We start from the raw sequence: 50,423 nt of genomic DNA, 5'->3' as shown, positions 1-50,423 counted from the left end.
GCGGTCGCGGGTGTCGTGAGGCATCCGCGACCGCGCTTCGCGCGTCATTCGCGGGTCGGAGGGCGCCGGCCGTGGCCCACAACACCGGGCGTCAAGGAGCGCTCACGGCGGCAGCCGCACGCCGGGGGCCGCGAGCTTGCGGAACTCGAAGCAGGTGTGCTCGCCCATCGACTCCGGGACTCCGGGGAAGAGCCGGGTGATCTCGACGCTCCAGATGCTCTCCTGCTTGTTCTGCCGGATGGTGCAGGTGATCTGGGCGAGGCCCTCCTTGGAGATCCTGCCCTCGCCCGTGATGATCACATTCAGCCGGTAGCCCAGGCTGTCGTCCGGATCGTTGCGCTGGTCGGTGTTGTCGGAGTACCGGGTGGTCTTGGTGTCGTAGTGGCTGAAGTTGTTGAGCGCGCTGGTCAGCCCCCGTTTCGGCGGCTGCTTGCCCGCCCGGAAGAGAGTGTCGATGATGTTCTTGGCCGAGTCGGAGACCACCGGGATCCTGGCCGGTTCCAGCCGTCCGTCACGGAGCAGATAGACGGTCACCCAGGTCGGGCTGTAGCTGATCACCGGTGGGCGGCCGTAGTCCTGGACCTCGGTGGGAGAGATGCCGCATCCGCACAGGACCGCGAGGGCGGCGAGCAGGCAGGTGAGGCGTCTCATGCCGGGGGCAGCCAGACCGTGAAGAGGGTTCCCGGCCGCTGCGCGCGGACCGAGATCGTGCCGCCGTGCAACTGGGCGTTGGCCCGCGCGATGGACAGGCCGAGCCCGCTGCCGTCGCCCCGGGCGCCCGCCTTGTAGAAGCGGTTGAACACAAACGGCAGATCCTTGGCGGGGATGCCCTTGCCGTGGTCGCGCACCTTCACCTCCAGGCCGTTCGGAGTACTGCGGGCGGTCACCATCACGGGAGGCTCCCCGTGGCGTAGGGCGTTGCCCACCAGGTTGGCCACGATGACGTCGAATCGCCGGGGATCGACGGAGAAGACCAGTCCCTGGGGCACGTTCACCCGTACCTGGTCCGACCAGCCGCGCATCTCCAGGCAGTCCCAGATCACGTCGATGATGTTCACAGTGTCCACGTTCAGCGTCGCGGTACCCGAGTCGAACCGGCTCGCCTCGATGAGCTGCTCCACCAGGGTCCGCAGCCGCGCGATCTCCCGCAACACCAGCTGCACGGCGGCCGCGGGCTCGGGTGGCAGCCGCTCGGCCTCCTCGGAGAGCATGTCGGTGACCGCGGTCATCGCGGTCAGCGGGGTCCTGAGCTCGTGGGAGACGTCGGCGACGAAGCGGCGGGACATCGCCTCCAGCGAGCGGAGCTCGGAGACGCTCCGCTCCAGGGCGGCGGCGGTGTCGTTGAACGTGGCGGTGAGTTCGGCGAGCTCGTCCTGGCCGTGCACGGGCAGGCGGGTGTCCAGGTGGCCGGCGCCGAGCGCGCGGGCCGCGGAGCCGAGCCGCCTGACCGGCAGCAGGAGCTGCCGGGCCGACAGCAGTCCCAGGGCCAGCGCGATGATCAGCATGGCGACGCTGGCGACGGCCAGCGGCTGCCGCAGGCCGCTGAGAAGGCGCTCCTCCTCGATGAGGGGGGCGAACACGAAGACGGTCATCCCGGTGGGCTGGGCGGTGTGGATGGGCTCGATCCGCCAGACCGGGGTGCCGATGAGCAGCCACATGCCGCCGTTGATGGTCTGTCGCTTGGCGACCATCCGCTGGGTGGCCCTGGCGGCGAGGTCGCCGGGGACGTCCCTGATGCCGAATTCGCCGTCGGGGTAGAGGAAGTCCTCGTAGCGGACCACCACCCTGCCGCCCTGCGGGCGCAGGCTCTTCTGCAGCGCGCTGATCTCGTCGTCGGTCGGCGGGCTGTCCCCGGGCCAGAGCGCGCCGATGGGCACCCTGATGCCCTCCAGGATGTCGCGCACGTCGCTCACGGCCACCTGCTCGGCGCGTCCGATCATACGGCTCTTGACGAACTCGTAGCCGATCCCGGCGACCAGCGAGGAGGCGGTGACGGCGATCAGGGTGAAGGTGATCACCAGACGGCCGCGCAGGCCGGTGTGGGTACGTTTCACGGTGGGCTGAACCGGTAGCCGAATCCCCGTACCGTGTGGATGAACTCGGGCTCGGCGGGAACCGCCTCTATCTTGGCGCGGACCCGCTGGACACAGGCGTCGACCAGCCGGGAGTCCGCGACGTGCGTGTGGTCCCAGACGGCCCGCAGCAGGTATCTGCGGTTGAGCACCTGGCCGGGATGGCGGACGAGTTCGAGCAGGAGCCGCAGTTCGGTGGGGGTGAGGTGGACCTCGCGGCCGCTCAGCGACACCTTCAGCGCGCCCCTGTCGATGACCAGGTCGCCGAAGGTGATGCGGTCGGAGGCGACCGACTCCATCCGGCGCAGGACGGCGCGGATACGGGCGTCCAGCACTCGCGGCTCGACCGGCTTGACCACGTAGTCGTCGGCCCCGGCCTCCAGCCCCACGACCACGTCGAGGTCGTCGCCCCTGGCGGTGAGCAGGATCACCGGAAGCTGGTCCAGCCTGCGGATGCGGCGGCACACCTCGACGCCGTCGATGCCGGGCAGCATGACGTCCAGGATGGCGATCTCGGGGCGGCGGGACCTGATGTGCTCAAGCGCCTCCTCACCGCTGGCGTATGCGGTGACGGAGTGGCCCTGCCGGGTGAGCGCCAGCTCCAGTCCGGTCCTGACCGAGGGGTCGTCTTCGACGAGGAGGATGCCTGCCACCGGGTAATCATTCTCCCAAGGCTTGGATGGATCTGCCAGGTCACGAACCCTGACATAAGGCAAACAGTACCCGAATAAGGTAGTCAAACCATGATTCGGGCGCTCCCGTGATCACATAGAGAGGCGAAGCGGCGCCGTAGGGTAAAATGTGAGCAAAATCACTTCCATCTTTTCCTTGCCGGGAAAGCGCCCGTGGCCTGGTGATTAGCTTAGGAGAAGCTCGGCGGATCCCGTATGGCGCCGACCAAGTCTGCCGATCCGGTTGCGGACCACCCCCCTCCGCACGGCAAGCTCATAGGTCGTGAGTCCAGGATCACAGCAACTGAAGGACCGCTCGGCGGCGCCCCGTGCCCGCCGTGCGAACCGCAGAACGGCCAGGACGAAGGCGCCGGGCCGTCTGACCCCCAAACGCGTCCTGATCCTGGGCACCGCGGTCGTGGTCGTGGTGGGTGGCGGAGCCTTCACCGCCTACACCGCGGTCCAGAACGCCTCGGCGCCGCCCACGCAGCCGCTCACCCTGGAAGAGATGGCGCAGGTGCTCGGCTCCGACCCGTTCGGCTCCGACCTGGGGTCCGACATGCTGAAGGCCCAGGCGGCTCAGGCGCTCAAGGCCGACAAGATCGCCGCAGAGCGGGACAACCGCAAGGTGCTCAACCCGGTCAAGATCGTTGACGAGGCGCCGGGCGGTGGCGGGTTCAATCCGCAGCGACTCCCCCCGGGCACCGCCAACCCGACCGGCAACAGGGCGCTGGGCAAGCAGATGCTGGAGTCCAGGGGCTGGGCCGACCAGTGGGGCTGCCTGGAGAAGCTCTGGATGAAGGAGAGCGGCTGGAACGAGCGCGCCATGAACACCTCCAGTGGCGCCTACGGCATCCCCCAGTCCCTCCCCGGCCACAAGATGGCCAGCTCGGGAAGCGACTGGCAGACCAACCCGGCCACCCAGATCGAGTGGGGGCTCACCTACATCAAGGGCCGCTACGGCACGCCCTGTGGGGCCTGGGCCCATTCCCAGGCCAAAGGCTGGTACTGAGAGACCAGGACTCGGCAAGTCTGACCGTCTCCCGGCCCCGGGCATCGCACCCTTGGCCGCATGGATGTGAAGGTCAGCGTGGTAGTGCCGGTGCACAACCCCGGTGATGGCGCCGACGCCTGTATCCGGTCGGTGCTGGAACAGTCGATGGCCTCCGAGGACTACGAGGTGATCTTCGCCGACGACGGCTCCGACGACGGGATCCAGCAGCGCCTCGACGCGGTGGCCGCGGTGCGGTCGAACGTCAAGGTGCTCCACCTGGAGCGGACCGGTTCGCCGATGCGCGGCCGCAACGTCGCACTCATGGTGGCCAGAGGCGAGTACGTCTACATGCTCGGCCAGACCGACCGTCTGGAACGGATGGCTCTGGAGCTGATGTACCGGCGTGCCGTGGAGACCGAGGCCGACATCCTCATCGGGCGGCTGGTCGACGACCAGAAGCCGCCCTCCCCGGTCTTCGACGTCAACCGTGAGCGTGCCGACGTGGTCAAGGACCGGCTGCTCACGCTGCTCACCCCGCACAAGCTCTTCCGCAGGGCCTTTCTCGACGACGAGGCGCTGAACTTCTCCGACCCCGGCGGGCGCCTGGCCGAGCAGGCCTTCGTCGTCCGCGCCTACCTGCGGGCCAAGATCATCGTGGTCATGGCCGGCCAGGTCTGCTGTCACGTCGCCGAGCGGACCGAGCCGCAGGAGGACCCGTACGTCTGGGCCGCCGAGTTGCGCGAGCTGCTCGACATCATCGACGACGAGGTCCCCGAGGGCCGCAGGCGCGATCGGATGTACGCCCAGTGGTTCCGCACTGCGGTGTTGCGACGGCTCGGCGGAGGTGCGTTCGCCACCTCCTCCCTGGGCCGGGCGGCCACCTTCACGACCCTGCGCGAGCTGGTGGTCCAGCGTTTCCCCCCGCGCCTCGACCTGCTGCTGCCGGTGCAGTTGCGGGCCCGCGCCGCGCTGCTGCGGGCGGGCCGGCTCGACCAGCTCGTCATGCTGGCCGGAGCCACCCAGGGCATCCACCTCCAGGCCGACCTGATGGACGTCGTCTGGGACGACGGCGTGCTCACCATGGGGCTGACCGTGGAGATCATGCAGTCCGACGGCACCCCGATGCGCTTCATCCCCTACGGGCAGGACGGCCTGCTCTGGGAGCCTCCGGTGCCCCTGGACGGGCTCCGCCTCCCACCCGAGATGGCCGACGTCAGCCAGGCCGCTGCCAGGGCACGGTTCGAGGTCTACATCAGGCACGAGGAGACCGGGGTCGTCTACTTCCTGCCGGTGGAGTGCTCGATGATCCGCTGCCGTCACCGTAACGGGGTCAGGCTCCAGGTCACCGGCACGGCACGGCTGGACGTCGACTCGGCGGCCGTGGACGGCCCGCTGCCGCCGGGGCTCTGGGAGATCCACGTGCGCATGTACGGGGGGGCTCAGCAGGCCCGTACCCGGGTGACCGGGTCCCCGCTGAACTGCACCGGGGTGGTCGCCGACTACTCCAAGCGGCTGGTCGTCCCCTGGTGGTCGGACCGGGGGGAGCTGGGGATCTGCGTGGAGCCCCGCTCGTTCTCCGAGTCGATCGTCCTGGTCTCGCCGGGTACGACGGTGATCAGGCAGCGCAAGCACGTCTTCGTGGTCGTGCCCGTGCCGTACGTGCCGCCGAGCGGGGGGCCGCCCGTGGAGCTGGTGTTCCGCCAGACCACCGGCAGGGAACGCGAGGTCGCCGCGCCCGCCCTGGTCGAGCCGGGCGTCCCCGGGCAGCTCGCCGGGCGGCTGATCGCCAAGATCCCGACCCGGCTGGCGTACCGGGAGGGGTTCCTCGCCCCGGGCGTCTGGGCGCCCTTCCTACGGGTGGACGGTAAGGAGACCGGGCTCCGCTTCAAGATGGAGATGAACCGCGGCGGGCGGGTGGAGATCCTCAAGTCCGCCGCGGCCCGGCCTCCCGAGCCCTGGTACCCGCTGCTGAAACGCCTCGCGCTGCGGATACCGGGGGTCAGGAACGCGGTCCGGGTCACCAAGACCATGCAGCGCCGCTACATGCTCAGCTGACATTCGCCGGGCAGAGACCGGTCACCCGTACCGACGGCCACATCAGGCGCCCAGCCGGCACTCGTTGGGCAGGTCACCGCCGGAGGGCCTCGGCAGGGTCGCGCTCGGCGGCGGGTTCTGCCCGCGCTCCACCCAGCCCTCCATGGCCTCGAACGCGCTGCGGAAGCACGGCAGCAGCGGGCGAAGCCTGTCGGGGTAGGCGGCGTAGAGGCTGTCCACATGGGTTCCGTCGGTGACCCGGTAGTACCGGAACGGCCGGTGCCCGCCGACCATCTCCGCGTAGACGTCACCGGAGCGGGAGATCGGCAGCAGCGTGTCCAGCGTGCCGTGGATCGTGATCAGCGGCTTGCCGATCCGGCCGGTGAGCCCGATCTTCCGCACCGCCGCGTACGGCTTGCGCGCGTCGTAGTCGTAGTCGGCGTCGCAGGCGGGGGTGCCCGAGGCGCAGAACGGGGTGCCCGCCTCGGTGTCGCCGTCGAAGGTGGGGTCGAGTTCCTCGCGGTAGACGCGCTGGGTCAGGTCCCAGTAGTACTGGTAGTGGAAGGGCCACAGGAACTCCGACCCGCGTGCGAACCCGGCGTCGTACATCGCCTGGGTGTCGCCCGCCGGGTAGGCCCGCAGTGCCGGGGGCAGGTAGTTGAGCAGGTTGTCGCCCTTGACCCGCCAGAGCGTGCCCTCCCAGTCGATCCCGCCGTCATAGAGCCAGGCCCGGTTCTCCAACTGCCAGCGGACCAGGTATCCGCCGTTGGAGATGCCCGCCGCGTAGGTCCGCTTCGGGAGCCTGCCGTAGCGCTGCGCGACGACGGCCTTGGCCGCGACCGCGACCTGCGTGACCCGGTCGTTCCACTCCGCGACCGCGTCGCCGGGCCTGCGGCCGTCCTGGTAGAAGGTGACGCCGACGTTGCCCTTGTCCGTCACGGCGTAGGCGTAGCCCCTGGCCAGCGCCCAGTCGGAGATGGTGAAGTCGTTCGCGTACTGCTCCCTGTTGCCGGGGGTGCCCGCGACCACCAGCCCGCCGTTCCAGTCGTCGGGCAGCCGGAGCACGAACTGCGAGTCGTGGTTCCAGCCGTGCGTCGTGTTGGAGGTCGAGGTGTCGGGGAAGTAGCCGTCGACCTGGATGCCGGGCACGCCCGTGGGGTTGACCGCCCCCGCTGGGTGCAGGCCCGCCCAGTCGGCCGGGTCGGTGTGCCCGGAGACGATCGTGCCGGCCGTCGTGAGGTCGTCCAGGCACGCCTTCACCTGGTGCTCGGCCCCCGGCACCACCACCCGGTCCAGCCGGGCGCAGTGCGCGGAAGAGGTCCCCGCACTTGCCGCGGGGCCACCCACCAGAAGAGCGGCGAAGAAGACGGCGGCGAGCCCTCCGGCCCAACCACGACGCGATGGTGTTGCCATGGACACTGTCAGCTCCGCTTCAGATGGTCGTTGAGGGCGGTGCGGAACTCGATGGGGCGCTCGATGTGCGGGCTGTGACCGCTGTCCAGGACTACCTCGGTGTACGGGCCGTACCGTTCCAGGACGGCGCGGGTCTGGGTGATCATCGGCTGCGCGGGGGTGCCGGGGGAGCCGGGGACGACGCCCAGGGCGCCCAGGTGGGCCAGGTCGAACAGCGAGGTGTCGGAGACGATCACGTCGGCCTCGCCCCTGACCCACAGGATCGGCGGCTTCGGGTCGATCGTGTGCAGGTCGTCGATCCGGAAGTGCGTCGGTGAGAAGGAGTTGAGCACGCCCCGCGTGCCGGGACGCACCCCTGGCCACTCCTCCGACGCCACCGCGTCGCCCGGGTAGTGGTCATCGCCGACCCTCGTGGAGAGCATCGACGCGACCAGGGCGTCCTCGTCCTTGATCACTGTGCCGGGCTTCACGTACGTGGTCCGCATCACGTTCCTCGGTGACGTCGGGGAGTCGTCGGAGGTGTCCCCCGCCGCGAGCAGCTTCACGAAGTCCGGGTTCGCCGACCCGCCGCCGGCGCCCGTGCCGTCGGGGTGGTTCAGCGCCCCGTCGGGGCCGTGTGTGCCGCCGAAGCCGTACGGGGAGACCGGATTGACCAGCGTCACGCTCCGCACGACGGCCGGCCGGTCCCGCAGCGCCTGCAGCACCACCCCGCCGCCCATGCTCCAGCCGACCAGGTGCACGCCGTCCAGCCCGAGGGCGTCGATGAGGGCGAGTACGTCGTCGGAGTAGTCCCGCAGGCCGCGGGTGGCGTCGACCGGGGCCGGCTCGGTGTCGCCGAAGCCCCGCAGGTCGACGGCGAGCGGCCGGTGGCCCGCCTCCGCCAGGGCGAGCAGCGTGTCCCGCCAGAAGGCGGAGCTCGACACGTTCCCGTGCACGAACAGCACCGTCTCGCCACCTGTCGCCTCATCGGCGGCGGACAGCACGTTCTGGGTGATGCGGGCGGTGGGTACCCGCCGGTTCTCGATGCGCATCAGATGTCTCTCCATATGCTCAGCGGGTGGTCGGTGCCTCGTCGCGGGTACCGAGGGTGACGAGGTCACGTCCCCGGGTCTCACGTGAGACGTACACGGTGATCAGGGTGACTATGGCGGCTCCGACCACGTACAGCATGACCGGCAGCGACGACTCGTAGGCGCTCAGCAGGGCCACCGCGATCAGCGGGGCCAGGCCGCCCGCGATGATCGAGGCGAGCTGCGAGCCGATCGACACGCCCGAGTAGCGCATCCTGGTGGCGAACAACTCGGAGAAGAACGCCGCCTGCGGGCCGTACATCGCACCGTGCAGGATCAGCCCGACGGTCACCGCCAGGGTGACCGCGGCGAAGTTCTTCGTGTCGATCAGCGGGAAGAACGCGAAGGCCCACAGGCCCACCCCGGCCGCGCCGATCAGGTAGACGGGGCGGCGGCCGAGCCGGTCGGAGAGCGCCCCCCACAGCGGGATCGAGACGAAGTGGACGGCCGACCCGATCAGCACCGCGTTGAGCACGACGGGCTTCGTCAGCCCCGCCGACGTCGTCGCGTAGACCAGCACGAACGCGGTGAGGATGTAGTAGGAGACGTTCTCCGCGAAGCGGGCGCCGATCGCGGTGATCACGTCCCGCCAGTGGTGCCTGAACACCTCGACGATCGGCATGGACGGGGCGGGCTCGGCGTTGGCGACGGCCTGCTGGAAGACCGGCGACTCGCTGATGGACAGCCGGATCCACATGCCGACCAGTACCAGCGCGCCGGAGAGCAGGAAGGGCACCCGCCATCCCCAGCTCAGGAAGGCCTCGTCCGTCTGGATCGCGGCCAGCGCCGCCAGCACGGCGGTGGCCAGCAGGTTGCCGCCGGGGGCGCCCGCCTGCGGCCAGGAGGCCCAGAATCCGCGGCGCGCCGCGTCGCCGTGCTCGGAGACGATGAGCACCGCGCCTCCCCACTCACCGCCGAGGGCGAAGCCCTGGACGAGCCGGAGCAGGGTCAGCAGCAGCGGTGCCACCATGCCGATCGCGGCGTGGGTCGGCAGGCAGCCGATCAGGAAGGTCGCCCCGCCCATCAGCAGCAGGCTGAGCACCAGCAGCTTCTTGCGGCCGACCCGGTCGCCGTAGTGCCCGAAGACCAGTGCGCCCAGCGGGCGGGCCACGAAGCCCACCGCGTAGGTCAGGAACGCCAGCAGGGTGCCGGTCAGCGGCTCCGACTCGGGGAAGAAGAGCTTCGGGAAGACCAGGGCGGCGGCGGAACCGTAAAGGAAGAAGTCATACCACTCGATCGTGGTGCCGATGAGGCTGGCGCCGACGATCTTTCCGATGGGGGTTCGGGTTTTCTCTGCCATCTCACTCACCAGGGGAAGTCGCTGTTGGGGGGATTTCGGCTACCGTACGTAGTGACCGGCGTCACTCCTATGGGGATGACAGCCATAGCCGACAAGCGTCCTATGTGGGTGTTCGGGGCCGTGCGATACGCCCGCGGCGGCCGGGCTCGGCGGCAGGGGCTCGGCGCCGCCGGGGATCGGAGCGGAGGACCGCGTGGGCCGCCGAGTCAGCCGCTGAGGCGGTGCAGGCGGAGAGCGAGCTGGATCTCCAGGGCCCGGTCGGGCGCCTGCCAGTCGTCGCCGAGGAGCTGGCCGATCCGATCCAGGCGCTGGGTGACCGTGTTGACATGGATGTGCAGGGTCTCGCTCGTACGCGACAGCGAGCCGCCCACGCCGAAGTACGCGGTGAGCGTCCGCACCAGCGCGGTGCCCTTGCGGGCGTCGTAGTCGATCACCGGGCCGAGCGTCGAGGTGAGGAACGCCCCGATGTCGCGTCCCTCGCCGACCAGCAGTCCGACGAAGCCGAGCTCTCTGGCGTCGGCACCGTCTCCGGCCCGCCCCAGGGCCACCAGGGCGTCGGCGCAGCGCTGGGCCTCCCGATGCCCCGCGGCCACCTCCGCGGCGCCGCGTACGGGTCCTCCGGCGCCCGCCGTGGCCGGGTGGCCCAGCGAGGCGCTCAGCTCGGTCGCCACCCGCTTCGCCAGCGGGCCGGGCCGGTGCCCCGGCAGCAGCAGGACCACCTCGTCACCGCGCTGGGCGGCCAGGCCGTGGTGCAGGGCCGCCTGGGAGGACGCCCAGAAGGCGGCCCGCTCCCGCCCGCCGCCGTGGCGGACCACGACCACCACGTGGTCGGCGTCCAGGTTCACGCCCACCCGCCGGGCGCGGTCGGCCAGGCCGTCGAGTTCGGGCCGTGAGATCAGGTCGTCGAGCAGCTCGCCCCTGACCCGGCCCTCCGCCTCGGCCACCGTGCGCCGGAACAGCAGCAGCAACGCGGTGACCAGCGCGGCCCGCTCCAGGATGCGATGATCGGCGTCCGACATCTGGCCGCCGTTGCGCAACACCAGCGTGCACAGCGGTTCCGCACCCACGTCCACCGAGGCGACCAGCAGGTTCCCCCGCCACACGGTGCGCCCGAGTGCCCTCGACGACCGCGCGGCGTCCGCGATCACGTCCGCCGCCTTCCGCGGCGGCTGCCCGGAGCCCTCCTTCCGCCCGGCACCGGACCTCCGGGCCGGCTTCCGCGCCGACCTCTGGGTGGATCTCGGTGCCGATCTCTGCTCGGATTCCGCCCGGTCGAGCGTCTCCTCGTCCAGCGTGCCCTCCAGCACGCTCGCGTCCCCGGCGATCGGGCGTCCGGCGTCGTCGAGCACCGTCAGCGAGCCGCCGAGCACCTCCGTCACCACCGCCGCCACGTCTTCGACTCCGCCGCCGCGCAGCACCAGACCGGTCATCCGGTCGTGTGCGAGAGCCGCGCGTTCCACCGCTTGGCTGTGCGCGTTCACCTGCCGGCTGGCCTCGCTGAGCTCCTCCAGCGCGTTCCTGGTCTCCTGCAGCAGCCGGGCGTTGTCGATCGCCACCGCCGCGTGCGCGGCCAGCGAGCCGAGCAGCACGACCTCGTCCTGGGTGAAGGGCCGCACGCTCCGATTGGCCGCGAACAGCACCCCGATCACTCGAGTGCCCAGCTTGAGCGGCACGCCGAGGATGGCGACCAGCCCCTCCTCCAGCACCGCGTCGTCGATGTCGGTCTTGTGCCGGAAGCGCGCGTCGGCGAAGTAGTCGGCGGTCGAGTACGGGGTGGCGGTCTGGGCCACCAGCCCGCCGAGACCCGCGCCCATGGGCAGCCGTAGCGCCCGGAACTTCGCCGAGACCGAGCCGTCGGTCACCCGCATCCAGGTGTCGCCCCGCTCGGGGTCGTGCAGTGTCATGTAGGCGGCATCGGTGCCGAGCAGCTGCCTGGCCCGGTGCACGATGGCCTCCAGGACGGCGTCCAGATCCCGCAGTCCCGCGAGGTCGCCGGCCGTGTCGAACAGCGCGGACAGCTCCGCCTCACGCTTCGCCCTGCGCCGCAGCAACGCCCGTACCTTCAACGCGGTGAGCTTGGCCTCTTCCAGCTCGGCCAGCGCCTCCGCGCCGATCCCGGCGCTCCTCGCCGCGAGAACGGGTCCCTCGAACTCGACCGCCGACGCCTCCCTGGCCAGCAGCTCAAGAAAGACAGTGTTAATTGCGACGCTGGCGCGTCGCGGTTCGGACGCTCTTACCCGGCTCCTTCCCTCGTCACTCATCCGCTTCGCTCTGTGTTGTCGGCGACGCCGGCGCGTCGCGGTTCGGCCGCTGGGATCCGGCTCCTTCCCTCGTCGTTCATCCGCTTCGCTCCTTCACTCCTCAGTCCAGTCGCCGGCGCGGCCTCACGGCGCTCCTCAGTCCAGTCGCCGGCGTGGCCTCACGGCGCTCCTCGGTCCAGTCGCCGGCGCGGCCTCGCGGGTAGTCCCTTGGGATGGGGCGTTTGGCCCGTCCCTTATGTCGCGACCTTATGGGCGCTCCTCGGTCCAGTCGTCGGCACGGTCTCATGGGGGTCAGCGGGCGGTCCAGCCGCCGTCGAGGGGGAGGGAGGTGCCGGTTATGGAGGAGGCGTGCGGGCCGCAGAGGTAGGCGACGAGTTCGGCTACCTCCGCGGGTTCGATGAGCCGTTTGATGGCGGCGGGGGCGAGCATGATCTGCTCGACCACCTCGTCCCTGCCGATGCCGTGGGTCCCGGCCTGGGCGCCGATCTGGTTCTCCACCAGGGGGGTGCGGACGTAGGCGGGGCTGACGCAGTTGGAGGTGACGCCGTGCGGGGCGCCCTCCAGGGCGATCACCTTGGACAGCCCTTCGAGGGCGTGCTTGGCGGTGACGTACGCGGACTTGTAGGGCGAGGCGCGGAGCCCGTGGACCGAGGAGATGTTGACGATCCGGCCCCAGCCGCGCTCGTACATTCCCGGCAGCGCCTCCCTGACCAGCAGGAAGGGCGCCTCCACCATCACTTTGAGTATTTTGGAGAACACCTCGGGGGGAAACTTCTCGATCGGGGCGACGTGCTGGAATCCCGCGTTGTTCACCAGGATGTCCGTGCCGGGCGGGATCGCCCGGGTGAAGTCCGGTGCCGACAGGTCCGCGACGACGGGTGTCCCCGAGATCTCCGCGGCGACCTTGGCCGCAGCCTCGGCGTCGATGTCGACCACCAGCACGTGTGCTCCGGCCGCGGCCAGCCGGTGCGCGCAGGCGCGCCCGATCCCGCTGCCCGCCCCGGTCACCACGGCGCGCCGACCCGCTAGGTCCATCATGCTGCCGAATCTAGGCAATGACCTGAATCCCAGCCCATGTCGCCCACCCCCACACTCCATTCCCGGTATATGTGGCCTGACCCCGCCCTCCCGCCCGGTTCGGGGAGATGTCGATGCGTGCCGGAGTACGAGCCTCCCGGGCCGGCCACCGCCGAAGGGAAGGCGGTGTCTCAGATGGTGACCGGATACATGAGCGTCAGCTCGTCGCCGGGGAGGCCGCGGATGCCCCAGTTGACCTTGGGCGACTCCATGATCACGATCTCCAGGTCCTCGGCGGGGAGATCGAGTGCCTCCCCGGTCCTGGTGAACAGGGCGCGGATCAGCGCGCGCTTGGCCTCGTCCGATCGGCCGCCGAAACAGACGATCTCCACGATGAGGTACCGCTCGCTCCGCTGCGGGCAGACCAGGTCCTCGGCGTCCAGCAGCAGGAACCGGTGGAACCGCTTGTCCTCGGGGAGCTGCCAGACGTCCACCAGGCAGCCGTGGACGGTGTCGGAGATCTCCTGACGCCGGCCGGACCACACGTCCCGGCGGCCGTAGAACTTGATCTGGGTCATGTCTCGCAGTTTCGCAGGTGACCGGTGCACGGCGCGGGTCGGGTCGCGGCTCCGGGCACCGCCCTGCGGATCTCGCCGTGGCGTGGGCCGGTCAGGCGGTGCCTCGCGAGGCGGGGAAGGGAGCCGCGGCACGACGCGGCGGGGCGCGTCCGGGCGACCGTGGTGAGCGGAGGCGCGGCAGGCGGGGGCTAGGACGGAGGCCGGGTCATGGACAGCACGTCGAGCAGGTCGTCGAGCCGTTCCTCGGTGAGGGAGCCGCTGGCGACGTGGCCGCGCTCGATGACGACCTCGCGGATGGTCTTGCGCTCGGCCAGGGCCTGCTTCGCTATCTTGGCGGCCTCCTCGTACCCGACGTAGGGGTTGAGCGGGGTGACGATCGACGGTGAGGACTCCGCGTACTCGCGCAGGCGGTCGGTGTTGGCGGTTATGCCGTGCACGCACCGGTCGGCCAGTAGCCGGGAGGCGTTGGCGATCAGCCGGATGGACTCCAGGATGTTGCGCGCGATGACCGGGAGCATCACGTTGAGCTCGAACGTGCCCGAGGCGCCGGAGAAGGCGATGGCCGCGTCGTTCCCGATGACCTGGGCGACGACCATGGTCACCGCCTCGGGGACGACCGGGTTGACCTTGCCCGGCATGATCGACGAGCCGGGCTGGAGGTCGGGCAGGTTGATCTCGCCCAGCCCCGCCCGGGGGCCGGAACCCATCCAGCGGAGATCGTTGGCGATCTTGTTGAGCGAGACCGCGACCGTACGGAGCTGGCCGGAGAGCTCCACGATGGCGTCCCGGGCCCCCTGGGCCTCGAAGTGGTCGGGAGCCTCGGAGAACGGCAGCCCGGTGGCCTCGCGCAGCTTCTCGATGACCTTGGCCGCGAAGCCGGGAGGGGTGTTGACGCCGGTGCCGACCGCGGTACCGCCCAGGGGCAGCTGGGCGAGGTGCGGGAGCGCGCCGCGCACCCGCCCGATGGCGTTGTCGATCTGCGTGGCGTACCCGCCGAACTCCTGGCCCAGCGTGACCGGGGTGGCGTCCATCAGGTGCGTGCGCCCCGCCTTCACCACGCCGTCGAACTCCAGTGACTTGTCCCGCAGTGCGGTGGCCAGGTGCCGTAGGGAGGGGAGCAGGTGGTACGACACCTCGGTCATGGCGGCGACGTGGATGGAGGTGGGGAACACGTCGTTGGACGACTGTGAGGCGTTCACGTGGTCGTTGGGGTGGACGGGGCGCCCCAGCCGCTCCTCGGCGAGGGTGGCGATCACCTCGTTGGCGTTCATGTTGGAGGAGGTGCCGGAGCCGGTCTGGAAGACGTCGACGGGGAACTCGCCGTCCCACTCGTTCTCCGCGACGTCGGTGGCGGCCTCGGCGATCGCCTGCGCCATCTCCTTGTCGAGCACCCCCAGTTCGGCGTTGACCTCGGCGGAGAGGGCCTTGATCAGGCCGAGTGCGGAGATGTGCGGAACCTCCAGCCCGCGCCCGGAGACGGGGAAGTTCTCCACCGCCCGCTGGGTCTGCGCCCGCCACTTCGCGCCCGCAGGCACCCGCACCTCGCCCATCGAGTCATGCTCGATCCGATACTCGCTCATACGTCCAGTCTGCGTCCCAGGGAGGGAATCAAACCGGCGGGTGCGGGTCCTTACCGGGGGAGTCCTCAGGAGAAGGCGGCCACCACCAGGATCATGATCACTACCAGTGCGATCGCGGCCACGCCCATGAGGACGAGGATGCCGATCGGGGGCTTTTTCGAGGGGGCCTGCCGCTCCCCGGGGGCGCCGGGGGCGTGCCGGCCGTTCTGACCCGCGATCGCGAACAGGTCGGTGCCCAGGCCGGGAGAGCGGCCGAAGACGCCGTCGGAGGACTCGGGCCCCGGCGGGCGCCAAGGCTGCGAGGACATCGGGGCTCCCGGGCCGGCGGGCCGGTCGCCGGGGAGCGGGGCGTGCGGCGGGGCGGCGGGAGCTTCCGGGCGTCCGGCGACGGGCGCCCCGAACTCCGGATCGATCGGAGGGAAGCCGTGCGGCGGGGTGGCGGAGAGGTCAGGCTTTCCGCTGTCGGGGAATCCGTGCTCGTTCTCCTGCCGCCCGAAGGCGCCCGGGCCGCGACCGGTGGTCGCGGGTCCCCGGGCGACCGGAGTCCCGAGACCGGGAGGGCCCTGTCGCCCCGGGACCGGCCCGCCCGGCTCCGCGGGGGGCGGGCTGTCCGGGTAGGGCGAGGCCGTCGTACGGCCGGGGGCCGCGGCGGGGGGAGGGGAGGCGGGAGGTTCCGCGACGGGCGCCGTTCCGCCGGGGATGCGCAGGCCGCCCTTGGGGCGGATGACCACCATGGTGCGGTCGGCGTCGAAGCCGTCGGTGTCGTCCTCCTCCGCGTCCGGTGCGACGGGTGTCTCCGAGGCGGGAGGGGGCGGTGCGGGGGCGGGAGCGGCGGGGATGGAGTCCGCGAGGTGCGAGGGGGTGTCCGCCACGGCCCGGAGCATCGCGCCCGCCTGAGCGGCCGTCAGCCGCGCCGTGTGGTCCTTCTCCAGCAGCTGTTCGAGCACCGGGCGCAGTGGCCCCGCCTGGGTCGGCGGGTCGACCTGCTCGCTCATCAGCGCGGCCAGGGTCTCCGCCACCGAGGCCCGCTCGTAGGCCGGGCGGCCCTCGACCGCGAAGTACAGCGTGGCGCCGAGGGACCACAGGTCCGACTCGGGTCCGTTGTGCTCGCCGCGGGCCCGCTCGGGCGCCGTGTATCCGGGAGAGCCGATCACCATGCCGGTCTTGGTGAGGCTCGTGTCGCCCTCGGCCTTGGCGATGCCGAAGTCGGTGAGAACCACCCGGCCGTTCTCGGTGATCAGCACGTTGCCGGGCTTGACGTCGCGGTGCAGCACTCCCTGGGCGTGGGCCGCGCGGAGCGCCCCCAGCAGGTCGGCCCCGATCTCGGCGACCAGGCGGGGCGGGAGTGGCCCCTCCTCCTCGATCACCTGCTCCAGGGAGCGTGCCTGCACGAGTTCCATGATGATCCAGGGGCTGCCGTCCTCGACGATGGCGTCGTGGACCGTGGCCACCGAGGGGTGACTGATGCGGGCGGCCGTGCGACCCTCGCGGATCATCCGTTCCCGAAGTTCGGCGCGTTGCGCCTCGCTGAGGCCGGGCTCCTGACGGATCTCCTTGATCGCGACTTCACGGCCGAGGGAACGGTCACGGGCTTTCCACACTGTGCCCATCGTGCCCCGGCCGAGCGGCGCGATCAGCTCGTAACGGTCCGCGAGCACGCGCATCTGCTGTTCCGGCATGAGAAGAAGATAGCCATTCCACCTTGAGAAGCGCTTTACCCGCGCTTACGGAGTTCCCTCGGCCAGAGAAGACGCGGGAGCATCAACCTTATAAGGGGTGTCATAAAACGGACAAATGGGCGATAGCTCGGCGAAACCTCCGTCGGCTTTCTGTGCACGCCCTCGCCGGGGCGCCGGTGTACCCGAGGCTGGGGCACCGGTGCCGACATCGGTCCGGAGGGTGGCGGGGCCGACAGGGGAGACGAGGGCCGCGGCGCCGACGTCGGCGTCGGCACCGAGCCGAACCGGTGCAGCCCGCGGTGCTGGGAGCGACGGCTGAACGGCGGAACCGGGGTCCCGCCGGACCCGCCCACGGGCGGCCTGCCGTCGGGGCGCCTGGCGGGCCTGATGTCGGGCCTGACATCGGGCCGTGCGGACCTGACGTCGGGCCGGGCCGGAGGCATGGTGAAGGAATCCTCGACCAGCCCGCCGGCCGCCACCCGGGCGAGCATCAGCGAGGCCCGTCCGGTGTCGAGCCGGGAGTTCGGGTCGATCGTGAGGAGGCCCCGCAGCACCGGCGTCAGCGGGCCTGCCCGCTCCATGGGGATCGGCTCGCCACTGGTCAGCGCGGCGAGCGCGGCCGCGGCCGTACGGCGGCCGTGCAGGCCGCGGCCCTCGACGGCGGTGTAGAGGGTCGCGCCGAGTGACCACAGGTCGCCGGACGGGCTGGCCTTGGCGCCCAGCACGCGCTCGGGGGCGATGTATCCGGCCGAGCCCAGCACGATGCCCGCCTGGGTGATCGACACGTCGCCTTCCAGCGCGGCCAGGCCGAAGTCGGTGAGCACCGCCCGGTCGTCGGTCACCAGGACGTTGCTGGGCTTCACGTCGCGGTGGAGGATCCCCTTGGCGTGCACGGCGCGCAGCGCCCCCAGGACCTGACGGCCGATCTCCGCCACCTGGCGTGGCGGCAGCGGGCCGTGGTCCTGCAGGAGCTGCTCCAGCGATCTGGCACGGAGCAGCTCCATCACGATCCAGGGGCGCTCGTCCTCGGTGACGACGTCGAAGACCGTGATGACCGAGGGGTGGGCGACCATCGCGGTCGCCCGTCCCTCACGTTCGGTCCTGGCGCACAGCTCGGCGCGGAGATCCTCGTCGAGGATCAGGGGGAGGCGGACCTCCTTGACGGCCACCTCGCGGTTGAGCAACTCGTCATGTGCGCGCCAGACAGTGCCCATGCCACCGCGCCCAACCGGTTCTGACAGCCGGTAGCGCGCTGCAAGAAGGTATCCGGGCGGCGCACGCATGTGGTGCAGCTTACCGATTTGCGTAATGAGACCAGTAGAGACCGGGCCGAATCTTCTTGCCAACTTCGGTCAGATTTTCGCGCTCGTAACTGTTGAGAAACGCTGCGTGATATCTGGCAAATTGCCAAGGGGCCACAGCTTCTCCCGATAATCGGGACGTACGTTGCGATACTGCAGGTAATAACCATATTTCCGGCATCGAAGGCCGTCGGTGGGCGCCCGAGGTCGAGTTCGTCGACCTCGGGCGCCGGTACGACGGAGTCCGAGGAAGGCCGGTGGCGGTCAGCGACGGCCGATGCTCAGGACGGGCCCGGTCGTGTCCGTGAAGAAGTCCTCGCCCTTGTCGTCGACCACGATGAAGGCGGGGAAGTCCTCGACCTCGATCTTCCAGACGGCCTCCATGCCCAGCTCGGGATATTCCAGGACCTCCACCTTCTTGATGCAGTCCTGGGCGAGGCGGGCGGCGGGGCCGCCGATGGAGCCGAGGTAGAAGCCGCCGTGGGTTTTGCAGGCGTCGGTGACCTGCTTGGAGCGGTTGCCCTTGGCAAGCATGATCTTGGAGCCGCCGGCGGCCTGGAAGCGTTCGACGTAGGAGTCCATCCGGCCCGCGGTGGTCGGGCCGAAGGAGCCGGAGGCGTAGCCCTCGGGGGTCTTGGCGGGGCCGGCGTAGTAGACCGCGTGGTCCTTGAGGTACTGCGGCATCTCGCCGCCCGCGTCCAGGAGCTCGCCGATCTTGGCATGCGCGATGTCGCGGGCCACCACGAGCGGTCCGGTCAGCGACAGACGGGTCTTGACCGGGTACCTGGTCAGCTCGGTGAGGATCTCCTGCATCGGGCGGTTGAGGTCGATCTTCACCACGTCGTCCGACAGATGCTCGTCCGTGGTCTCGGGCAGGAACCTGGCCGGGTCGGTCTCCAGCCGCTCCAGGAAGACCCCCTCGGGGGTGATCTTCGCCAGGGCCTGGCGGTCGGCGCTGCAGGAGACCGCGATGGCGACGGGGCAGGAGGCGCCGTGCCGGGGGAGGCGGATGACGCGGACGTCGTGGCAGAAGTACTTGCCGCCGAACTGCGCGCCGATGCCGAGCTTCTGGGTGAGCTCGAAGACCTTGGCCTCCAGTTCGGTGTCCCGGAAGCCGTGACCTGCGGGGGAGCCTTCGGTGGGGATGGAGTCCAGGTAGCGGGCGCTGGCGTACTTGGCGGTCTTCAGGGCGAACTCGGCGGACGTGCCGCCGACGACGATCGCCAGGTGGTACGGCGGGCAGGCGGCGGTGCCGAGGGAGCGGATCTTCTCCTCCAGGAACTGGAGCATCCGCTTCTCGTTGAGCACGGCCTTCGTCTCCTGGTACAGGAACGACTTGTTGGCGCTGCCGCCGCCCTTGGCCATGAACAGCAGCTTGTACTCGTCGGGGTGGCCGAGCGGGTCCTCGGCGTAGAGCTCGATCTGCGCGGGGAGGTTGGAGCCGGTGTTCTTCTCCTCCCACATGGTGATGGGGGCCATCTGGGAGTAGCGCAGGTTCAGCCGGGTGTAGGCGTCGTAGACGCCGCGGGAGATGTGCTCGGCGTCGGCGCCGTCGGTGAGCACGTGGCGGCCGCGCTTGCCCATCACGATCGCGGTGCCGGTGTCCTGGCACATCGGAAGCACGCCGCCCGCCGAGATCGAGGCGTTCTTCAGCAGGTCGAGGGCGACGAAGCGGTCGTTCCCGCTCGACTCGGGGTCCTCGATGATCTTGCGGAGCTGGGCCAGGTGGGACGACCGCAGATAGTGGGAGATGTCGTGGACGGCGGTCTCGGTGAGCAGTCGCAGTGCCTCGGGCTCGACCTCCAGGAACCTGCGCCCCGCGGCCTCGACGACCCGCACCCCCTCGGTGGTGATCAGGCGGTACTCCGTCTCGTCCGGTCCCATGGGAAGCAGGTCGGTGTAGTCGAACTCGGGCATCGTCGTAGGTCCTCCGTGCGGGCGCCGTTTTCCTAGAGGGTACGGCCCTCGCGATCGTGCCCGACCTTCGCGGTCGGGCGGGAGGCGACTCTCCCCTTCTCCATCCGAGCACCAGGGGACAGATCGTATGAAAACCACATATTTGGGACAAGTATTAATGGCATATGCGTCTTTTGTTCACATATGTCCGAAGAAACGAGAGAAGCTAGAAGGGGGCCGGGCCGAGCGTCCGGTGGAGGTTGGGAGGCATCATGGACATCGGAAACACCATCATGACCGGTGACATCATCCTGCTGATCCTCGTGGCCGTCTTCGTGGTGGCCGGTCTCGCCATATCACTGATAGCCATCACGCTGACGAGCATCAAGGAGGGCAACGGGCGGACTCCCCAGTGGCCGGTGAGCTGGCCGGACTCTCAGCGGACCGTCCCCAGGCAGCGGATCAGCGCCGAGTCCGGACAGGCGATCCTGCCCCCGCACCAGGGGGCGGTGCCCCTGCAACGGGCCGACAAGCTCACCGAGCGGATCAGCCTGCCCCCGCAGGACGACGCGTCCTCGCAGGCGGTGAACCTGCCCCGGCAACGGGTGCACCCGCTCTGAGGCCGATGACGATGCCGGTGACCACGAGCGCCGCGCCGAGCAGGTCGGGCACCGAGGGCGCACCGAGGCCGAGGATCGCGCCGGTGACGATGGCGCCGACCGGGATCAGCCCGGCGAACAGTCCCGCGGTCCCCGGGCCGAGCCGGGGCAGGGCGTCGTACCAGAGGAAGAACGCCACGGCGGTCACGATCAGCGACTGGTAGCCGAGGCCCGCGATCTCGGGTGCGGTCGGCACCCGGATCATCGCGGTGCCGTCCGCGAGCAGGCCCGCGATGACCAGCAGTGGCACGGCCAGCGCCGCCGAATAGGCCGAGACGCGCACGGCGCCCAGCTTCGGCAGCAGCGGGATGGCCAGCATGGAGAAGCAGATCTCGCAGCCCAGCGCGCCCAGCGACCAGAGCAGTCCGGCCAGGTCACCGCTGCCCAGCCCGGTGGCCACCGTCGCTCCGGTGACGACGACCGCCGCCGACAGCAGGAGCCGGGGTGAGGGGCGCCCGCCGAGCAGGGCCAGTGCCAGCGGCACGGTGCCGAGGACGGTGCCGACCAGGGCCGGGCCGCCGTGCCGGGTGGCCTCGATCACGCACACATTGAAGATCACCAGCCCCGTCAGGGAGAGTGCCGCCAGCAGTGCCGTCTCACGAGGCGTGAGCCGCACGAACCGCAGCCCCGCCATCCGGGTGACCGCGAGAAGGACCGCGGCCGCCAGTAGGTAGCGCATGGCCTGGCCGCCGTAGACCGGATAGTCCCCGATCACCCCGGAGACCCCCGCCAGGGTTCCCACCAGGAACATCGCTCCCGCGGCCTCGCTCAGGCCGCGTAACTCCGGCCGGGAGGTGGTGCTGACATCCACGTTCATGTGCGGAATGCTAGGAAGCCAATGGCTCCCCTGTCGGGTCCAATGAAGCATCGAAACAGAGGACCAATTGGCCGATCTGCATCTCGTCGTCGACCGCGCGGCGGGCGGCGTCGCCGCCCAGATCGCCCGCGAGCTCCGCGAGGCGGTGCGGCGTGGACGCCTGGCGGCCGGGGTCCGGCTGCCCGCCAGCCGTGAGCTGGCCAGGGACCTCGGGCTCTCCCGGGGGGTGGTGGTCGAGGCGTACGAGCAACTCGTCGCCGAGGGCTTCCTGATCTCCAGGACCGGGGTGGGCACCACGGTGGCCCCGGCCGCCGGCCGCCCAGCGGCCCTTCCCGGTGGTCTTTCCGGTGGCCTTTCCCGGCCGCCGGACAGCGCGCCCTCGCCCGCCGATCCCGGGCCGACGAGCCCTGCGGAGGGCCGCGAGCCGTATCACGGGCGCCGCTCCACCGCGCCCGACCTGGGGGCGTTCCCCAGGGAGCGGTGGCTGGCCTCGATGAGGCGTACGCTCGCCACGCTGCCCGTCGAGGCCCTGGACTACGGCGACCCCGGCGGTGTCCCCGCGCTCCGCGAGGAACTGGCCGCCTACCTCGGGAGGGTCCGGGCGGCCGATGTGGTCCCGGACAACCTGGTGATCATGGGTGGGGTGGCTCAGGGGCTGAGCCTCACGGTCCGGGCGCTCGCGGGGAGGCTTCCCCGGGTCCGGGCGCGGTGCGACCTCGACTGGTTCGTCCAGCGGGTCGAGCACCCGGTGCCCTCCCCGGGCCGGATCCTGCTGGCGGTCGAGGATCCGGCCGGGGTGCGCCAGCTCCCGCTGCTCCGCGCGGCGGGAGCCGAACTGGTCGCCGTCCCGGTGGACGACGAGGGCATCGATGTCGGGGCACTGGCCGAGACCGGGGCGCGGGCGGTGATGCTCACTCCCGCGCACCAGTACCCGACGGGGGTCGTGCTCTCGCCCCGCCGCCGCGCCGAGCTGATCGAGTGGGCCGTCGCGACCGGCGCGATGATCCTGGAGGACGACTACGACGCGGAGTTCCGCTTCGACCGCGATCCGGTGGGCTGCCTGCAGGGGCTGGCCGCCGACCGGGTGGTCCTGGTCGGGAGCGTCAGCAAGTCGCTGGCCCCCGGGCTCCGCCTGGGCTGGGCGGTCGCTCCGCCCCGGATCGCCGAGTCGCTGCGGCTGGCCCGTGGTGAGCTGGACATGGGGTCGCCCGTCCTGGAGCAGTACGTCCTGGCCGACTTCGTGGCCACCGGCGACTACGACCGGCACCTGAGGAGGATGCGCCGGCAGTACCGCGCCCGCCGCGACGCCCTGGTGCTGGCCCTCGGCGAGCACCTTCCCGAGTTCACCGTGCGGGGCGTCTCCGCCGGGCTCAACCTGCTCGCCGAGCTGCCGTACGGCTGGGACGAGGCATCGGTGGTGGACAGGGCCGAGGAGTGCGGGCTGGCGGTCGAGCCGGTGGGGCCGATGCGGTACGCCCCCGGCCCGCCCGCGCTGTTGATGGGCTTCGCCCGCCTGCCCGGACACCGCGCGGACCAGGCGGTCCGCGCCCTCGCCAGTGCCCTAGGGGCGCGCGGCGAGCTCCGGTTCCGGCTGGAAACCCCTGGCTAGGAACACGATCAGGGCCACCAGGACCACGGCGGGTACGAACGCCACGCGGACGTTCACCGTGTCGTTGAGGGTGCCGACCACGGCGGCGCCGACCAGGAAGCCGACGTAGTTGAACATGTTGACCCGCGCGATCGCGGTCTCCGCCCCGGCGCCGAGGCGCCCGGCGGCCGAGAACGACTGCGGGGCGATGACGGACAGGCCGATGCCGATCAGGCCGAACGACACGACGGCCACCACGACGCCGGGTGCGACGACGACGCCCAGCGTGCCCACGGCCGCGATCACCGCGCCCGCGCGGACGACCGGCGCGGGTCCGTACCTGCGTACCGCGAGGTCACCGGGGACCCGCGCCAGGAGCATGGTCGCCTGGTAGACGAGGTAGGCGAACGGAACCAGCCAGCCGCTCGCCGCCAGCGCCTTCTCCATGTAGATCGTGCCGTAGTTGGAGACCGCCGCGTCCCCGACGTACAGGAACGCCATCGCCAGGCAGAGCGGGATGATCGGCCGCCACGGCACCCTGGCCGCCACCTGAGCGGCCTGCTCACCGGCCTTTTCTGCGTCCCGCCCGTAGAGGCGGGGGAGCATGACCACGGAGATCACCGCGCCGATCAGCACCGGGACGGAGAAGGACCAGCCCAGCTCGATGCCGAGCGCGCTGAAGGCGGAGTTGAATCCGGCGCCCAGCATCGAGCCGACACTCCACACGGCGTGGAAGCCGGTCAGCACGCTCATGCCGTACCGGCGCTCCACCGCGACCGCCTGCATGTTCATCGCCGCGTCCACCGCGCCGACGAACAGGCCGAACGCGGCGCTGAGCGCGTACAGCCCGGCGAGCTGCCCGTTCCAGCCGGACAGCGCCACGATGACGCAGACGCCGACCTGGGAGACGCGCAGGATCGGGGCACTGCCGTACCGGCTCGCCAGCGGGCCCGCGATCGCGCTGCCGGCACCGGCGATCACCGGCACGAGCAGCAGGACCAGGGTGAGGTCGCCGTCGCTGAGCCCGAACTTGTGCTGGAGGTCGATCACATGGGTGAGCAGGGTGGCGAAGCAGAGGCCTTGGACGAAGAAGGCCGCCCAGGTCGCCACGCGCGCCTGTCTGTCACGCGGGAGGGGCACGACGACCTCCGGAGAACATGAGGGGGGTTCAAGTTCTCGTCAGGTTAGGTGTGCCGCCCCCGGCGGTCAATGCCCCGCGGCGCCCGGGCTCCGCAGTCCCGCGCCGTCGTCCCGACACCCACCGTGGACGTCGCGTTCGTCTCGCGTCATCACCGGTCGCCGGCGTCGTTCGGCTCCCCCCATACCGGGCGGCTCACATCGGGAGCGGGGAGGGCGGAAAGGATCGCGGTGACGCCGGCCCAGTCGGCGGTCTTGACCGTGTCGTTCATGAGGCGGATGAGTGCGGGGATGTCCTCGTGGGCTTGCAGCAGCGCGTCCGTCCCCCGCATGACCTGGCTGGAGACGGTCTCGTACCCCGTGCCGCCGCCCTGTCCCTTGAAGAACTGCCTCCCCTCGGGGCCGCCGCCCCAGAAGTCTCCGATGTCGTTCAGCTCCGCGGCCGCCTGCCTGACGATGTCGGCGAGCTCCTCTTTCTCGGTGTCGAAGGCGTTCGCGACGGACCTGAGGTGGTCTGAGGAGATCTCCAGGGGCGGGCGGGAGCCGCCGATGGGCGCCGTGGGTTCCCGCGGGTCCGGTACGGACATCCGGTGTCACTTTCCGCGAGGTCAGCCCGCTGGTTTGTGAGCCATCGTGAAATAGAGCAGGGTCCTGCCCAAGGTCTCCTTCAAGGTGGGGATGAGCTCCGTGCCGCTCTGCCCGTTCAGGAGGTCGTAGGTGGGGCCGTAGCCGATCGAGCCTCCGGCCATCCTGGACAGGAACGCCTGCACATCGGCGTTTTTGCTGATCGCCTGAACGCCAGGCCTGGCCGCGTCGAACACGCCGTAGAAGACGACCGAGGCGGCGAATTCCTTCAACGCCTGTTTCGCGTTGTCGCCGAGCGAACCCGGGTCCTCGCCCCGCAGGGCGCGGACACCGGCCACCACGGCGACGTCCCCCACCGCGAAGAACGTGCTGCCGATCGTGTACTCCGTGAGTTTGGTCAGCACGATCTTCGCGATGGCGTGTTCGAGCAGCTTGGCGAGGAGTTTCGCCTGTGCCCGCCGGATGAGGAACTGCGTTAACTGATAGGCCGCTCCGGCCTGCCAGGGAAAGGTGGTGAGGAAGACGAAGCTGGCGAGATTGGCCAGGGCCGCCGTGTAGTACGCGTGCTGCGCCGTCTCGATGAGTTCGGCGTACTCGTCGCATGCCTCGCTGTTCTGCCTGCAGGCGAGGGCGAGCCGGCCGGGGAAGCTCGCCGTCTGGGGGTGTGTGTAGAGGCCGGAGACGACGGCCTGTTTGAACGCCTCCACGCCCTCGCCTCCGTTCCGCTTCCACATCGCCTCGGCGAACGGGTAGGTGTTGTCCGGGTTCTTCGCGAACCGGTCGGCGAGCCGTGCCCACACGTCGCGGGCCTGGCGAGCGCCGGCCGGGTCACCGTCCGGATATTCGACCGCGAGCATCGTGAAGACGAAGCCCGCGATGCCCAGCACTCCGGTGCCGTATATCGAGGCGCGTCCGGGATTGATGTTCAACGAAGGACAACCGGGAGGCTCGCGGCCGTCACGTGGGGAGAGGGCCGTACCACGCTCATCGCCTGTCCTGAGGCGGCAGGACGGTTTCGAGCGGGGTGCCGGTGATGAACGGGTCCACCAGTCGTCTCATCTGGTCCCCGGCGTCGCGGGCCGCCTCGTCGGCCGCCTGGAGGATGGCCTCCGCCAGCTCGCCGGAGCCCAGTCGCATGGCACGGGGGTCGATCGTGAGGCTGGTGAGTGCGCCCGTCAGCGATGTCTCGGCGGTGACGCGCCCTTGCGCCGCCTCGCCTCGGCCGCGGACCTCGGAGACGCCTTTTTGAAGCTCCTCAAGCCCGGTGACCTCGTCGTGGAACCGCCCCAGCAGTCTGTCGAGCTCTTCGTCGCCGTTCCGGCCGAGCATTTCCATGGGTGATCTCATAGCGCTCCTGAACGTCGGGCAGTCGAGTGCCTGGAGTGACCGAACGGGTGACGTGGCGAGGCGGCCCGCCGGGGGCTCCGGCTCTCGCCCGCCCAATGTAGATCACGAAAACGATATTTAGCAATTTAACCGGTAGGTAAAGCGGGTTTTCTGGCCGGGTTCCGCGACGAGGCATGGCTCCACCGGTTCGCCGGAGATGCTCCGGGGGCCGCGCAGGCCGGGGGCGAGGGGCGGGCTCGTCCGGGACGGCCGGGCGGTGCGGGGGCGCTCAGGGCGGCCCCGCAGGGATTAGGGTCGGGGGGTGGAGAGTCCCCGCCCGCCCGCGAACCGCCGTCACAACCGTGAACCTGCTCCCGCCGACCTGAGAGCCGGAGACGCCGATCGAGAGAGGGTGGCCGCCGTACTGGGCGACGCGCTCGCCGACGGACGTCTCGGCCACGACGAGTACGACGAGCGCGCCGAGGCGCTCTACCGTGCCCGCACGCTGGGAGAGCTCTCCGCACTCACCGCCGACCTGCTCCCGCCCGAGGCACAGCCGCTCCGCACCGACGTCGGCCCGGTGACGGCCCTGTTCGGCTCCCAGGAGCGCAGCGGCCGCTGGGTCGTGCCGACCAGCTTCTCCGCCACCGCGATCTGCGCCAACGTCAAGCTCGACCTGTGCGAGGCGCTGCTCCAGTCCAGCCGGGTGACCCTGCAGGTCACCGTGGTGGGCGGCACCCTCACCCTGATCGTCCCCGAGGGCGTGCGGATCGAGATGCCCGCCTCGTCCTTCATGGGGGGCAAGAAGAACCAGGTCCCCCCGGGCGCGCCCGACGGCCCGGTCATCGAGATCACCGGCGTCGTCACGCTCGGGAACATCGTGGCCAAGTCCCCTAAACGTCCTCGCCGACCCTGGTTCCGCCGCTGAGGTCACCTCCGGCTCCGGTTCCGATGCCGTTCCGGGATGCCGGACGACACCGGTTCCAGTGCCGGCCCTCAGCTGGCGTTGTCGAAGTTGATCGCGCTGTACGCCCGCAGCTTCCAGAGCTGGTGCTCGCTCTCGATCTTCCGGATCGTCCCGGAACGGCCGCGCATGACCAGGGAGTTGGTGACGGCCCGCCCCGCGCGGTAGCGGACGCCCTGCATCAGCTCGCCGTCGGTGATCCCGGTGGCGGCGAAGAACACGTCGTCGGACCTGACCAGGTCGTCGGTGCTCAGCGTGGCGTCGAGGTCGAGGCCCGCGTCCAGCGCCCGGCGGCGCTCGGCGTCGTCCTGCGGCCAGAGCCTGCCCTGGATGACGCCGCCCAGGCACTTGAGCGCGCACGCGGCGATGATGCCCTCCGGCGTGCCGCCGATGCCGAGCATCAGGTCGACACCGGTGCCCACCCGGGCCGCCATGATCGCACCGGCCACGTCGCCGTCGGTGATGAGCCTGATCCGGGCGCCGGTCTCCCGGATCTCCCGGATGATCTTTTCGTGGCGGGGCCGGTCGAGGATGACCACGGTCACGTCCGAGGGCTCGCCGCCCTTGGCGCGGGCCACCGCGGCGATGTTGTCGGCCACCGGCGCGTTGATGTCCACGGACGAGGCGGCCTCGGGGCCGGTGACCAGCTTGTCCATGTAGAAGACGGCGGACGGGTCGTACATCGAGCCGCGCTCGCTGACCGCGATCACCGAGATCCCGTTGGGCATGCCGAGCGCGGTGAGCCGGGTGCCGTCGATCGGGTCGACGGCCACGTCGCACGCCGCGCCGCTGCCGTCACCCACCTGCTCGCCGTTGTAGAGCATCGGCGCGTTGTCCTTCTCACCCTCGCCGATCACCACCACGCCGCGCATCGACACCGTGTTGATCAACTGGCGCATCGCGTTCACCGCGGCGCCGTCGGCGCCGTTCTTGTCACCCCGCCCGACCCAGCGGGCCGCGGCCATCGCGGCCGCCTCCGTGACGCGGACCAACTCCAGGGCGAGGTTGCGATCAGGGGCGTGCTCGCCCGTGGCGAGGGCGGCAGGAACGGACGTCTGATCGGACATCTGATCGGGCATCTGATCGGGCATCTGATCGGGCATGGTGGGAAACCCCTCTCGTGGTTAATGCAACGATCGTAGTTGGCGCCCCTCTGACCGGTCGGCGGAGGATAATGTGCCCACCATGAGCAGCGACGCAGAACGGCTGGTGAGAGGCGTGGGCGCGCGGACCTCCGAGCGGGGTGCCGCCACGCGCGCCGCGTTGCTGTCCGCCGCCAGGGAGATTTTCGTCACAAGCGGATTCGCCGAGGCCGGGGTCACCGACGTGGTCGCCCGAGCGGGAGCGAGTGTCGGAAGTCTTTACCATCATTTTTCCGGCAAGGCCGACCTCTACCTCACGCTCTTCGACGAGTTCCAGGCCCGGCAGACCCAGCGGACCAAGCAGGCGGTCGGTGAGGCCAGGGCGGCGGGCGAGAGCGATCCGATGCGGCTGTTCATCGCCGGGGCCCGCGCCTACCTGGAGGGTTGCCTGGCGGAGCGGGAGATCTCCGCGCTGTTCCTGCGTGGTGACGGGCCGCCGGGGTTCGAGGTCATCGTGCGCGACCGGCTCCGGCAGTGGGCCAAGCGCAACGCCGCCCTGTTCGAGGGGGACGAGGGAGCGCTGGTCGTGGTCCTCACCGGGGCGCTCGCCGCCGCGGTCTCCGAGGTCGCCCTGTCCGACGACGAGGACGCCTCACGGGCGCTCGTCGAGGACGTGCTGGCCATCATCGCCCAGATCCGCCGCCCCTGAGGGCGGACCACCTCCCTGAACAGATAGTGTCGACAGTCGTGCGAAGGTTCACTCAGGGCTTCTACGGCTATGTGGTCGCGATGGCGGTCTGCCTGGCCGCCGTCGGTCTGTTCCTGCTGGTCACACCGCAGAGCAGGACCGAGCACATCCCCAGGGTCGACTACTCGATCGCGCTGGCCGACCTGCGCCGTACGGCGCCCTTCCAGATGTGGGCCCCCGAGCCCGTCGCCGCCGGATGGGTCCCGAACAGCTCCCGGAGCACCCGGGAGAACGGCGCCACCACCTGGAAGCTCGGCTTCGCCACCGCCAAGCGCTTCCACGCGATGCTCGCCCAGAGCGACGAGAAGCCCGCGGCCGAGTTCGCCAACAGGCTCTCCAACACCTCCACGGTCACCGGGACCGTCCAGATCGACGGCGTGACCTGGGAGCAGCGGGTCCGCGAGGACAAGAACCAGCGCTCCCTCGTACGGGTCCTGCCCGACGTCACGATCGTCGTCACCGGCACCGCCCCCTGGGACGAGCTGTCCGCCCTGGCGGGCTCCCTCAAGCAGCAGCCGAGGAACGACTCCTAGCCGAGTGGTTCCGAAGTGATCAGCGGGCGGCCCAGGCGCCGGGGATCGCCGCCGTGACCGGCCACGTGCCGTCTGCGTTCATACCGTGCTCGATGACTCGGCTGCGCGGCGCCTTGTCGAGTTCTTGATGTTTCCCTCCTCGGTCGGGACGGACCTGCTCGGGATGACGCCGAGGCTTGGTGCCTCGACGTTCTCGATCGTCTCAGCGCGCCCAGCCGCTCCAGGAGAGGTCGGCCGCTCGGTCGCCAGCTGAGCGAGAGCGAGCAGCAGGAGTTCGCTGCTGGACCAGTCGGCGCGGTCGCCGCGGCCCAGTTCCACGACGTGCCGCATGACCTCATCGGGGGCAAAGCCCAGCGCGGCGGCGATGTGTTTGGCAGCTTGCAGAAGTTCATGGTCTCGGGCCGCCATGAGGTGGTCCTACCCTTCGGTGCAGATCTGGCCGGCTTCGAACTGGGCGGTTCGACATCGGTCAGGGAACATCAAGGGTGTCCGATGCCAGGTCAGCGACGACTGCGATGTGGTCTGAGGGCCATGCTCCGCCGACGGGAGCATCGCCGGCGCATTGCACGGAGCAGACACGACCAAGTCCATCAAACGCCCGTGCCTCCTTCCCGTCCAGACTCTCCCGATGGGAAGCGACACCGACGACAAGCCCGGCGAACGCCCTGCCGGCAATCCACAACTCTCGTGAACAGCCGGTTTCGTGAGGTTCGCCACCGCGGCGCCGGCCGCTTCCACCGAGCAGGCCGGCGCGGACGGCTACGGCCCACCGCGAGCCCAGGCCGCGCTCGCGATGGCCGTGCCGGCACTCACCGCCTTCCTGCATGAACCCGATGGCCAGAGGTCGAGACCGTCCTACTCGCCGGGGAGCCCTTCGCCGGGTCGGCCGGCCGGGCCGAGGCCCGCTGGGGTCCGCCGGCCCAGACCGGTCACAAGGTCGCCCTGCTCACCGGCACGATCCCGCACGTGTTCGAACCCGCCCGTCAGGACGGGGCGTTTGGGAAGGATCCCGTCGCCTGAGGAGCGGCCCGTCAGGCGGCGGCGCAGCCAGGGGGTGAGGTATGTCGCCGCCCAGCGGAGATCGGCGAGCAACGCCGTTCTGCTCCGGGGCAGGTCGGCAGGGGGAGGGGTGGCGGCGCGGCCGAGAGTGGCCAGGACATGGTCGGCGACCCGGCGGTGGCCCAGCGGGTTGAGGTGCAGGCGATCCTCGCTCCACAGCTCGTGACCGTCGAACGCCCGGTCGCCGAACAGGTCGACCAGGTAGGTCCCGCGCCGCTCGGCCACCTCCGTGACCAGGTCGTTCATCGCGATGATGCGGGGCCGCAGCACCCGGGGCAGTGGGAGTCGCACGCTCATGTCGGGAAACCGGAAGAGCACCACGTCCGCGCCCGACGCGCGCAGACGGCCGACCACCCGGTCGAAGCGGTCGTGCATCGCGGCCACGTCGAAGCCGCGCCGCAGCGCGTCGTTGCCGCCCGCGGCGACGCTGATGAGCGATGGGCTCATCGCGACCGCCGCCTCTACCTGCTCTGCGGCGACATCGTCGAACCTGCGCCCCCGGACGGCCAGGTTCGCGTAGCCGAAACCCGGCGAGCTGAGATCCGCCGCCACGAGATCCGCCCACCCGCGGAACGTGCCGTCGGGAAGCGGGTCGCCGACCCCTTCGGTGAAACTGTCGCCGAGCGCGACGAAGCTCGTCACGGGGTCCACTGCGGGTCACGTCCAAGGTGGGCGGCCAGCCGCTGATAGACCGATGCGCTGTCAGGGACCTCGACCAGGTGGCCGAACGCCTGCCCCGGTCCACGGCTCAGCGGCATTCGGAGCACCATCTCCAGCGCGGCCTCCGCCAGATCCGGGGCCAGGTCGCCGGGCAGGCCGAGAGCGCGGGCTGCGTCCCAGCCGTGCACGACGCCATCGATGAAGTGCATGGAGACGGCGAACGCGCCGGGGAAGACACCGAACTCGCGCACCTCCACCTGCCGTTCGAGCATGCCCTCAGCGGCGAAAGCCTCTGTCACCAGTTCGACGGACCGCTGGAAGTCCTCGTGGGGATCCGCACCGAGCACGCCGCTGTCCCACACCGAACGGTCGGGGGGAGTGCCGCTCGCGGCGGCGGCGAAGCCGAGATTTTCGCAGACCTGGTGGCGGATCAGCCCGTGCAGGGTCCAGTCGGCGCACGGTGTGGGCCGCCTGAGATCCTCAGGAGTGACAGCGGCGACGACCTTCCCCAACGCGTCGCTCGCCCGCCGGTCGAGTTCGAGAATGTCCATGCGGCTCACCCTAGGAGCGGGAGCGGCCCTACCTCAGTGCCAAAAACGGCCAAACTGATTGGGCCACTCTAGACTTGCCCTCGTGCACGTGAGCTTGGAAGGGCGCACCGACCTGGCCGGCCAGATCTACCAGCAGATCCGCACCGCCGTGCTCGACGGGCGGCTACGGCACGGTGAGCCGTTGCCCGCCACCCGCGAACTGGCCCGGGAGCTCGTGGTCTCGCGGAACACCGTGAGCGCCGCCTACGACCGGTTGGCCGCCGAGGGCTTCGTCGAAGGCCGGATCGGCGCCGGCACTTTCGTCTGCGCCGACGCCCTGCCGCCTCCGAGTCCCCGGATGGGCCACGGCCGGCTTCGGCCGCGCGCCGTCTGGCAGGGGATCTCCACGCCGCGCGGCCTGGATTGGCGGCCCCGCTACGACTTCCGTCCCGGCCTGCCCGACGTTCGGATGTTCCCCTACGAGGCGTGGCGCCGGCTGGTCTCCCGGGAACTGCGGAGCTCGGCCGTGGGCAGTGGCATGTACGGCGACCCGCTCGGCCACGCCGGGCTGCGCGCGGCCATCGCCAGGCACGTGGGCGTCTCCCGCGCCGTGCTCGCCGATCCCGGCGCCATCGTCGTCACCTCGGGCGCGCAGCAGGCGCTCGACCTGATCGGCCGGGTGCTGCTCGAACCCGGTGACCGGGTGGTTGTCGAGGATCCCGGCTACCCGCCGCCGAGGCGGCTGTTCGAGTCGATGGGCCTGCGGGTCACGCCGGTCCCCGTCGATGGCGAGGGCCTGGTGGTGGACGCGCTGCCCGCCGACACCCGCGCGGTCTACGTCACGCCCTCTCACCAGTTCCCGTTGGGTATGCCGATGTCGCTGGCTCGCCGGATGGCGCTGCTCGCCTGGGCAGAGGGTCGCGGGGCCGCCGTGATCGAGGACGACTACGACAGCGAGTTCAAGTACGGCGGGCGGCCCATCGAGCCGCTGCAGAATCTGGACAGGTCCGGCCGGGTGCTCTACGTCGGCTCGTTCTCCAAGGTCATGCTGCCGACGCTGCGGCTCGGCTTCCTCGTCGCGCCGCCCGCGCTGCTGCCGGCCCTCAGCGCGGCCAAGTACGTCACCGACTGGCACACCTCGCTCCCCGGCCAGGCGGCACTGGCCGGCTTCATCGACGAGGGACTGCTGGCCCGGCACGTCCGCAGGATGCGAACCGAGTACGAGGCCCGTCATCGGCGTGTCGTCCAGCGCCTGGCCGGTCCGCTCGACCTGGTGGCATCCGCCGCCGGGCTGCACACCAGCGGCTTCCTGCCGACCGGCCACCACGGCATCGCCCACCGCGCCCGCGCCGCCGGGATCGGCCTGATGCCCCTGTCCGACTTCGCGGTACGCCCGACCCGTCCGGGCCTGGTCATCGGCTACGGCGCCATCCCGCTGGACCAGATCGACGACGGGCTCACCCGGCTCCTCTCGATCATGGACACCGAGGAGTCACGAGTTCGCGCCGGTACCCGCAGGTAGGCATACGGTCGGCGTCGAACGGCCGCGCCGGGGTCATCGGTCGGCTGGGCGCCGTTGAAGAGGACCGTGGGGACCTGGATGCCGTCGGAACCACTCGGCCGGCGTCAGCCGGTCGCCGAGGGCGGGCCTAGAAGGGCGTCTCTCCGGCCGGGTCGGAGTGCCGCCGCTGGGCCATGGCGGCCGCGAGCTTCACCCGGGCACCCTGGAGCCACTCCTCGCAGACCGCGGCCAGCATCTCGCCGCGCTCCCAGAGCTCGATCGACTGTTCCAGGGTGAGCCCGCCCGCCTCAAGGCTGCGGACCACCTCGGTCAGCTCCTCGCGCGCCTGCTCGTACGACGGTCTCTTCTCATCGGCCACGCACCCCACCTTAGATCGTGACGCCCACCCGGTGACGCCGTGCCGTACCGGGAGTCGTGGCGCCTCCCCGCGACGGCGTGATCGGCAAGGCACCTCCCCGGTCGCTTCGCAGGGGAGTACGGCTGGAAGAATGCCCAGGTGAACGTTCGTGACGCGACCACCAGGGACATCCCCGAGCTGGTGCGCCTCCGTGAGATCCTGGCCGACCGGATGGCAAGGGACGGCAACCTTCCCATCGAGGAGGAGTGGCAGCAGGCCTACGCAGAGAGCCTCGAAGAGCGGCTGGGCAGCCTCGACACCGCCGTCTACGTGGTGGACTCCCCGGAAAAGGGGCTGGCGGCCTGCGGGATCGGCCTCATCTTCGACCGCTTTCCCGGCCCCAGCCTTCCCGACGGCCGCTACGGCTACATCCAGGGCATGACCACCGACCCGCGCCACCGGCGCAGGGGGCATGGCCGGGCCATCATGGGGGCCCTCCTGGACTGGTACCGCGACAGCGGGATCCGCAGGGTCGACCTGCACGCCACCTCGGACGCCGAGTCGCTCTACCGGCGGCTGGGGTTCGTCGACGACGGCTACCCCTCGCTCACCTGGCGGGATCACTCCTGACCCGCACCCGGTCGTCGGGGAAGCGCACGGTGAGCTCGTCGCCGGGGGAGACCTCGCTCGCGAGCCGTACGACATCGCCCGAGGGGCGCTGCACGATCGCGTAGCCGCGCTCCAGCGTGGCGGCCGGAGAGAGCGAGACCAGGCGGGCGCGCAGGTGCTCCAGCGAATCGGCGGCGCGGTCCAGGGAACCGGTGAGGGAACGTCGTGCCCGGTCCCTGAGCTGCTCGGCCTGCTCGGCCCTGCGCTCGATCTCACGCACCGGGTCCGCGAGGGAGGGGCGGGAGCGGGCCGCGGACAGCCAGGCCGTCTCGCGGTCCAGCCAGCCGCCCACCACCCTGCGGCCCCGGTCCCTGAGCTGACGGATCAGCGTCATCTGCTCGCCGACGTCCGGCACCACCTTCTTCGCCGCGTCCGTGGGCGTGGACGCGCGCACGTCGGCGACCAGGTCGAGCAGCGGGTTGTCCTGCTCGTGGCCGATCGCGCTGACCACGGGCGTGCGGCAGGCCGCGACCGCCCGGACGAGCGCCTCGTCGGAGAAGGGCAGCAGGTCCTCCATCGACCCGCCGCCCCGCGCGACCACGATGACGTCGACCTCGGTGTCGGCGTCGAACTTGCGCAGCGCCTCGATGACCTCACCGACCGCGTACGGCCCCTGCACGGCCACCGGCTCGACCTTGAACCGCACCGCCGGCCAGCGGCGCCGCGAGTTCTCCAGCACGTCGCGCTCGGCGGCCGAGTCCCGGCCGCAGATCAGGCCGACCGTGCCCGGCAGGAACGGCAGCCGCCGTTTCCTGTCGACGCCGAAGAGCCCCTCGGAGGCGAGCAACCGGCGCAACCGCTCCAGCCGCGCCAGCAGCTCGCCCACCCCGACCGGCCGCATCTCCAGCGCGGTGAACGCGAACGAGCCCTTGTTGACCCAGAAATCGGGCTTCAGGTGGGCCACGATCCTCGCGCCGTCGACCGGCCGGGGGACGGTCGCCTCGTAGACACCACGCGGGCAGGTGATCCGGGCCGACACGTTGGCCACCGGGTCACGCAACGTCAGGAACACCGTGCCGCCTCGGGCGGTCAGCTCGGTGATCTGTCCCTCGACCCAGACGGTGCCGAGCTTGCCGATCCAGCCGCCGACCATCTGCAACACCGTGCGAACCGGGAGGGGCTGCTCAGGGGTGGTGTTCGAGCTCATGGCCGGGAGCCTACGCGCCGGAGGCGACTATTCCGCGGCCGCCAGCTTGGCCAGGCGGTTCTCGTACATCCGTACGACGGCCTCGCGGTCTGCGGTGGCGCGCTCGTAGGCGAGCAGCTCCCGGATCTGCTCGGACGTCCTGCCGCGCATCCGCGCCCGCAGCGACGCGACGGTCAGCTCCGCGTAGCCGGGCAGCGGCTCGGCCGCCTCGGGTGCCGCGACCCTGGTCTCGGTCACCTCGACCGCCGCAGCGTCGGTGCTCTCGGGCTTCGCGGTCTCGACCCGCTCGACCTCGACCTGCACCGCCGCGGGCGTCTCGACGGGGGCACCGCTCTCCGCCACCGGGGTCGCCGGGGCGGCGGCCTTGGCGGTCTTGCGTGCCCTGGTCGTCCTGGCCTTCGGGGCGGCCTTGGGGGCGGCGGCCTCGGACTCCACGGACTCCACGGACTCCACGGACTCGGCGGCCTTGGCCTTGGCCCGGGTGGCCCTGGGCTTCTTCGCGGCGGGGGCCTCGGCGACCGGGGTTTCCACGACCTTCGTTTCGGTGGCGGGGGCCTCCGCGACCTCGGGCTCGACGGTGGCGGCGGGGGTTCCGGCGGCCTCCGGCTCGACGGTGGCCGGGGTTTCCACGGTCTTCGCCGCGGTGGCGGGGGCCTCCGTGACTTCCGGCTCGACGGCGACTTCCGGCTCGACGGCGGCCGGGGTCTTGGCGGCCTCTGCCTCGGTGGTGGCCTGGGCCTCCCTGGTGGAGGGCTCCGCGATGGGGGCCTCGGCGGGCTTGGGCTCGGCGGCCTTGGGCTCCGGGGCGGTGGCCGGCGCCTCGGTGGCGGCCGGGGTCTCGACGGCCTCGGTCTTGGCCTCGGTGGCGGAGGGCTCCGCCGCCTTGGGCTTGGCGGGGCTGAAGATGACCGGCTCGCGGGTGGTCCTGGCGCCGTTGCTCTCGGCGGCGGTCGCCTTGTCCGCGGCCTTCTCCGGGCGCGGCGCGAAGATGACGGGCGCGCGGCGGGCGGGCTTCTCCACCTGCTCCGCGGCCTTCTCAGCGGTCTCCGCCGACTGGCCGCCGACCGTCTCGGGGGACCCGTCGGGCTCTTCTCCCTGGCCGGAGGTACCCTTGATCTTGGACCGCACGCGGTCGCCGAGGAGCAGGGCCTGGCCCACCCCGCTCAGCGCGGTCTGCAGCATGTGCAGCGGCAGGTCTTTCGCCTTCTGTGTGACATTGCGGATCATGTCGGGGACTGACATATCGTCTCCCTGGGAGGTCTGTATCGAGAAAGGCTAGTGTGGCAAGACTGTGCCGCATGAGCTTGTGGGACGTATGGGCTGTCTCGCGGGCGTCTCCACGTAGCATAAGAGCATGACTTCCAAGACCTCCGCGACCCGACGCGTACTGGTGGCGAAGCCCCGCGGTTACTGCGCGGGGGTCGATCGCGCCGTGCAGGCCGTGGAGAAGGCGCTGGAGCAGTACGGTGCCCCGATCTACGTCCGTAAGCAGATCGTCCACAACACCCACGTGGTCAAGACGCTGGAGGCGCGCGGAGCGATCTTCGTCGAGGAGACCGAGCAGGTGCCCGAGGGGGCCATCGTGGTCTTCTCCGCCCACGGCGTCTCACCGGCGGTCCACCAGGAGGCCGCCCGGCGCAGCCTCAAGACGATCGACGCCACCTGCCCGCTGGTGACCAAGGTGCACAACGAGGCCAGGCGCTTCGCCTCCCAGGACTACGACATCCTCCTCATCGGCCACGAGGGTCACGAGGAGGTCGAGGGCACCGCGGGCGAGGCACCCGACCACATCCAGCTCGTCGACGGTCTGGAGTCGGTCGGCGCCGTGCGGGTCAAGGACCCCGAGCGGCTGGTCTGGCTGTCGCAGACCACGCTCTCCGTGGACGAGACGGTCGAGACGGTCTCCCGGCTCAAGGAGCGCTTCCCGAACCTGATCGACCCGCCGAGCGACGACATCTGCTACGCCACCCAGAACCGCCAGGTCGCCGTCAAGGAGATCGCCGCACAGGCGGAGCTGGTCATCGTGGTCGGCTCGGAGAACTCCTCCAACTCCAAGCGGCTGGTCGAGGTCGCCCTCGACCACGGGGCCGACGCCTCCTACCTCGTCGACGACGCCTCGCTCATCGAGGACGCCTGGCTCGACGGTGTCACCACGGTCGGCGTGACGAGCGGCGCCTCGGTGCCGGAGGAGCTCGTCACCGAAGTCCTGGCCCGCCTCGCCGGGCATGGCTTCGAGGACGTCGAAGAGGTCGAGTCCGTCCAGGAGAGCGTGCGCTTCGCGCTCCCGCACGAGCTGCGCAAGGACCTGCGCGCCACGGTCTGACCACACCGCTGTTCGCGGAGTTCCGCCGCCGCTACGGGCATGATGCCGCCCCCGGCCCGTTGCGGCCGGCCATGGCCGGTTGTGAGATCTCCTGCCCGGCGGTTACGAGCCCTCGCGCGGTGTGCCGTACACCTTGGGCTCGAAGTACCCCTCGGGCTCGGGGGCGAAGGCGGAGTCGCCGCTCCTCGGCGCGGGAACGGAGGCCTTGCCGACCCTGAGCTCGTCGCGCAGCTCACGGACGCAGCGGGTCAGACCGCGGCGCCAGGCGATGACCAGCACCAGGAGCGAGCCGCCGAACAGCCACGGGGCGCCCTGCGAGAGCGCGGTGTACATGCCCAGACCGAAGGCCTGGATGGGCGTGGACGCGAACAGGGAACGGACCGCCTCGATGAGCACGGTGGTCACGAAGAAGACCAGAGGCGGAGAGACCGCCAGCGACAGCAGGTCCCTGCGGTTCACCAGCACCGTCGCGGCCACGCAGCCGGCCACGAACGCCGCCCCGGTCAGCGCCGCCACCCCGAACAGCGCCTGCAGCACGCTGCCCACCAGCGTGGACGCCAGCACGAGGGCCAGCGCGCCCCGGACGGTCAGCCGGATGCCGCCGGCGGCCCGGCCAAGTTCACTCATATGATCACCCCGCCGGCCGGCTGTACGCCGCCTCGCTCGTCCACCACTCGCCCCCCATGACCTCGGCCCCCACGTCGTCAACTCCGTCGCCTCCAGTGTCCGGCCGTCGGCGCCTTGGGAGAACAGTTTCAGGGCAGGTCGTTGGCCAACCTACCGTTCAGGCGGGATACGAGAGGCGAGCTTGGCTCCTCTTCCGCGAGCAGTTCCGGCGAGGTCAGCGCGCGTGGCAGGTCCTCGATCGCCTGCGGCCTGTCCAGATCGGTCTCGACCAGTCCCAGATCGTTTAGTTTGCGTGCGCTCACCAGCACCCGGGTCTCCAGCGAGCCGACAGTCCTGTTGTACGACTCCACGGCCCGGTTCAGCGAGCGGCCCAGAGCGTCGACGTTACGCCCCATGCTGCTCAGCCGCTCGTACAGCTCCTTGCCGACCTCGAAGATCGCCCGCGCGTTCTCGCTGAGCGCGGCCTGCTGCCAGGCGTACTGCGCGGTGCGGAGCATGGTGATCAGCGTGGTGGGGGTGGCGATGTGGACCCGCCGCCGCATGGCGTACTCCAGCAGGGCGGGGTCGCGCTCCAGCGCCGGGGCGAGGAACGCCTCGCCGGGGATGAACAGCACCATGAACTCCGGTGCCGGGCTGAACGCCTGCCAGTAGGTCTTGGAAGCCAGCCGGTCCACGTGCTCGCGCACGTGACGGGAGTGGGAGTCGAGCCGGGCCGACTGGTGGTCGGGGTCGGCCGACTCGGCGGCCTCCAGGTAGGCGGCGAGGGAGACCTTGGAGTCGACCACGATGTTCTTGCCGCCGGCCAGCCGTACCACCATGTCGGGCCGTAGCACGCCGTCCGGCGTGGTGATGCTCACCTGCTCGTCGAAGTCGCAGAACCGCTGCATCCCGGCGATCTCGGCGACCCTGCGGAGCTGGAGCTCTCCCCACCGGCCCCGGGCCTCGGGGCGCTGCAGGGCCCGTACCAGGGAGCTCGTCTGGGCGCGGAGCTGCTCGTTGCTCTCGCGGACGACGTCGATGTGCTTGGCCAGCTCCGCGTGGGCGGCCCGCTGGCCCGTCTGCGTGTCGCGCAGCTGCGTCTCGACGCGGGCCAGGGTGTCCTTCAACGGCTCGATCAGGTGCTCGACCGCCTGCTTGCGCTGCTCCAGCTCACCGGCCGCCTCGGCCCGGTTGGCGGCCAGCCTCGTCTCGGCCAGCTCCAGGAACCGCAGGTTGTTGACGTCGAGCGCCCGGCTCGACAGGGCCTGGAACCGCTCGGAGAGCTGCTCCTCGATGTAGACGACCTTCTCCTCGGCGATCTTCGCGCGGGCCTCGGCGTCGGCCAGACGCGCGATGACGTCGGCGGCTCCCGAGGAGGCGCGCGCCCGGCCCAGCAGGAAGCCGATCGCGAGCCCCGCGGCGAGACCCACCGCGAGCTGGAAGGAGAGCGCCATGACGTCCACCCCGGCATGATTCCAGGCCCGGTCACTCCTGGCGCGCCGACACGCCTTCCGAAGGCGCCCGGGGCCGGACGGGGAGCTGCGGAATCGTGTCCGAACCTGGCCGAACCGGGGAGAGTCACCTGGACGGCTCCGATCGGTGCCGAACCACCGGCGGCGGGCGCCTGAACGGGATGTCCATCACCCTGTGACCTGCCCGTGGCAGGTAGCAGTGGGTCATTCCGCGTAAACTCGGCTCACGTGAGCCTGAGCATCGGCATCGTCGGATTGCCCAACGTCGGCAAGTCAACGCTTTTCAACGCGCTGACGAAGACCGCCAACGCCCTGGCGGCGAACTACCCGTTCGCCACCATCGAGCCCAACGTGGGCATCGTCGGCGTTCCCGACCCACGTCTTGAGAAGCTGGCCGAGATCTTCGGGTCCGCGAAGATCCTGCCGGCGAAGGTGGAGTTCGTGGACATCGCCGGGCTGGTCCGCGGCGCCTCGGAGGGACAGGGGCGGGGTAACCAGTTCCTCGCCAACATCCGCGACACCGATGCGATCTGCCAGGTCATCCGGGTCTTCAACGACCCCGACGTGACCCACGTGGACGGCGACGTCGCCCCCGGGCGCGACATCGAGACGATCAACACCGAGCTGATCCTCGCCGACCTGCAGACCCTGGAGAAGGCGATTCCCCGCCTCCAGAAGGAGTCTCGGACCAACAAGGACCGCAAGTCCGCGCTGGACGCGGCGGAGGCGGCCTTCAAGCTCCTCGACGGCGGCACCACCCTGTACGCCGGAGCCTCCGGTGCCGGGATCGACCCGAAGGAACTGCGCGAGCTGCACCTGCTGACCGCCAAGCCCTTCCTGTACGTCTTCAACCTCGACGCGGACGAGCTGGTGGACGAGGAGCTCAGGGCCCGGCTCTCGGCGCTCGTCGCACCGGCCGAGGCCGTCTTCCTCGACGCGAAGATCGAGTCCGAGCTCGTCGAGCTCGACGACTCCGAGGCGCTGGAGCTCCTGCAGTCCGTCGGCCAGGAGGAGTCGGGCCTGGCCCAGCTGGCCAGGGTGGGCTTCGAGACCCTGGGCCTGCAGACCTACCTGACCGCCGGCCCCAAGGAGACCAGGGCCTGGACGATCTCCAAGGGCGCCACCGCCCCCGAGGCGGCCGGGGTCATCCACACCGACTTCCAGCGCGGCTTCATCAAGGCCGAGATCGTCTCCTTCGGCGAGCTGGTGGAGACCGGCTCCATCGCCGCCGCCCGCCAGGCCGGCAAGGCCCGCATCGAGGGCAAGGACTACGTCATGCGCGACGGCGACGTGGTGGAGTTCCGCTTCAACGTCTGACCGATCCGCGTTCCCCGGGCCAAGGAGACCTCCTGTCTCCTTGGCCCGTGGTGTTTTCACCCCGCCTCTGTCGTCACCTCGCCGGCGCGGGTGCTTTTCAGGTGGCGCTCTTCGGCGGGCAGGCGATCCGTACGTCGGCCACCGCTCTTCTTCTCGGGCCGCCCAGCCGATCATCTAAGAGCTCTACTCCAAAAAGAGAGCACTGCTCTTGACATCGCTGCTCATATAAAAGAGCATTGCTCTCGAATTGGGGCACCGTTCTGATCGGGCCGAGTGCCTCTTCCACCTGTGATTCGGAGAGCCTCGTGAACACCGGCAGTTTCGCCCCTCTCACCGGCCGGGCACGGCCGAGCGCCCTGTCCTTCGCGATGGCGGGCGCCCTCTTCCTGCTGTATCCGGTGGTTCGGCCGTACAGCGACGAGACGACGCTGCGCGGTGCGGAGGCGATGGCGTCCGGCGCCTGGATCGCGGCGCACCTGTTCGCGGTGGGCGGTTTCATCCTCCTCACCCTGGGCCTGCTGGGCCTGCGCACCGTGCTGAGGGACCGGCTCGCCTCGGGCGCGGTCGTGGTGACCTGGACAGGGGTGGGGCTCACCCTGCCGTACTACGGAGCCGAGGTCTTCGGGCTGAACGCCATCGCGCAGCGAGCCCTGCAGGAGCAGGATCCCGGGCTACTGGAACTGGCCGAGGTGATCCGTCTCGGGGCGGCCTCGGGTGCCATGTTCGTCGCCGGGCTCCTGCTGCTGGCAGCCGGTTCGATCCTGGCCGCCGTCGCCGTCCGGCGGTCCGGCACCCTGCCCCGGTGGAGCGGGGTCCCGCTCGCTCTTGGTTTCGCCCTCTTCCTCCCGCAGTTCTTCGGCACCCCGGCGCTCAGGATCGCGCACGGCGCGCTGATCGCGGCGGGGGCTCTCTGGCTGGCGGTGTCCCTGTGGCGTACGGCCTCGGTGACCACCTCGGAAGAGCACGAGATCGCGCAGGCCGGGTCCCTTCGCTGATCGAAGCCGGCCCGCGGAACCGATGGCGCGCGTACGGGCCGGCCTCATCGGATCAGGTGTCGCTGTCTCTGTCGGGTAGGCAGGGCGTCGAAGGCGGACGAGGGGCCGCGAGGGTGGGCTATTCCGGTGGGTGTGACACTGGGTGACGCATTTCGTGTTAAATGCGCAGGTCGCGACAGTCCGGGGACCGTCTAGTTAGCAATGCGTGGCGTTTGAGTAATCGACCCATGCGTTGGCCAGGGGTAATGCGCTTTTCATTGGGCATCGGCGGCATCGCCGGTCTCGCCGGGGTTCCAGACCGGGTTTGCTCAGTCATCACGATGCCTGCAGCATAGGCGTGGCTTTCCTGGAAGAATCGGCGGGGCGGCTAGAGTAAGTGCGTCACCATGGCCAACGGGATCGGCGGCGATACGACACCGTGCGGCCGAGGATTGACGCGAGCGGAGGCGTGATGGCTCGAAGGTCGACGGTCCAGCGTGATCCCCGGATCGCTGGCGACCCTGAGCTGTCGGCATACCCGGACTTCCCCGACGACCCCGATCTCGGACGCGCCCCGGCGCGCGGGCGGGGCACGTCGCGTGGCCGCTGGTCCGGTGGAGGCGGTCGCTGGCTGGTGTGGACCGGCCGCGCCGTGCTCTGGGCGCTGATAGTCGTCATCGTGGTGAACGGGGTCCGCGCGCCCTTCGAGCGCTTCACCCAGCAGAACGCCCCCTCGGGCGCGGCACCCGCCTCCGACAACGGGTTCCCCGCCGACCAGGGGTCCGCCTTCGCGACCCAGTTCGCCGAGGTCTACCTGAACTTCGACGGGGCCCGTCTTGAGGAGAGAAGGTCGCGGCTCGCCCCCTACCTGCCCGAAGGCACGGAGCCGCAGTTCGGCTGGGACGGTTTCGGCCGGATGAGCGCCGGCGCGGTGGAACCGTACGGGATCGAGGTCGTGGACGCGGACAACGCGGTCGTCACCGTCCTCTACCAGTCGGACAACCGCCGCCAGCTCCTGTCGGTGCCCGTCTACCACGACCGGTCCACGAAGAGGTTCGTCGTCGCCGGGCGTCCGGGCATCCTGCCGGCGCCGAAGGCGGCCAACCTGCCGCCCAAGGCCGCACCCGAGCGTGATCGCGCCGCGGAGCAGGAACTGCGCACCCCGCTGGAAGACTTCTTCAAGGCCTACGCGGCGAGCGACACCGCCTCGCTGCAGCGTTACGCCGACGCCGGGATCACCCTGGAGGGATTCGGCGGCGCGTTCACCTTCCTGCAGCTCAAAGAGCTCGCCGTGCCCCTTGGAGGGGGAGCCGCCCGCGAGGTGACCGCGACGGTCCTGTGGGGGGTGCCGTCAAAGGCGCGGCAGTCCACCGACCCGGAACCCGCGGATCCCGGCCAGATGGAAGGCAAGCTCGAGCAGGCCTATCTGCTCACCGTGGTCAAGCAAGGCGACAAGTGGTTCGTCAAGGACATTCGCGGTGCGTATCGATCTGTGGCGAGGTAACGCATGATCGAATGGTGCCGGTCCACGGTGAGCAGACCCCCCCTGATCGATGAGCCGCCGGTTCGGGTTCGCGCGCGAGTGCGTCGCGGACCCGTCGCCGCCCGGGGGCCGCGATCGTGAGTACGGAGGACAAGAAGTGATTCTCAAGACCATGCTGCTGAGCGCCATGGAGTTCGCTCAGCCCACAGCCCCTCCGGCAGGCGTCAACACAGAAGGCCTCGCTGACTTCCTCCGCAGTTTCTTCGCACCGCTCTTCCTCGTCATCGTCTCGGTGGTGGCCCTCTTCTTCCTCTTCACCCGTGAGATCACCAGATTCGTTCAGTTCATCATCCTGGCGATCGCCATCGGAGTGATCTTCTACGTGCCGAACATCATCGAGGTGACTGCCAAGGCGATCGCGGGCGCACTGGGCATCTCGGGGGGTTGAGACCGCCTCCAAACGGTCAAACAAGGAGAGGCGGAGAGGAGGATCACGTGGACTTGCCCACGTACACCAATATCTGGAGGATTGAGAAGCGGCTCTACAAGCTGTACGACCTACGGCTGCCGACGCCGCTCCCGATCGTCTGGATCGGTGGGTTCGTGGGAGTGCTGGCCCCGTGGTCGCTCCTGCTCTACCTGCTCGGCCTGCCCTTCGCGGCCCCCTGGCACGTGCTCTACCTGGTGCCACCCGGTGTCGTCACCTGGCTCTCCACCCGGCCGGTGATCGAGAGCAAGCGGCTCACCGAGCTGCTCCAGTCGCAGATGCGTTACATGGGCGAGCCGCGCACCTGGTGCCGGATGGCTCCCATCTCCGAGCCCGCCGAGGTCGCGCTGAACGGCCGGGTCTGGCGGGCCGCGCCGCAGCCCGCCTCGGTCCGGGTCAAGGCGTCGCGCAAGGCCCGCCACGCCCAGTCCAAGCGCGCCGCCGCACGCTCGCGCGAGGTGCGTCCAGCCGTGGCCGCCGCGGCGGCCGCCGCCGCCACCGCCCCGGTCGCCCGCGAGCGCGTCGCCTGGGGCGAGGCCCGCGCACTCCGTCAGGGCACCGCCCCGGCCCTCGCCCAGACCGAGGCCGTCCGGCCGACCCCGGTCGCCGTCCCCGTCCTGTCCGCGGTGCCCCGCGCCTCGCTGCCCGTCGTGCCCCCGGAGCCGGCTCCCGCCGAGACCGTCGCCTCCCTGCCGGATACGCCGGTCCCGGGCCCGTCCTCGCGGCCGACCGCCGACGGCTCCGCCGGTCGGCCCAAGACCCGGCAGGACCGTCCTCCCGTGCGGGAGGACGCCGAGGACACTCCGGCGACGCCCGACACGCCGGACACACCCGAGGCTCCGGCCGCTCCGATCAGCACCGAGGCGCTGCGGCGGCTGCGCAGGCTCGCCGCCTCCGCCGAGGCACAGCGCGCCGCCGCCCCGCCCGAGCAGCCCGCCTCTCCCGAGCCCGAGGCGTCTCCGGAGATCTCCGTGCCCGCCTCGCGCTCTCCCGTCCGGGAGCGTCCCGAGGCCCCGGCCGTGCCGCCGCCCTCGCCCTCGGCTCCGGAGCCGGCCCGGGGGGAGACCCCCGCCAAGGGCCGTACGGTGCCCGCCGAGAGGCCGGCCGTCGTGCCCGACCCCGTGGAGAAGCCCTCCACCCCGACCGTTCCGTCCTTCGTGCCCAGGTTCGTCGGACCGGCGCCGGCAGGACGCCGTGACGCTGAGGCGGCCGAACTCTCGCCGGACGACAGGAGCGCCCGGCGCGAGCACCGCAGGGGGCGGCCCACGCCGATCGGCCGGGCGGCCGACACCGCGAAGGCATGGCCGCCCGAGCGGCCCGCCGGGACGCAGGCGGGTCCCGGCATCCCGGGGGACACCGGCGTCCAGACAGGTGCCGGCATGTCGATCCGCGCGGTCCCCTCGGGAGCGGCGAAGGCCGATCCGGTGGCCCCCGTGGTGCCGGTGCCCACCTCCTCGGCCGGCGAGGCGGGGGCCAGGGTCCGCCGGGTGGAGTCGGTGGTCGGCCGGGACTCCTCGGGCGGCTGGCGGCGGCTGGCCCAGGTGGTGATCGGGCCCGGGGGCGGCCGTACGGACGGCTCGGAGATCGACGAGGCGCGGGCCAGGGCGGTGTTCAGCGGCAGCCGCCGGGTGGTGGTGCTGGGATGCACCGGCGGTGCCGGGCAGACCACGACCGCGCTCATGCTCGGCCACACCCTCGCCCGCTACCGGGAGGACCGGATTCTCGCGGTCGACGCCAGCACCGGCTCGCACGCCCTGTCCAGCCGGATCCAGGGCGAGTCGCCCGAGACCCTGAGCTCCCTGCTCGCCGGCCTCGACAACGTCCAGGGATACCTGGGCATGCGCGCCTACACCAGCCGTTGTGCCTCGGGGCTGGAGGTTCTCGCCGGGGACACCGACGCCGGTGCCGAGCAGCGCCTGTCCGACCGCACGCTCTTCTCCGACCGGCGGCTCGGCCAGACGATGGACACGCTCGACCGGTACTACAAGATGATCGTCATGGACCCGGCGGCGGCCTTGGCCGCGCGGGTGCTCCCCTACGCGGACCAACTCGTCCTCGTCGTCCCGGCCAGTGAGGACGGGCCCGACGCGGTGGCCATGACCTACGAGTGGCTCGACGGGCACGGCTGCGCCGACCTCCGTCGCCGGGCGGTCATGGTCGTCAACGGGGTGAGCCGCCGCAGCATGGAGGACGTGGAGCAGGCGGAGGCGGTCGCGCGGGGCAGGTGCCGGGCGATCGTCAGGGTCCCCTGGGAGGACGCGCTGGCTCCCGGCAGGGCCGATCGGGTGGAACCGTCCCACCTGAGGGCGCCGGGCCGCCGGGCGTACCTGGCCCTGGCGGGTGTCGTGGTGGCGGGCTTCGGAACGGTGCAGGCGGGTCGACCCAGCGAGGAGGAACTAGCTCAGTGATCCCCCGGGCGCGAGAAGACGTGGTGAACGGGCGTGGCGAGGTGCGGGTGCGCGGGCGGGCCGGAGGCCGTGCAGGCAGGGCCGTACGACCGGTAGGTGAGGGCCTGTGAGTCGTGCGTCCCGAGCGCGCAGCCGCCTCGCCGTCCGGTATTTCGACGACCGGATCCTGCTGACCGACTCGTCGGTCTGGGCCTATTTCAGGCTTCCCACCGTGAGCTACGAGTTCATCACTCCCGAGGAGCGGGAGGCGCTGGCCACCAACATCACGATCGCGCTGGCCGCCATCCGGATGCCGGACGCCGAGGTGCACCTGCGGGTGGCGCACCGCACCTACCCGGCCGCCGAATGGGCGATGGCGCTGAACGCCACCTCCGACGAGGGCCCCGGCTGGCGTGACTACCTGGAGGACATGTACCGGCACGTCTGGGCCAAGGACTTCTGGACCAAGGAGGTCTACCTCGGCGTGCGGCTCGGCACGCGCGGCAGGCAACTGGGCGCCGGGGTCCTCTCCCAGCTCTTCGGCTTCTACCAGCGCAGCGAGAAGGCCCTGGGCATCGAGGACGACCACGTCCCCAAGGCGGAGATCGCCAAGTGGTCCGAGCAGGCTGAGCGGCTGGGCAGGGCGCTGTCGGCCAGCGCCCTGTACGCCAGGCACGCCAGCTCCGTCGAGCTCGCCTGGCTGTTCCAGCACGCCACGACCGGCTCTCTCGGCGACCCTCCGGCCTCGGCCAGCCCCAAACGGCGGTGGGGGCAGGGGGAGATCGAGTCCCTGGTCGAGGGGCAGATCCACAACGGCAGGGCGCTGCTCCGGATCGAGCAGCCGCACGGTGACTCATACGTGGCGCACATGTCCTTCGCCCGTTTCCCCGACCTGATGCCCTTCCCCGACGGCGAGCCCTGGATGCACTTCGCCGACCAGCTGCCCTTCCCGGTGGAGATCAGTTCGAGGATGCGGCTGATCCCGCCGGTCAAGGCGAGCAAGGACGTGGCGCGCCAGCTCGCCCACGCCCGTGACATGGACATCCACATCCGCGAGGCCGGGGCGGAGGCGCCGCTGGCCCTGGCCGAGCAGATCGACGCGGCCCGGATGCTGGAGCACGGCATCACCAAGGAGCGCCTGCCGTTCGTGTACGGCTGGCACCGGCTGATCGTGTCGGCCCCGACCGAGGAGATCTGCGTGCAGCGGGTCGAGGCGGTCGTGGAGCACTACCGCGACATGGGCATCGACATCGTCAACTCCACCGGCGACCAGTTCTCGCTGTTCTGCGAGACGCTGCCGGGCGAGCGGGTCAGGGTCAACGCCTACGCGCAGCGGCAGCCGCTGCGCACCATCGCCGGCGGCATGGCCACCGCCACCGTCGACCTGGGCGACCGGACGGACGAGGGCGGCTCGGGCTGGATGGGTCCGTACGTAGGGGAGACCCTGGGCCGGGCGCGCAGCATCGTGCACTTCGACCCGCTGGTGGCGGCGACGCGCAACCGGCCCACGGCCATCGCCATCACCGGCGAACCCGGCGGTGGCAAGACCACGCTGGCGCTGTTGATGATCTACCAGATGGCGCTGCGCGGGGTGACGGTCGCGGTCATCGACCCCAAGGGCGACGCCGACTCGCTGGTCCAGTTGCTGCGGAAACGGGGCAGGAAGGCGCGGATCATCCCGCTCGGCTCCGCGGCACCGGGCCTGCTCGACCCGTTCTCCTTCGGCGACGACCTCGCGGCCAAGAAGACGATGGCCACCGAGACCCTGCGCCTGCTGCTGCCGCGCATGTCGGAGGAGCGCGAGTCGGCGATGATCCAGGCGGTCGCCGCGGTCTCCAACGCCGAGGACCCGTCGCTGGGCAAGGTGGTCGACTTCCTGGAGCAGACGGACGACGCCGCCTCCAAGAACCTGGGCGCGGTGCTCCGCTCCATGTCCGACATGCATCTGGCCAGGCTCTGCTTCGACCCCTCGGGCGGCGACCAGATCGACACCGAGGGCTGGACCACCGTCTTCACCCTGGGCGGTCTGACGCTGCCCGACGCCTCCACCGGCCGCGACGACTACTCCTACGAGCAGCGGCTGTCGGTGGCGCTGCTCTACCTCGTCGCGCAGTTCGCGCGGGGTCTGATGAACGGCCTGGACCGGCGGACCCCCAAGGCGATCTTCCTGGACGAGGCATGGGCGATCACCTCCACTCCCGAGGGCGCCAAGCTGGTGCCCGAGGTCAGCAGGATGGGCCGCTCCCGCAACACGGCGCTGGTGCTGGTCTCGCAGAACGCCGGTGACCTGCTGAGCGAGCAGGTGACGAACTGCCTCTCCTCGGTGTTCGCGTTCCGCTCCACCGAACGGGTCGAGGTGGAGCACGTGATGGCGCTGCTCGGCGTCGAGGCGTCCGAGGAGCACAAGGCGGTGCTGCGCTCGCTCGGTAACGGTGAGTGCGTCTTCCGGGATCTGGACGGCCGAGCAGGCCGTATCGGGGTGGACCTGATCTCGGATGAGCTGCTGCGCTGGCTGGATACGAACCCTACCCACGACAAACCCGACGAGAAAGTGCATGATCTTCCTGGGGGCGACAGAGTCGATGGGCCGGGGGCTGCGGCGCTGGAGGTGCGGTCATGAAGGGCTCTCGCAAGAGGGGTTCCCGCAGGGGAAGGCTGGGCAGGCGGATCGCCATCGGGCTGGTGGCACTGGCCGCGTTCCTCGCGTTGCCAATGGTGTTCCCCGACGACGCGTCCACGGCCGTCGCAGCCGCTCCCTGCGACATGTCGCCCGACCTGTCCCCCGACATCGTCGCGGGAGGTGTGGACGGCCTGATCAAGCCGCCGGTCCCCGACTCCGCGCAGCCGGGTGCCCAGGCGGAGGTCCCCGCGGTTCAGGGCAACTACGCGACCTACGGCATGAGCGGCCAGTTCTGGCACACCCACCAGCTCGGCTGTGACGACATCGCGGCGGTGATGGGCAACGCGATGGCCAACACGGTCTTCCTGTGGGCCAAGGCGCTGGACCGGCTGACCATCACGACCTACCAGGCGGCCGCCACCGAGGGGCCGCTGGAGTCGATCAAGAACGTCGTCGACGACATCGTGGTCCGCCTGGCCGACGCCATGTACTGGCCGTACCTGCGGCCGCTGGTGATCCTCGGCGCCATCTGGCTGGCCTGGTACGGGCTGATCCGCAAGCGCGCCACCACCACCGCTGAGGGCGTCATCTGGATGGTCCTCGCGGTCACCGTGGCCGTCTGGTTCTTCAGCCGCCCCGGAGACCTCACGGGGCTGGGCAAGATCGTCACCGACAAGACCGGCGAGGTGGTCAACTCCGCCTTCTCCGGACTGCCCGGCGCGGGCGGCACCTCCTGCCTGCCGGCCAAGGGCGAGGCCAATCCACAGGTCCAGGGCGGCGGATACGGTCAGAGCGGCGTGCCAGGAGTCGAGCAGAACTCCGACGCGCTCTGGTCCACCCTGGTCTGCAAGCCGTGGCTGATGGGCCAGTTCGGCACGGCCGACGCCGACGCCCCCGTCATCAAGGCGTTCGGCGCCAAACTGCTGGAGATCCAGACGATCGACGCGACCGAGCTGAAGGCGCAGCAGGCGCCCGAAGCGGGCTTTCACCAGGCACGATACGAGACAGAGGTCGCCGACAAGCTGCAGAACACGCCGATCTTCCCCCTTTTCCAGGGCAAGGACTGGACGAACCGGCTGGGGGTCGCGATCGGCGCCTTCATGGCCGCGGTGGTCGCGGGGCTGCTGATCTTCCTGGTGGCGGTCTCGCTGCTGGTGCTCAAGGTCGGGTTCCTGCTGCTGCTGATCCTCGCGCCGGTCTTCCTGCTGATCGGCGTCCATCCGGGATCCGGGCGGATCATCGCCATGCGCTGGGTGGAGATGCTGATCGGCACATTGCTCAGGCAGGCGGTGCTGGCCCTCGTCCTGGGCGTGCTCGTGTACGGCTACGCGCTGATCATCTCCACCGCGATGCCGTGGGGCATGCAGGTCATGTTCATGGCGATCCTGACGATCGCCGTGTTCTTCTACCGGCGGCCCTTCCAGCACCTGTTCGCCTCCATGGACGGGCACACGCTCACCACCAGGATGCTCGGCGACGCGGCCACCGCGCCGACCCTGCAGCGGGCCGCGTCCGCGCTGCCGCC

44 protein-coding genes are annotated in these 50,423 nt (G+C 70.6%); 17 read left to right on the top strand and 27 right to left on the bottom strand.

Annotation, left to right across the window (positions count from 1 at the left end):
- Nucleotides 1-102: 102 nt before the first annotated feature.
- Genes ABZ260_RS04745 through ABZ260_RS04735 form a run of 3 tightly spaced genes read right to left on the bottom strand, consistent with a single transcriptional unit; the run spans nucleotide 103 to nucleotide 2,725 of the window.
- Nucleotides 103-651, bottom strand: coding sequence for a hypothetical protein (locus tag ABZ260_RS04745; protein ID WP_350926692.1), 549 nt, complete (start codon nucleotides 649-651; stop codon nucleotides 103-105).
- Entirely contained in the window at nucleotides 648-2,054 is a 1,407-nt protein-coding gene (locus ABZ260_RS04740) for a HAMP domain-containing sensor histidine kinase (RefSeq protein ID WP_355562544.1), read from the bottom strand. The genes ABZ260_RS04745 and ABZ260_RS04740 overlap by 4 nt, the downstream gene beginning before the upstream one ends.
- Nucleotides 2,051-2,725 carry a response regulator transcription factor gene (locus tag ABZ260_RS04735; protein WP_030910870.1) on the bottom strand — a complete coding sequence of 225 codons (675 nt, stop codon included), beginning with the start codon at nucleotides 2,723-2,725 and terminating at the stop codon, nucleotides 2,051-2,053. The genes ABZ260_RS04740 and ABZ260_RS04735 overlap by 4 nt, the downstream gene beginning before the upstream one ends.
- A gap of 301 nt (nucleotides 2,726-3,026) precedes the next feature.
- On the opposite strand from ABZ260_RS04735, the gene ABZ260_RS04730 reads away from it, so the two are divergent.
- Both ABZ260_RS04730 and ABZ260_RS04725 read left to right on the top strand, forming a co-directional pair.
- Nucleotides 3,027-3,755 carry a transglycosylase SLT domain-containing protein gene (locus tag ABZ260_RS04730; RefSeq protein WP_355613031.1) on the top strand — a complete coding sequence of 243 codons (729 nt, stop codon included), beginning with the start codon at nucleotides 3,027-3,029 and terminating at the stop codon, nucleotides 3,753-3,755.
- A gap of 60 nt (nucleotides 3,756-3,815) precedes the next feature.
- Nucleotides 3,816-5,792: a glycosyltransferase family 2 protein gene (locus tag ABZ260_RS04725; RefSeq protein WP_355613029.1), complete on the top strand. Its 1,977-nt coding sequence runs from the start codon at nucleotides 3,816-3,818 to the stop codon at nucleotides 5,790-5,792.
- Between the two features lie 42 nt (nucleotides 5,793-5,834).
- On the opposite strand, the gene ABZ260_RS04720 is transcribed toward ABZ260_RS04725, so the two are convergent.
- The 10 genes from ABZ260_RS04720 to ABZ260_RS04675 all read right to left on the bottom strand — a co-directional run bounded on the left by ABZ260_RS04720 (nucleotide 5,835) and on the right by ABZ260_RS04675 (nucleotide 19,887).
- Complete coding sequence (locus ABZ260_RS04720; protein WP_355613027.1) at nucleotides 5,835-7,184, bottom strand: tannase/feruloyl esterase family alpha/beta hydrolase; 1,350 nt, start codon at nucleotides 7,182-7,184, stop codon at nucleotides 5,835-5,837.
- An 8-nt stretch (nucleotides 7,185-7,192) separates the two neighbouring features.
- A complete protein-coding gene (locus tag ABZ260_RS04715) occupies nucleotides 7,193-8,215 on the bottom strand; it encodes an alpha/beta hydrolase (RefSeq protein WP_355613025.1) in 1,023 nt (340 codons plus the stop codon).
- Between the two features lie 19 nt (nucleotides 8,216-8,234).
- Nucleotides 8,235-9,554, bottom strand: a complete 1,320-nt coding sequence (locus tag ABZ260_RS04710) for an MFS transporter (RefSeq protein ID WP_355613023.1) — start codon at nucleotides 9,552-9,554, stop codon at nucleotides 8,235-8,237.
- Nucleotides 9,555-9,760: 206 nt separating this feature from the next.
- Nucleotides 9,761-11,815 (bottom strand): helix-turn-helix domain-containing protein, encoded by a 2,055-nt coding sequence (locus ABZ260_RS04705; protein WP_355613021.1) that lies wholly within the window; start codon nucleotides 11,813-11,815, stop codon nucleotides 9,761-9,763.
- A 291-nt stretch (nucleotides 11,816-12,106) separates the two neighbouring features.
- Nucleotides 12,107-12,850 (bottom strand): 3-hydroxybutyrate dehydrogenase, encoded by a 744-nt coding sequence (locus ABZ260_RS04700; RefSeq protein WP_355613035.1) that lies wholly within the window; start codon nucleotides 12,848-12,850, stop codon nucleotides 12,107-12,109.
- Nucleotides 12,851-13,023: 173 nt separating this feature from the next.
- Entirely contained in the window at nucleotides 13,024-13,410 is a 387-nt protein-coding gene (locus ABZ260_RS04695) for a tautomerase family protein (protein ID WP_355613019.1), read from the bottom strand.
- Nucleotides 13,411-13,598: 188 nt separating this feature from the next.
- Nucleotides 13,599-14,990 carry a class II fumarate hydratase gene (locus ABZ260_RS04690; RefSeq protein WP_355613017.1) on the bottom strand — a complete coding sequence of 464 codons (1,392 nt, stop codon included), beginning with the start codon at nucleotides 14,988-14,990 and terminating at the stop codon, nucleotides 13,599-13,601.
- 65 nt (nucleotides 14,991-15,055) lie between these two features.
- On the bottom strand, nucleotides 15,056-16,669 hold the full coding sequence (locus ABZ260_RS04685; protein ID WP_355613015.1) for a protein kinase: 1,614 nt from the start codon (nucleotides 16,667-16,669) through the stop codon (nucleotides 15,056-15,058).
- 35 nt (nucleotides 16,670-16,704) lie between these two features.
- The gene (locus ABZ260_RS04680) at nucleotides 16,705-17,952 is read right to left on the bottom strand and encodes a serine/threonine-protein kinase (RefSeq protein WP_355613013.1); all 1,248 of its coding nucleotides are present in this window, start codon (nucleotides 17,950-17,952) and stop codon (nucleotides 16,705-16,707) included.
- Nucleotides 17,953-18,234: 282 nt separating this feature from the next.
- Nucleotides 18,235-19,887, bottom strand: coding sequence for a fumarate hydratase (locus tag ABZ260_RS04675; RefSeq protein WP_355613011.1), 1,653 nt, complete (start codon nucleotides 19,885-19,887; stop codon nucleotides 18,235-18,237).
- 251 nt (nucleotides 19,888-20,138) lie between these two features.
- Here ABZ260_RS04675 and ABZ260_RS04670 point away from each other — a divergent pair, with 251 nt between their 5' ends.
- Complete coding sequence (locus ABZ260_RS04670; protein ID WP_355550688.1) at nucleotides 20,139-20,486, top strand: hypothetical protein; 348 nt, start codon at nucleotides 20,139-20,141, stop codon at nucleotides 20,484-20,486.
- Here the strand turns inward: ABZ260_RS04670 and ABZ260_RS04665 are convergent.
- Nucleotides 20,413-21,342, bottom strand: coding sequence for a DMT family transporter (locus tag ABZ260_RS04665; protein ID WP_355613009.1), 930 nt, complete (start codon nucleotides 21,340-21,342; stop codon nucleotides 20,413-20,415). The genes ABZ260_RS04670 and ABZ260_RS04665 overlap by 74 nt on opposite strands.
- 67 nt (nucleotides 21,343-21,409) lie before the next feature.
- Between ABZ260_RS04665 and ABZ260_RS04660 the strand changes: the two genes are divergently transcribed.
- Nucleotides 21,410-22,951 (top strand): PLP-dependent aminotransferase family protein, encoded by a 1,542-nt coding sequence (locus ABZ260_RS04660; RefSeq protein WP_355613007.1) that lies wholly within the window; start codon nucleotides 21,410-21,412, stop codon nucleotides 22,949-22,951.
- On the opposite strand, the gene ABZ260_RS04655 is transcribed toward ABZ260_RS04660, so the two are convergent.
- The 4 genes from ABZ260_RS04655 to ABZ260_RS04640 all read right to left on the bottom strand — a co-directional run bounded on the left by ABZ260_RS04655 (nucleotide 22,904) and on the right by ABZ260_RS04640 (nucleotide 25,999).
- Nucleotides 22,904-24,040, bottom strand: a complete 1,137-nt coding sequence (locus ABZ260_RS04655; protein WP_355613005.1) for an MFS transporter — start codon at nucleotides 24,038-24,040, stop codon at nucleotides 22,904-22,906. The two genes, ABZ260_RS04660 and ABZ260_RS04655, sit on opposite strands and share 48 nt — an antisense overlap.
- Nucleotides 24,041-24,219: 179 nt before the next feature.
- A complete protein-coding gene (locus tag ABZ260_RS04650) occupies nucleotides 24,220-24,654 on the bottom strand; it encodes a WXG100 family type VII secretion target (RefSeq protein WP_355613003.1) in 435 nt (144 codons plus the stop codon).
- 21 nt (nucleotides 24,655-24,675) lie between these two features.
- Entirely contained in the window at nucleotides 24,676-25,581 is a 906-nt protein-coding gene (locus tag ABZ260_RS04645; RefSeq protein ID WP_355613001.1) for a hypothetical protein, read from the bottom strand.
- A gap of 55 nt (nucleotides 25,582-25,636) precedes the next feature.
- Entirely contained in the window at nucleotides 25,637-25,999 is a 363-nt protein-coding gene (locus tag ABZ260_RS04640) for a YbaB/EbfC family nucleoid-associated protein (RefSeq protein ID WP_355612999.1), read from the bottom strand.
- A gap of 301 nt (nucleotides 26,000-26,300) precedes the next feature.
- Here ABZ260_RS04640 and ABZ260_RS04635 point away from each other — a divergent pair, with 301 nt between their 5' ends.
- Entirely contained in the window at nucleotides 26,301-26,906 is a 606-nt protein-coding gene (locus ABZ260_RS04635; RefSeq protein WP_355612997.1) for a DUF1707 domain-containing protein, read from the top strand.
- Nucleotides 26,907-26,974: 68 nt separating this feature from the next.
- Here the strand turns inward: ABZ260_RS04635 and glpX are convergent, their stop codons facing one another.
- Nucleotides 26,975-28,009: a class II fructose-bisphosphatase gene (glpX, locus tag ABZ260_RS04630; protein WP_355612995.1), complete on the bottom strand. Its 1,035-nt coding sequence runs from the start codon at nucleotides 28,007-28,009 to the stop codon at nucleotides 26,975-26,977.
- A 118-nt stretch (nucleotides 28,010-28,127) separates the two neighbouring features.
- Here glpX and ABZ260_RS04625 point away from each other — a divergent pair, with 118 nt between their 5' ends.
- On the top strand, nucleotides 28,128-28,733 hold the full coding sequence (locus tag ABZ260_RS04625; RefSeq protein ID WP_355612993.1) for a TetR/AcrR family transcriptional regulator: 606 nt from the start codon (nucleotides 28,128-28,130) through the stop codon (nucleotides 28,731-28,733).
- Between the two features lie 38 nt (nucleotides 28,734-28,771).
- Nucleotides 28,772-29,305 (top strand): DUF4245 domain-containing protein, encoded by a 534-nt coding sequence (locus tag ABZ260_RS04620; RefSeq protein ID WP_355612991.1) that lies wholly within the window; start codon nucleotides 28,772-28,774, stop codon nucleotides 29,303-29,305.
- Nucleotides 29,306-29,383: 78 nt separating this feature from the next.
- Here ABZ260_RS04620 and ABZ260_RS04615 read toward each other — a convergent pair whose 3' ends face one another.
- From ABZ260_RS04615 to ABZ260_RS04605, 3 genes are all read right to left on the bottom strand, one after another.
- Nucleotides 29,384-29,713, bottom strand: a complete 330-nt coding sequence (locus tag ABZ260_RS04615; RefSeq protein ID WP_355612989.1) for a hypothetical protein — start codon at nucleotides 29,711-29,713, stop codon at nucleotides 29,384-29,386.
- A 447-nt stretch (nucleotides 29,714-30,160) separates the two neighbouring features.
- A complete protein-coding gene (locus ABZ260_RS04610) occupies nucleotides 30,161-31,006 on the bottom strand; it encodes an SGNH/GDSL hydrolase family protein (RefSeq protein WP_355612987.1) in 846 nt (281 codons plus the stop codon).
- Complete coding sequence (locus tag ABZ260_RS04605; protein WP_355612985.1) at nucleotides 31,003-31,575, bottom strand: TIGR03086 family metal-binding protein; 573 nt, start codon at nucleotides 31,573-31,575, stop codon at nucleotides 31,003-31,005. Before ABZ260_RS04605 ends, ABZ260_RS04610 begins: the two co-directional genes overlap by 4 nt.
- A gap of 82 nt (nucleotides 31,576-31,657) precedes the next feature.
- On the opposite strand from ABZ260_RS04605, the gene ABZ260_RS04600 reads away from it, so the two are divergent.
- A complete protein-coding gene (locus tag ABZ260_RS04600; RefSeq protein ID WP_355612983.1) occupies nucleotides 31,658-33,076 on the top strand; it encodes a PLP-dependent aminotransferase family protein in 1,419 nt (472 codons plus the stop codon).
- A gap of 127 nt (nucleotides 33,077-33,203) precedes the next feature.
- On the opposite strand, the gene ABZ260_RS04595 is transcribed toward ABZ260_RS04600, so the two are convergent.
- On the bottom strand, nucleotides 33,204-33,434 hold the full coding sequence (locus tag ABZ260_RS04595) for an exodeoxyribonuclease VII small subunit (protein WP_355550717.1): 231 nt from the start codon (nucleotides 33,432-33,434) through the stop codon (nucleotides 33,204-33,206).
- A 138-nt stretch (nucleotides 33,435-33,572) separates the two neighbouring features.
- Between ABZ260_RS04595 and ABZ260_RS04590 the strand changes: the two genes are divergently transcribed.
- Nucleotides 33,573-34,043, top strand: a complete 471-nt coding sequence (locus ABZ260_RS04590) for a GNAT family N-acetyltransferase (protein ID WP_355612981.1) — start codon at nucleotides 33,573-33,575, stop codon at nucleotides 34,041-34,043.
- On the opposite strand, the gene xseA is transcribed toward ABZ260_RS04590, so the two are convergent.
- Nucleotides 34,021-35,229, bottom strand: coding sequence for an exodeoxyribonuclease VII large subunit (xseA, locus tag ABZ260_RS04585; RefSeq protein WP_355612979.1), 1,209 nt, complete (start codon nucleotides 35,227-35,229; stop codon nucleotides 34,021-34,023). The genes ABZ260_RS04590 and xseA overlap by 23 nt on opposite strands.
- A 27-nt stretch (nucleotides 35,230-35,256) precedes the next feature.
- Entirely contained in the window at nucleotides 35,257-36,471 is a 1,215-nt protein-coding gene (locus ABZ260_RS04580; protein WP_355612976.1) for a hypothetical protein, read from the bottom strand.
- A 112-nt stretch (nucleotides 36,472-36,583) separates the two neighbouring features.
- Between ABZ260_RS04580 and ABZ260_RS04575 the strand changes: the two genes are divergently transcribed.
- Nucleotides 36,584-37,552, top strand: a complete 969-nt coding sequence (locus ABZ260_RS04575) for a 4-hydroxy-3-methylbut-2-enyl diphosphate reductase (protein WP_355550725.1) — start codon at nucleotides 36,584-36,586, stop codon at nucleotides 37,550-37,552.
- A gap of 102 nt (nucleotides 37,553-37,654) precedes the next feature.
- Here the strand turns inward: ABZ260_RS04575 and ABZ260_RS04570 are convergent, their stop codons facing one another.
- Both ABZ260_RS04570 and ABZ260_RS04565 read right to left on the bottom strand, forming a co-directional pair.
- On the bottom strand, nucleotides 37,655-38,179 hold the full coding sequence (locus ABZ260_RS04570; RefSeq protein ID WP_355612973.1) for a DUF6542 domain-containing protein: 525 nt from the start codon (nucleotides 38,177-38,179) through the stop codon (nucleotides 37,655-37,657).
- Between the two features lie 128 nt (nucleotides 38,180-38,307).
- Nucleotides 38,308-39,612, bottom strand: coding sequence for a DNA recombination protein RmuC (locus ABZ260_RS04565; protein ID WP_355613033.1), 1,305 nt, complete (start codon nucleotides 39,610-39,612; stop codon nucleotides 38,308-38,310).
- Between the two features lie 246 nt (nucleotides 39,613-39,858).
- Here ABZ260_RS04565 and ychF point away from each other — a divergent pair, with 246 nt between their 5' ends.
- The 7 genes from ychF to ABZ260_RS04530 all read left to right on the top strand — a co-directional run.
- Entirely contained in the window at nucleotides 39,859-40,947 is a 1,089-nt protein-coding gene (gene ychF / locus ABZ260_RS04560) for a redox-regulated ATPase YchF (RefSeq protein ID WP_355612970.1), read from the top strand.
- 305 nt (nucleotides 40,948-41,252) lie between these two features.
- Nucleotides 41,253-41,942 carry a hypothetical protein gene (locus tag ABZ260_RS04555; protein ID WP_355612964.1) on the top strand — a complete coding sequence of 230 codons (690 nt, stop codon included), beginning with the start codon at nucleotides 41,253-41,255 and terminating at the stop codon, nucleotides 41,940-41,942.
- A 451-nt stretch (nucleotides 41,943-42,393) separates the two neighbouring features.
- Nucleotides 42,394-43,425: a conjugal transfer protein gene (locus ABZ260_RS04550; RefSeq protein ID WP_355612961.1), complete on the top strand. Its 1,032-nt coding sequence runs from the start codon at nucleotides 42,394-42,396 to the stop codon at nucleotides 43,423-43,425.
- 151 nt (nucleotides 43,426-43,576) lie between these two features.
- Nucleotides 43,577-43,852 (top strand): hypothetical protein, encoded by a 276-nt coding sequence (locus ABZ260_RS04545; protein ID WP_037970213.1) that lies wholly within the window; start codon nucleotides 43,577-43,579, stop codon nucleotides 43,850-43,852.
- A gap of 47 nt (nucleotides 43,853-43,899) precedes the next feature.
- Nucleotides 43,900-46,299 carry a TcpE family conjugal transfer membrane protein gene (locus ABZ260_RS04540; RefSeq protein WP_355612958.1) on the top strand — a complete coding sequence of 800 codons (2,400 nt, stop codon included), beginning with the start codon at nucleotides 43,900-43,902 and terminating at the stop codon, nucleotides 46,297-46,299.
- Between the two features lie 106 nt (nucleotides 46,300-46,405).
- Nucleotides 46,406-48,898 carry an ATP-binding protein gene (locus ABZ260_RS04535; protein ID WP_355612954.1) on the top strand — a complete coding sequence of 831 codons (2,493 nt, stop codon included), beginning with the start codon at nucleotides 46,406-46,408 and terminating at the stop codon, nucleotides 48,896-48,898.
- A partial coding sequence (locus tag ABZ260_RS04530; RefSeq protein WP_355612950.1) for a type IV secretion system protein occupies nucleotides 48,895-50,423 on the top strand: 1,529 nt, incomplete at its 3' end. The genes ABZ260_RS04535 and ABZ260_RS04530, both read left to right, overlap by 4 nt.

Origin of the sequence: Streptosporangium sp. NPDC006013, assembly GCF_040614275.1 — a bacterium.
Classification (GTDB): domain Bacteria; phylum Actinomycetota; class Actinomycetes; order Streptosporangiales; family Streptosporangiaceae; genus Streptosporangium.
The sequence above is the reverse complement of the archived record's forward strand: the minus strand, read 5'-3'. Positions and strand labels throughout refer to the sequence as shown.

Coding starts and splice junctions, on each gene's coding strand:
- ABZ260_RS04700 (WP_355613035.1), bottom strand. CDS start 12,850: ATGGACCTAGCGGGTCGGCGCGCCGTGGTGACCGGGGCGGGCAGCGGG.
- ABZ260_RS04575 (WP_355550725.1), top strand. CDS start 36,584: ATGACTTCCAAGACCTCCGCGACCCGACGCGTACTGGTGGCGAAGCCC.
- ABZ260_RS04565 (WP_355613033.1), bottom strand. CDS start 39,612: ATGGCGCTCTCCTTCCAGCTCGCGGTGGGTCTCGCCGCGGGGCTCGCG.
- ABZ260_RS04550 (WP_355612961.1), top strand. CDS start 42,394: ATGGCTCGAAGGTCGACGGTCCAGCGTGATCCCCGGATCGCTGGCGAC.
- ABZ260_RS04720 (WP_355613027.1), bottom strand. CDS start 7,184: ATGGCAACACCATCGCGTCGTGGTTGGGCCGGAGGGCTCGCCGCCGTC.
- ABZ260_RS04650 (WP_355613003.1), bottom strand. CDS start 24,654: ATGTCCGTACCGGACCCGCGGGAACCCACGGCGCCCATCGGCGGCTCC.
- ABZ260_RS04665 (WP_355613009.1), bottom strand. CDS start 21,342: ATGAACGTGGATGTCAGCACCACCTCCCGGCCGGAGTTACGCGGCCTG.
- ABZ260_RS04625 (WP_355612993.1), top strand. CDS start 28,128: ATGAGCAGCGACGCAGAACGGCTGGTGAGAGGCGTGGGCGCGCGGACC.
- ABZ260_RS04705 (WP_355613021.1), bottom strand. CDS start 11,815: ATGAGTGACGAGGGAAGGAGCCGGGTAAGAGCGTCCGAACCGCGACGC.
- ABZ260_RS04715 (WP_355613025.1), bottom strand. CDS start 8,215: ATGCGCATCGAGAACCGGCGGGTACCCACCGCCCGCATCACCCAGAAC.
- xseA (WP_355612979.1), bottom strand. CDS start 35,229: ATGAGCTCGAACACCACCCCTGAGCAGCCCCTCCCGGTTCGCACGGTG.
- ABZ260_RS04580 (WP_355612976.1), bottom strand. CDS start 36,471: ATGTCAGTCCCCGACATGATCCGCAATGTCACACAGAAGGCGAAAGAC.
- ABZ260_RS04615 (WP_355612989.1), bottom strand. CDS start 29,713: ATGGCGGCCCGAGACCATGAACTTCTGCAAGCTGCCAAACACATCGCC.
- ABZ260_RS04685 (WP_355613015.1), bottom strand. CDS start 16,669: ATGCCGGAACAGCAGATGCGCGTGCTCGCGGACCGTTACGAGCTGATC.
- ABZ260_RS04675 (WP_355613011.1), bottom strand. CDS start 19,887: ATGCCCGAGTTCGACTACACCGACCTGCTTCCCATGGGACCGGACGAG.
- ABZ260_RS04695 (WP_355613019.1), bottom strand. CDS start 13,410: ATGACCCAGATCAAGTTCTACGGCCGCCGGGACGTGTGGTCCGGCCGG.
- ABZ260_RS04745 (WP_350926692.1), bottom strand. CDS start 651: ATGAGACGCCTCACCTGCCTGCTCGCCGCCCTCGCGGTCCTGTGCGGA.
- ABZ260_RS04725 (WP_355613029.1), top strand. CDS start 3,816: ATGGATGTGAAGGTCAGCGTGGTAGTGCCGGTGCACAACCCCGGTGAT.
- ABZ260_RS04545 (WP_037970213.1), top strand. CDS start 43,577: ATGCTGCTGAGCGCCATGGAGTTCGCTCAGCCCACAGCCCCTCCGGCA.
- ABZ260_RS04680 (WP_355613013.1), bottom strand. CDS start 17,952: ATGCGTGCGCCGCCCGGATACCTTCTTGCAGCGCGCTACCGGCTGTCA.
- ABZ260_RS04690 (WP_355613017.1), bottom strand. CDS start 14,990: ATGAGCGAGTATCGGATCGAGCATGACTCGATGGGCGAGGTGCGGGTG.
- ABZ260_RS04605 (WP_355612985.1), bottom strand. CDS start 31,575: ATGGACATTCTCGAACTCGACCGGCGGGCGAGCGACGCGTTGGGGAAG.
- ABZ260_RS04570 (WP_355612973.1), bottom strand. CDS start 38,179: ATGAGTGAACTTGGCCGGGCCGCCGGCGGCATCCGGCTGACCGTCCGG.
- ABZ260_RS04670 (WP_355550688.1), top strand. CDS start 20,139: ATGGACATCGGAAACACCATCATGACCGGTGACATCATCCTGCTGATC.
- ABZ260_RS04640 (WP_355612999.1), bottom strand. CDS start 25,999: ATGAGATCACCCATGGAAATGCTCGGCCGGAACGGCGACGAAGAGCTC.
- glpX (WP_355612995.1), bottom strand. CDS start 28,009: ATGTCCGATCAGACGTCCGTTCCTGCCGCCCTCGCCACGGGCGAGCAC.
- ABZ260_RS04710 (WP_355613023.1), bottom strand. CDS start 9,554: ATGGCAGAGAAAACCCGAACCCCCATCGGAAAGATCGTCGGCGCCAGC.